Source organism: uncultured Rhodospira sp. (assembly GCF_937138205.1).
Taxonomy (GTDB): domain Bacteria; phylum Pseudomonadota; class Alphaproteobacteria; order Rhodospirillales; family Rhodospirillaceae; genus Rhodospira.
In genome coordinates this window covers 55,816-111,949 of the sequence record NZ_CAKZOT010000113.1, presented here as the reverse complement: position 1 = coordinate 111,949, position 56,134 = coordinate 55,816, and the positions used below count along the sequence as shown (strand labels likewise).

53 protein-coding genes and 2 tRNA genes (2 of these 55 running past the window's edge) are annotated in these 56,134 nt (G+C 68.2%); 29 read left to right on the top strand and 26 right to left on the bottom strand.

Annotated elements, in window-relative coordinates; genetic code table 11:
• Positions 1–867 carry the 5' portion of a gamma-glutamyltransferase gene (locus tag Q0309_RS17165; RefSeq protein WP_299444154.1) on the bottom strand. The gene continues 417 nt to the left of window position 1, outside the view, so the window shows 867 of its 1,284 coding nt (coding positions 1–867); its start codon is at positions 865–867; its stop codon lies beyond the left edge, outside the window.
• A gap of 124 nt (positions 868–991) precedes the next feature.
• Here Q0309_RS17165 and Q0309_RS17160 point away from each other — a divergent pair, with 124 nt between their 5' ends.
• Together Q0309_RS17160 and Q0309_RS17155 are read left to right on the top strand one after the other, a co-directional pair.
• Positions 992–2,353: a M48 family metalloprotease gene (locus Q0309_RS17160; RefSeq protein ID WP_299444151.1), complete on the top strand. Its 1,362-nt coding sequence runs from the start codon at positions 992–994 to the stop codon at positions 2,351–2,353.
• A gap of 110 nt (positions 2,354–2,463) precedes the next feature.
• Complete coding sequence (locus Q0309_RS17155; protein ID WP_299444148.1) at positions 2,464–3,225, top strand: DsbA family protein; 762 nt, start codon at positions 2,464–2,466, stop codon at positions 3,223–3,225.
• Between the two features lie 46 nt (positions 3,226–3,271).
• Here Q0309_RS17155 and Q0309_RS17150 read toward each other — a convergent pair whose 3' ends face one another.
• The 6 genes from Q0309_RS17150 to soxX form a co-directional block, all read right to left on the bottom strand.
• Positions 3,272–4,015 (bottom strand): cytochrome c biogenesis protein CcdA, encoded by a 744-nt coding sequence (locus Q0309_RS17150; RefSeq protein WP_299444144.1) that lies wholly within the window; start codon positions 4,013–4,015, stop codon positions 3,272–3,274.
• A gap of 414 nt (positions 4,016–4,429) precedes the next feature.
• Entirely contained in the window at positions 4,430–6,118 is a 1,689-nt protein-coding gene (gene soxB, locus Q0309_RS17145; RefSeq protein ID WP_299444141.1) for a thiosulfohydrolase SoxB, read from the bottom strand.
• A gap of 125 nt (positions 6,119–6,243) precedes the next feature.
• Complete coding sequence (soxA, locus tag Q0309_RS17140; protein ID WP_299444138.1) at positions 6,244–7,086, bottom strand: sulfur oxidation c-type cytochrome SoxA; 843 nt, start codon at positions 7,084–7,086, stop codon at positions 6,244–6,246.
• 196 nt (positions 7,087–7,282) lie between these two features.
• The gene (gene soxZ, locus Q0309_RS17135; RefSeq protein ID WP_299444135.1) at positions 7,283–7,609 is read right to left on the bottom strand and encodes a thiosulfate oxidation carrier complex protein SoxZ; all 327 of its coding nucleotides are present in this window, start codon (positions 7,607–7,609) and stop codon (positions 7,283–7,285) included.
• Between the two features lie 52 nt (positions 7,610–7,661).
• Positions 7,662–8,150, bottom strand: coding sequence for a thiosulfate oxidation carrier protein SoxY (gene soxY, locus Q0309_RS17130; RefSeq protein ID WP_299444132.1), 489 nt, complete (start codon positions 8,148–8,150; stop codon positions 7,662–7,664).
• A gap of 66 nt (positions 8,151–8,216) precedes the next feature.
• Complete coding sequence (soxX, locus tag Q0309_RS17125; RefSeq protein WP_299444129.1) at positions 8,217–8,702, bottom strand: sulfur oxidation c-type cytochrome SoxX; 486 nt, start codon at positions 8,700–8,702, stop codon at positions 8,217–8,219.
• 541 nt (positions 8,703–9,243) lie between these two features.
• On the opposite strand from soxX, the gene Q0309_RS17120 reads away from it, so the two are divergent.
• The 4 genes from Q0309_RS17120 to Q0309_RS17105 all read left to right on the top strand — a co-directional run bounded on the left by Q0309_RS17120 (position 9,244) and on the right by Q0309_RS17105 (position 13,735).
• A complete protein-coding gene (locus Q0309_RS17120) occupies positions 9,244–9,678 on the top strand; it encodes a hypothetical protein (protein ID WP_299444126.1) in 435 nt (144 codons plus the stop codon).
• 62 nt (positions 9,679–9,740) lie between these two features.
• The gene (locus tag Q0309_RS17115; protein ID WP_299444123.1) at positions 9,741–10,391 is read left to right on the top strand and encodes a thioredoxin family protein; all 651 of its coding nucleotides are present in this window, start codon (positions 9,741–9,743) and stop codon (positions 10,389–10,391) included.
• Between the two features lie 405 nt (positions 10,392–10,796).
• Complete coding sequence (locus Q0309_RS17110; protein ID WP_299444120.1) at positions 10,797–12,422, top strand: sensor domain-containing diguanylate cyclase; 1,626 nt, start codon at positions 10,797–10,799, stop codon at positions 12,420–12,422.
• Positions 12,422–13,735, top strand: coding sequence for a DUF2336 domain-containing protein (locus Q0309_RS17105; RefSeq protein WP_299444117.1), 1,314 nt, complete (start codon positions 12,422–12,424; stop codon positions 13,733–13,735). Before Q0309_RS17110 ends, Q0309_RS17105 begins: the two co-directional genes overlap by 1 nt.
• Before the next feature lie 117 nt (positions 13,736–13,852).
• Here the strand turns inward: Q0309_RS17105 and Q0309_RS17100 are convergent.
• Positions 13,853–13,942, bottom strand: a tRNA-Ser gene (locus tag Q0309_RS17100).
• A 136-nt stretch (positions 13,943–14,078) separates the two neighbouring features.
• Positions 14,079–14,993 (bottom strand): LysR substrate-binding domain-containing protein, encoded by a 915-nt coding sequence (locus Q0309_RS17095; protein WP_299444114.1) that lies wholly within the window; start codon positions 14,991–14,993, stop codon positions 14,079–14,081.
• Positions 14,994–15,309: 316 nt separating this feature from the next.
• Between Q0309_RS17095 and Q0309_RS17090 the strand changes: the two genes are divergently transcribed.
• From Q0309_RS17090 to Q0309_RS17065, 6 genes are all read left to right on the top strand, one after another.
• A complete protein-coding gene (locus Q0309_RS17090) occupies positions 15,310–15,753 on the top strand; it encodes a FeoA family protein (protein WP_299444111.1) in 444 nt (147 codons plus the stop codon).
• 420 nt (positions 15,754–16,173) lie between these two features.
• A complete protein-coding gene (locus tag Q0309_RS17085; RefSeq protein WP_299444108.1) occupies positions 16,174–16,662 on the top strand; it encodes a transposase in 489 nt (162 codons plus the stop codon).
• Entirely contained in the window at positions 16,659–16,985 is a 327-nt protein-coding gene (locus tag Q0309_RS17080) for a hypothetical protein (protein WP_299444105.1), read from the top strand. The genes Q0309_RS17085 and Q0309_RS17080 overlap by 4 nt, the downstream gene beginning before the upstream one ends.
• A gap of 40 nt (positions 16,986–17,025) precedes the next feature.
• The gene (locus Q0309_RS17075; RefSeq protein WP_299444102.1) at positions 17,026–17,814 is read left to right on the top strand and encodes a DUF4198 domain-containing protein; all 789 of its coding nucleotides are present in this window, start codon (positions 17,026–17,028) and stop codon (positions 17,812–17,814) included.
• A gap of 139 nt (positions 17,815–17,953) precedes the next feature.
• Entirely contained in the window at positions 17,954–20,512 is a 2,559-nt protein-coding gene (feoB, locus tag Q0309_RS17070; protein WP_299444099.1) for a ferrous iron transport protein B, read from the top strand.
• Entirely contained in the window at positions 20,509–20,745 is a 237-nt protein-coding gene (locus Q0309_RS17065) for a hypothetical protein (RefSeq protein ID WP_299444096.1), read from the top strand. The genes feoB and Q0309_RS17065 overlap by 4 nt, the downstream gene beginning before the upstream one ends.
• Before the next feature lie 53 nt (positions 20,746–20,798).
• Here the strand turns inward: Q0309_RS17065 and Q0309_RS17060 are convergent, their stop codons facing one another.
• From Q0309_RS17060 to Q0309_RS17035, 6 genes are all read right to left on the bottom strand, one after another.
• Entirely contained in the window at positions 20,799–21,557 is a 759-nt protein-coding gene (locus tag Q0309_RS17060) for a thermonuclease family protein (protein WP_299444093.1), read from the bottom strand.
• Between the two features lie 239 nt (positions 21,558–21,796).
• Complete coding sequence (gene proX, locus Q0309_RS17055) at positions 21,797–22,819, bottom strand: glycine betaine/L-proline ABC transporter substrate-binding protein ProX (RefSeq protein WP_299444090.1); 1,023 nt, start codon at positions 22,817–22,819, stop codon at positions 21,797–21,799.
• 110 nt (positions 22,820–22,929) lie between these two features.
• Positions 22,930–24,108 (bottom strand): glycine betaine/L-proline ABC transporter permease ProW, encoded by a 1,179-nt coding sequence (gene proW / locus Q0309_RS17050; protein WP_299444087.1) that lies wholly within the window; start codon positions 24,106–24,108, stop codon positions 22,930–22,932.
• A complete protein-coding gene (gene proV / locus Q0309_RS17045; RefSeq protein ID WP_299444084.1) occupies positions 24,101–25,306 on the bottom strand; it encodes a glycine betaine/L-proline ABC transporter ATP-binding protein ProV in 1,206 nt (401 codons plus the stop codon). Before proV ends, proW begins: the two co-directional genes overlap by 8 nt.
• A gap of 463 nt (positions 25,307–25,769) precedes the next feature.
• Entirely contained in the window at positions 25,770–26,606 is an 837-nt protein-coding gene (locus Q0309_RS17040) for a PfkB family carbohydrate kinase (RefSeq protein ID WP_299444081.1), read from the bottom strand.
• A gap of 12 nt (positions 26,607–26,618) precedes the next feature.
• Positions 26,619–27,203: an HNH endonuclease gene (locus Q0309_RS17035; RefSeq protein WP_299444078.1), complete on the bottom strand. Its 585-nt coding sequence runs from the start codon at positions 27,201–27,203 to the stop codon at positions 26,619–26,621.
• 169 nt (positions 27,204–27,372) lie between these two features.
• Between Q0309_RS17035 and gluQRS the strand changes: the two genes are divergently transcribed.
• The 6 genes from gluQRS to Q0309_RS17005 all read left to right on the top strand — a co-directional run bounded on the left by gluQRS (position 27,373) and on the right by Q0309_RS17005 (position 33,663).
• Positions 27,373–28,272, top strand: a complete 900-nt coding sequence (gene gluQRS / locus Q0309_RS17030) for a tRNA glutamyl-Q(34) synthetase GluQRS (protein ID WP_299444075.1) — start codon at positions 27,373–27,375, stop codon at positions 28,270–28,272.
• 125 nt (positions 28,273–28,397) lie between these two features.
• Positions 28,398–29,246 carry a ferritin-like domain-containing protein gene (locus Q0309_RS17025; protein WP_299444072.1) on the top strand — a complete coding sequence of 283 codons (849 nt, stop codon included), beginning with the start codon at positions 28,398–28,400 and terminating at the stop codon, positions 29,244–29,246.
• Positions 29,247–29,259: 13 nt separating this feature from the next.
• Complete coding sequence (radA, locus tag Q0309_RS17020; protein ID WP_299444069.1) at positions 29,260–30,696, top strand: DNA repair protein RadA; 1,437 nt, start codon at positions 29,260–29,262, stop codon at positions 30,694–30,696.
• Entirely contained in the window at positions 30,693–31,262 is a 570-nt protein-coding gene (locus tag Q0309_RS17015) for a CvpA family protein (protein WP_299444066.1), read from the top strand. The genes radA and Q0309_RS17015 overlap by 4 nt, the downstream gene beginning before the upstream one ends.
• A gap of 42 nt (positions 31,263–31,304) precedes the next feature.
• Positions 31,305–32,786, top strand: a complete 1,482-nt coding sequence (gene purF / locus Q0309_RS17010; RefSeq protein WP_299444063.1) for an amidophosphoribosyltransferase — start codon at positions 31,305–31,307, stop codon at positions 32,784–32,786.
• 112 nt (positions 32,787–32,898) lie between these two features.
• Positions 32,899–33,663 carry an SDR family NAD(P)-dependent oxidoreductase gene (locus Q0309_RS17005; protein ID WP_299444060.1) on the top strand — a complete coding sequence of 255 codons (765 nt, stop codon included), beginning with the start codon at positions 32,899–32,901 and terminating at the stop codon, positions 33,661–33,663.
• A gap of 6 nt (positions 33,664–33,669) precedes the next feature.
• On the opposite strand, the gene Q0309_RS17000 is transcribed toward Q0309_RS17005, so the two are convergent.
• From Q0309_RS17000 to rpmE, 5 genes are all read right to left on the bottom strand, one after another.
• A complete protein-coding gene (locus Q0309_RS17000; RefSeq protein WP_299444057.1) occupies positions 33,670–34,809 on the bottom strand; it encodes a hypothetical protein in 1,140 nt (379 codons plus the stop codon).
• Positions 34,810–35,131: 322 nt separating this feature from the next.
• On the bottom strand, positions 35,132–35,584 hold the full coding sequence (locus Q0309_RS16995; RefSeq protein WP_299444054.1) for a cytochrome c: 453 nt from the start codon (positions 35,582–35,584) through the stop codon (positions 35,132–35,134).
• Between the two features lie 258 nt (positions 35,585–35,842).
• Positions 35,843–37,978, bottom strand: coding sequence for an ATP-binding protein (locus tag Q0309_RS16990; RefSeq protein WP_299444051.1), 2,136 nt, complete (start codon positions 37,976–37,978; stop codon positions 35,843–35,845).
• 627 nt (positions 37,979–38,605) lie between these two features.
• Entirely contained in the window at positions 38,606–38,881 is a 276-nt protein-coding gene (locus Q0309_RS16985) for a FliM/FliN family flagellar motor switch protein (RefSeq protein WP_299444048.1), read from the bottom strand.
• Positions 38,882–39,067: 186 nt separating this feature from the next.
• Positions 39,068–39,286, bottom strand: a complete 219-nt coding sequence (gene rpmE / locus Q0309_RS16980) for a 50S ribosomal protein L31 (protein WP_299444045.1) — start codon at positions 39,284–39,286, stop codon at positions 39,068–39,070.
• A 324-nt stretch (positions 39,287–39,610) separates the two neighbouring features.
• Here rpmE and Q0309_RS16975 point away from each other — a divergent pair, with 324 nt between their 5' ends.
• Entirely contained in the window at positions 39,611–40,366 is a 756-nt protein-coding gene (locus tag Q0309_RS16975; protein WP_299444042.1) for a hypothetical protein, read from the top strand.
• Positions 40,367–40,375: 9 nt separating this feature from the next.
• On the opposite strand, the gene rph is transcribed toward Q0309_RS16975, so the two are convergent.
• Positions 40,376–41,104, bottom strand: coding sequence for a ribonuclease PH (rph, locus tag Q0309_RS16970; RefSeq protein WP_299444039.1), 729 nt, complete (start codon positions 41,102–41,104; stop codon positions 40,376–40,378).
• Positions 41,105–41,266: 162 nt separating this feature from the next.
• On the opposite strand from rph, the gene Q0309_RS16965 reads away from it, so the two are divergent.
• A complete protein-coding gene (locus Q0309_RS16965) occupies positions 41,267–42,328 on the top strand; it encodes a hypothetical protein (RefSeq protein WP_299444036.1) in 1,062 nt (353 codons plus the stop codon).
• A gap of 19 nt (positions 42,329–42,347) precedes the next feature.
• Here the strand turns inward: Q0309_RS16965 and Q0309_RS16960 are convergent, their stop codons facing one another.
• Genes Q0309_RS16960 through Q0309_RS16945 form a run of 4 tightly spaced genes read right to left on the bottom strand, consistent with a single transcriptional unit; the run spans position 42,348 to position 46,263 of the window.
• Entirely contained in the window at positions 42,348–43,106 is a 759-nt protein-coding gene (locus Q0309_RS16960; RefSeq protein WP_299444033.1) for a molybdopterin-binding protein, read from the bottom strand.
• Between the two features lie 33 nt (positions 43,107–43,139).
• Complete coding sequence (mutT, locus tag Q0309_RS16955; protein ID WP_299444030.1) at positions 43,140–44,183, bottom strand: 8-oxo-dGTP diphosphatase MutT; 1,044 nt, start codon at positions 44,181–44,183, stop codon at positions 43,140–43,142.
• Positions 44,164–45,396, bottom strand: a complete 1,233-nt coding sequence (gene argJ / locus Q0309_RS16950) for a bifunctional glutamate N-acetyltransferase/amino-acid acetyltransferase ArgJ (protein WP_299444027.1) — start codon at positions 45,394–45,396, stop codon at positions 44,164–44,166. The genes mutT and argJ overlap by 20 nt, the downstream gene beginning before the upstream one ends.
• 12 nt (positions 45,397–45,408) lie before the next feature.
• Positions 45,409–46,263: a peptidylprolyl isomerase gene (locus tag Q0309_RS16945; protein WP_299444024.1), complete on the bottom strand. Its 855-nt coding sequence runs from the start codon at positions 46,261–46,263 to the stop codon at positions 45,409–45,411.
• A gap of 353 nt (positions 46,264–46,616) precedes the next feature.
• Here Q0309_RS16945 and secA point away from each other — a divergent pair, with 353 nt between their 5' ends.
• The 5 genes from secA (at position 46,617) to Q0309_RS16920 (ending at position 50,978) form a co-directional block, all read left to right on the top strand.
• Positions 46,617–49,352, top strand: coding sequence for a preprotein translocase subunit SecA (gene secA, locus Q0309_RS16940; protein ID WP_299444021.1), 2,736 nt, complete (start codon positions 46,617–46,619; stop codon positions 49,350–49,352).
• Between the two features lie 278 nt (positions 49,353–49,630).
• The gene (locus Q0309_RS16935) at positions 49,631–49,843 is read left to right on the top strand and encodes a hypothetical protein (RefSeq protein WP_299444018.1); all 213 of its coding nucleotides are present in this window, start codon (positions 49,631–49,633) and stop codon (positions 49,841–49,843) included.
• 52 nt (positions 49,844–49,895) lie between these two features.
• Positions 49,896–50,129: a hypothetical protein gene (locus Q0309_RS16930; protein ID WP_299444015.1), complete on the top strand. Its 234-nt coding sequence runs from the start codon at positions 49,896–49,898 to the stop codon at positions 50,127–50,129.
• A gap of 117 nt (positions 50,130–50,246) precedes the next feature.
• Positions 50,247–50,789 (top strand): NUDIX hydrolase, encoded by a 543-nt coding sequence (locus Q0309_RS16925; protein ID WP_299444323.1) that lies wholly within the window; start codon positions 50,247–50,249, stop codon positions 50,787–50,789.
• 104 nt (positions 50,790–50,893) lie between these two features.
• Positions 50,894–50,978, top strand: a tRNA-Leu gene (locus Q0309_RS16920).
• A gap of 27 nt (positions 50,979–51,005) precedes the next feature.
• Here the strand turns inward: Q0309_RS16920 and Q0309_RS16915 are convergent.
• Entirely contained in the window at positions 51,006–52,559 is a 1,554-nt protein-coding gene (locus tag Q0309_RS16915) for an ATP-binding protein (RefSeq protein WP_299444012.1), read from the bottom strand.
• Positions 52,560–52,962: 403 nt separating this feature from the next.
• On the opposite strand from Q0309_RS16915, the gene Q0309_RS16910 reads away from it, so the two are divergent.
• The 4 genes from Q0309_RS16910 to Q0309_RS16895 all read left to right on the top strand — a co-directional run.
• Entirely contained in the window at positions 52,963–53,769 is an 807-nt protein-coding gene (locus Q0309_RS16910) for a (Fe-S)-binding protein (RefSeq protein WP_366940652.1), read from the top strand.
• 31 nt (positions 53,770–53,800) lie between these two features.
• Entirely contained in the window at positions 53,801–55,222 is a 1,422-nt protein-coding gene (locus Q0309_RS16905; protein ID WP_299444006.1) for a LutB/LldF family L-lactate oxidation iron-sulfur protein, read from the top strand.
• A 59-nt stretch (positions 55,223–55,281) separates the two neighbouring features.
• On the top strand, positions 55,282–55,785 hold the full coding sequence (locus Q0309_RS16900; protein WP_299444003.1) for a hypothetical protein: 504 nt from the start codon (positions 55,282–55,284) through the stop codon (positions 55,783–55,785).
• Positions 55,786–55,850: 65 nt separating this feature from the next.
• On the top strand, positions 55,851–56,134 hold the beginning of the coding sequence (locus Q0309_RS16895) for a lactate utilization protein C (RefSeq protein ID WP_299444000.1). 412 nt of this gene lie beyond the right edge of the window; the window shows 284 of its 696 coding nt (coding positions 1–284); the start codon lies at positions 55,851–55,853; the stop codon falls past the right edge of the window.

Sequence of the window (56,134 nt, the reverse complement as noted above, 5' to 3'; positions counted from 1 at the left end):
GCCGGTGGCGCCCCGCGTGCGCATTCCGGCGGCCAGATCGGGCAGCGGCTGCGGGCCGGTGGGCAGGGCGTCGGCGTCGTCCAGGGCCGCCCACCGCTCGGCCAGCGTGGCGGCGCTGTCCGGCACCGGCGCGAAGGCATCCGTGTGCGACCGATAACCGACGTCGACGGGCGCTCGCCACGTGGGCCGCCAGTCGCGCAGGGCTTCGGGATCAATGGCAAACCCTTGACCGGCGGCCGCGTCCATCAGTTCCCGCGCCACGGCGCCGCCATAGTACTCGCCCGGGCCGACCCGCGCCTGGCCCAGCGCGCGCGCCAGATCCAGGTTCAGCAGCCGCTGGCCCTCGGCCGGCCCGGTCACGCCATGCACCGGCACGCCCAGGCCCAGTGCCTGGACCTCGGCCGCCAGCGCGCGCGACGCCGGAACCCCGAACCGGGCCAGGGACTCGGCGGGCGCGACCAGCCCTTCCCACCGCAACGCGCCGGCCCGCGCGTGCAGGGCGAACAGCCCACGCGGCAGGGCGGGCACGGCGACAGAGCCCTCAGGGCCGGGGTGTCCGGCGGCCGTGCTCGGCAAAAAATCCAACACCTCAACCCGGGGGTCGCCGTCGGCGTCCTTGTCCTGCACCACACAGACCCCGCCGCCGCCCAGCCCGGCCGACGTCGGCAGCGTCACCGTCAGCGTAAAGGCCATGGCCACGGCCGCATCCGCCGCCGACCCGCCGGACGACAGGACGTCACGCGCAACGACGACGGCGCGCGGTTCATCGGCGGCGACGACGCCGGCGAAGCCCTCGACGTATCCCAGCACGCCCGGCTGTCGTTCCGCGCCACACGCGGTCAGGCCCACCACCATCGCGGCCATCATCAGGGCGGCGCCGCGTCGACGACGGGCGCGTTGACCCCACCGGGGGGAGTGACTACCGTCCTTGTCGGACGTGGAACCGGGGTCGGAAGCGGGCAGCAAGCGGCGAGCAAAGGGAGGGCAGACGATGGTGGCGTGCATCCGGGTCCCCTGGGGTTCCGTCCTGTCGATGGCCGTGGCGGCTGTGGCGATGGTGCTGGTCGCGGCCATGCCCGCGCGGGCACAGACGCTGGTTCGCGACGCGGAAATCGAAAGTATCATCCGCACGTATGCCACGCCACTGCTCCGCGACGCCGGCATCGCCCCCGACGCCGTCACCATCCGGATGCTGGCGGATCGGCGCCTGAACGCCTTCGTGGCCACCGGCAACCGCTTGTTCCTGTTCACCGGCCTGATCCGCAAAACGGAACAGCCGGAGGCGCTGATCGGCGTCATCGCGCACGAGATCGGGCACATCGCCGGCGGCCATCACGTGCGCCTGGGCGACAACATCGAGACCCTGAGCACGACCTCGATCCTGGGGATGCTGCTGGGCACGGCCGCCGGCGTCCTGGTCGGGCGCCCCGACCTGGGCATCGCCCTTGGCACCGGGATGCAGGAGGCGGCCCTGCGCAACTTCCTGGCCTATACCCGGACCGAGGAGGCGTCGGCCGACGCGTTCGCCCTGAAGGCCCTGGACCGCGAGGGGCTGCCGGCCACCGGCCTGCTGGACTTCATGCATGAGATGGAGAATCAGACGGCGCTTTCGATTGAGAGCCAGTCCCCCTACCTGCGCACCCACCCCCTGACCCGCGACCGCATCCAGGCCGTCGAGGCCCACCTGGCCCGGGTGCCGCAGGACGGGCGGGCGGTGCCGGCCGAATGGCGCAACCTTCACGCCCGAATGCTGGCCAAGCTGGACGGGTTCCTGCTGCGGCCGGGTGAGGCCCTGCGGCTGTACAAGGACCGCGACGACATCCCCGGCCGCTATGCCCGCGCCATCGCCCACTACCGCGCCGTCGAACTCGACCCGGCTCTGGGCCTGATCGACGGCCTGATCGCCGACGAGCCGGACAACCCCTACTTCCACGAACTCAAGGGGCAGATGCTGTTCGAGAGCAGCCGGGTGCGGGAGTCTCTGGGCTCCTATGAGCGCGCCGTCGCCTTGGCCCCCAACGAGCCCCTGTTGCGGGTCGCGCTGGCGCACGCCCAGATCGAGAGCGGTGACGACGCGCTGTTGACGCCGGCCCAGGACAACCTGCGCAACGCCCTCAGCCGCGACGGCAACAACGCGCTGGCCTGGCGCCTGCTGGCGCAGGCCTATGGCCGGGCCGGCGACACCGCCCAGGCGGACTACGCCATGGCCGAAACCGCGCTGCGCTCGGGCGAGTACGACCGTGCGCTGTTCCACGTCGAGCGCGCGGAAACCCAGCTCAAACGCGGATCGCCCACCTGGCTGCGGCTGCAGGACATCCGCGGCGAGGCCGAACGCCGCAAGGACGACGGCTGAATGTTGCCGGTGGCGTCGGCAACCGGCGCGCCGATTTCTTGTGGCATGTCATGCCCGCCCCCATTATCCAGGGCGGAGCCCAATCCCTGTTGTGGAGGATACGCGACGTCATGAGGATGCGCCCGATTCTGGCCGGGGCCTTGGTGGCCGGCCTGCTCGCCCCGACCTGGTGGGGCGGACCCACGCCCGCCCACGCCGCCGACGCCCTGACCGACGACCAGAAGGCGGCCGTGCGCGCCCTGGTGCGGGAGACCCTGCTGGATGACCCGGAGATCATCGCCGAGGCGCTGGAGGTCTACCAGGAGCGTCAACAGGCCGAAAAGGCGGCCCAGGCCCGCGCGGCCATCGCCCACAACCGCGCGGCCCTGATGGCCGCCGAGCCGGAGGACGTGCTCGGTAATCCGGACGGCGACGTCACCATCGTCGAGTTTTCCGATTATCAGTGCGGGTATTGCAAGCGTGTGTTCCCGGAACTGATGCAGGCCGTCGAGGCCGACGGCAACGTGCGCCTGATCATCCGCGAACTGCCCATCCTGGGCCCCGAATCGGTGGTCGCCGCGCGCGCCGCCGTGGCCTCGCGCGCCCAGGACCTCTATCCGGCGTTCCACAAGGCCTTGATGGAAATGAAGGGCGGCGTATCGGAGGCCTCGGTCATGCAGCTGGCGGCCGAGGTCGGCCTGGATGTTGAAGCCCTGCGCAAGGACATGAACGATCCGGCGCTGGACGAGGTGTTCGGACAGAACATCGCGCTGGCGAAGCAGTTGGGGGTCTCCGGCACGCCCGCGTTCGTTATCGGCGGCACTCTGGTGCCCGGCGCGGTCTCTGGCGAACAGCTGAACGCGTTGATCGAACAGGCCCGCGCCGACGGGTAGGAGACGGGTCGGGGCGGCCGCGCCGTCGCCCCCATGCCCCCTGCCCTCACCCGATCGTGCCCAGGCTCGGGAAGGTCTCGATCATCCACTGGGCGATGTCGGCCATGCCGCCGGTCATGATGAGAAAGCCCGTCAGCACCAGCAGGCCGCCGATGACCTTCTCGACCGTGCCCATGTAGGCGCGAAACCGGGTCTTGAAGCGCAGGAACGCCCCCAGCGCGAAGGCCGCCAGAACGAACGGCACGCCGATCCCGATGGCATAGGTGCCCAGCAGGGACGCCCCCACCCACGGGTTCGGATTGGACCCGGCGACGAACAGGATCGCCGCCAGGATCGGCCCGACGCAGGGCGTCCAGCCGAAGGCAAACGCCAGCCCCACCACATAGGCGCCGATCAGGCCCACCGGCTTGTTCTGGACGTGGAACCGGGCCTCCCGATACAGCATGGAAATGCGCAGCACGCCGAGGAAATGCAGGCCCAGGACAATGATGATGGCGCCGGCGATCGGTGCCAGGATGTGCATGTTCTCCGAGATGATGTTGCCGGCGAACGCCGCGCCGATGCCCAGCAGCACGAACACCGTGCCGAAACCCAACGCGAAGGCGATGGCCGCGCTGACCACCCGCAGGCGCGCCGCCCGCACCGCGTCCGCCTCGCCTTCGAGCTGGTCGAGGCTGACGCCGCCGATGAAGCACAGGTACGGCGGCACGATGGGCAGAATGCACGGCGACAGAAAACTCAACACGCCGGCCGTCAACGCCCCAATGTAGGTGACCTCAAGTCCGTCCATGGGTGTTCATCCCCCGTTTGGTGCCAGGCTCAAGATGGCCGGATGAGAATCGGGACACCCAGCCGGCAGGGCACCCTGTCATACCAGCCGACCGAAGTCATGACCCGTCCCCATTCGCCGGGTGCGGTGCCGACGCGGGAGATCCCTCGGCTCGCTTCGCTCGCTCGGGATGACGATTTTTTTTAAAAACAAATACATACCTCATCCCGAAGCGTCCGTTAGGACGCGAGGGATCTCCCAAAGTGGTGTGTCGACGGTCCGGAAAACGTGTCACGATTTCCGTCGCTTGGTATCATCGCGAGCCCCCGTCTTCAGATGAGGACGAAGCAATCCAGGGCAGAAGGTGTTGCCGTATGCACTGGATTGCCCCATTTTTTGCTATTTGGGCTGCGCTCTTCACAATGACGTCTTTCTCTACGTCTTGATCTTGATCGTGGTGTTCTCGGGCACCGAAACCGTGCCGTGGCGTTCGATGTACTGCGAGACGACGTCGTAGATCGGCGGCCCCTCGGTGCCCTCGTTCACCGAGGCCCAGCCGGCGACGACGTAGCTCTTGGCCGGATCGATGGCCTCGCCGGTGGACAGGAGCGTCAGGTCGGAGATGCGCTCGCCCATGGGCTTGCGCACGTCGATGGCATAACCCATGCCGCCGACGCGCACCATGTCGCCGCCCTGCTGATAGAAGGGGTCCTCGTTGAAGATGTTGTCGGCCACATCCTCCAGCACCGTCTTCAGCATGGCCCCGTCCATCTCCTGGCGGTAGGCGCTGGGGTAGGTGATCGAGGTCATCGAATAGACGTCGTCGACGGTGATGTCCTGCCCCGGCAACAGGGTAGCGCCCCAACGGAAGCCCGGCGACAGGGCGATCTGGGCATCGCGCTCCTCCAGCAGCGCCTGACAGATCAGGTCGTCGAAGCTGCCGTTGAAGTTGCCGCGCCGGTACAGCAGGTCGTCGGTCTGGCCGAGCACGCGGGTGCATTCGGCCTCGTAGGGCGCCCGCACCTCGGCGATCACCTTGGCCATCTCCGGATCCGGCGTGATGACGTCGGAGAACACCGGGATCAGACGGTAGCGGTAGTCCGTCACGGCCCCACCCTTCACCTCCAGGTCCAGGCGTGACAGGAACTTGCCGTGCGAGCCCGACGCGATCAGCAGCGTCTTGCCGACCTTCACCTCGCGCGGCAGGGCGTCGTGGGTGTGACCGGTCAGGATGACGTCGATGCCGTCGACCAGCGAGGCCAGCTTGCGGTCGACATCGAAGCCGTTGTGGGACAGCAGAACGACCACCTCGGCGCCGTTGGCCCGCGCGGCGTCCACGTGCGCCTGCACCATGTCCGGGCGGATGCCGAACGACCACTCGGGGATCAGGTGGCGCGGGTTGGCAATCGGCGTGTAGGGGAAAGCCTGGCCGATCACCGCCACCTGCACGCCGCCGCGCTCGAACATCTGGGTGGACTCAAAGACCGGCTCCTCCCACATGGTGTCGATCACGTTGCCGCACAGGAACGGGAAGTCGAGCTCCCCGTCGATGATCTCCCGCACCCGCTCTTCGCCGTAGGTGAACTCCCAATGGGCGGTCATGGCGTCGGTCTTGAGCGCGTTGAAGGCGCGGATCATGTCGGCGCCGTTTGTCTGCAACGAGGTATAGGACCCCTGCCAGGTATCGCCGCCGTCCAGGAACAGCGTGTTGTCCGGCCGATCGGCGCGGATGGCGTTGACCAGCGTCGCGAGGCGATCCAGCCCGCCGACCTTGCCGTAGGTGCGGGCCAGTTCGACGAAGTCCACGCTGGTCAGCGCGTAGCATTCCGGCGTGTCCCGGGGGATGTCGAACATCTCCAGGAAGTCGGGGCCCGTGACGTGTGGCGGTTTGCCCTTGACCGCCCCGACGCCGAGGTTGATGGACGGCTCGCGGAAGTAGATCGGCATGAGTTGCGCGTGCACGTCGGTCACGTGCAGCAGCGTCACCTGTCCCAGCGGATCGAACCGCAACAGGTCGTCCTGGCTCAGCGCCTGGGCCGCCGCCGCGCGGCGCAGCCCGGCCGGTCCCCCCAGCAGGATCGCCGTGGCCGCCGCCGTCCGCATCAAGTCACGCCGTGTGAACATGCCCCGCCCTCTCTCTCGTTATCAGTTTATTTCCGCACAAAAACACGAGGTATCGTTTCGCGCCCAACGGGCGGCAACCCGGCGGCGTCACCGCCGGGCACGCCAGACCACGCGAAGACCCGGCCCTACTTGCGCACCGACGGCGATTCCACCGGCAGCCCGTTGCCGCGCCAACTCGTGTACAGTTCCAGATTGACGTATTCGTCGGACCCGTAGGGAAACGGCTCCGCGCGGATGTTCTTGTTGCAGCCCCGGAAGCGGCGATGCAGCGAGCCCACCGTCTGCCACTTCAGGCGGTAGGTCGGAAAACCATTCACCTGCCCCTGGCTGAGGATCTCGGCGCGAATCAGGTTGCCCGGATTGTCCACGTGACAGTGCGTGCAGGCCAGGTCGAGCTGACCGCGCCGGGTCTGGTAGAAGTCCTTGCCCATCTCGAAGAACGGCGCCGCCGGGCCGTCGATCGCCACATCGACCGCCATTCCCTTGGACTGGTTTTTGACGAACGCGGTGATGCCGAGCAGGTCATCCGACTCCCATGCAAAGGGCTCGGCCCGCATCTGGGTCTCGCGACACCAGTTGATGCGCTGCTCGATGTTCATCAGCTTGCCCCAATCCTCGAAATAGATCGGGTAGCGGGTCGCCACGCCCGCCATGCTCTCCTCGGCATCGCCGTGACAGTCGGCGCAGGCCTTGCCGGCCTCGCCTTCGACCGTATCCCAGATGTCCATGCCGCGTTCCAGCCACAGGAACGCCGGGTTCTGGAACTCGTCGTCCTGCATGGCGCGGGTCTGCGCGCCGGCGTAGGTGTAGCCCGAGCGCACGTCGCCGACCTTGTAGGGACCCCAGTCGATCCGCGCGCCGGTTGACTCGTCGGCAGCGGCCGGCGCCGCCGCCACCGCCGCCATCATGCCGGCCCCGGCGAGGCCGAGAACCCCGCGTCCAAGGACCTTGAGCATCGTCGTCATCATGGAACCGTGTCCTCCCTGCTCCGGGAGCCGACGCCGGCGGTTGGCCCGCCGTGTCCCCGGCCGTCCCGTGCGGAGCCCTTGGCGCGGGCTCCTTCTTGCTTCGTTGGGTCGCGTCACGTCAGCGTCCCGCCCGGGAGCCGTCCTGGCCGCGCCCCCGCCCGCTCGACCGGCGAATGACGGGCTGGCCCGGCCGCCCTCAGGTCACTTCGACGGACTTGGTTTCCTCGTAGACCGAGCCGTCGTCATCGTGCCAGCGGAACGTGAACTCGCCGCTTTCCTCGAGCTTGGCGAAAAAGGACAGATACGGGTTGGCCGAAATCGCCGGCTGCAGGTCCACCGCGAAGAACTCCTGCCCGTTGAACTGGGCCTCGAAGCGATGAATGATCTGACGGGGAATCGGATTGCCGTCCTTGTCCTTGCGCTGCCCCGATTCCATCGAATGGTTGATCAGGGTCTTGATTTCCACGACCTCTCCCGCGGACGCCTTGCGGGGGGCCTTCACGCGCGGCCGAATCGTCGCCATCGCCTGTGTCTCCTGTGACTGTCTTGTTCCCGGGTGCCGAGAGGCCGGCGGCTCAGCCGCCGCAGCCGCCGATGGTCACCTTGACCTGCTTCTTGCCCATCATCGCCGTGCCGTCGTTCATGCGGGCGACGACGACGACGTTCTGCGTGCCGACCAGGCGCATCCGGGTGGACGCCGTCGCCTTGCCGCTCATCGGCGTGAAGTGGAAGGTGGCAACCCTGGGCGCCGGGTTGCCATCGGCCAGGACCATCACGTCCTTCACATGGCTGTCGGCGGTCATCGGCGCGTCGACCTCGAAGGTCATGGGCACCGTGTTGCCGTTCTCGGCGATCTCGGGCAGGTCAACAGAGACGCCGCCTTCCGCCGGGACCTCACCGAGCATCTCCTTGATGGTCTCGGCCACCTCGGCTTCCGTGGCGTGCGCCAGCCGCGCCCCGAGCCCGGGCACGACGCTCAGCCCGGTGGCCACGGCGGCCGCGCCGCCGAGGCTGAACAGAACCCTGCGGCGGCTGGTGCCGCCGGAGTCTTGCATCTCAAGCATCCTGAGGATCTCCCTGTTGCACAATCATCCGCACCGACGCGCGCGCGGCGGAGCGGCCTGATCCGTCTACTGGCTTTTCTTGCTGGTGTCGCGCAAGGTCATCATGTAGGCGACAATGTCCTCGACCTGCTGCGCCGACAGGATGGGTTTGTCCTGGAACCCCTTCATGACGCGGTTCAGGCCCTCGACCTTGTAGAACGACGGCATCATGGAGTGCGGGTTCAGCACCTTGGGGTCAACGATGCGCAGGCGCAACTCGCCCTCGTCATAGACGTCCGCCACCCCGTACAGGGCCGGTCCCGTCTCGCCGTGGAACTGCTCCTCGGGGATGGGCATCTGGTGGCAGCTCAGACAGTTGCCGAGCTTGCGGTTGATGGCCCATTTGCGCCCCATGACCGGGTCCCCGGGGGTGTCGGTCAACGGCTCCCGAATGGTGTAGCCGTCCACCACCTCGTAGGACACGTCCGAGTCCGCCGCCCGGGCCGGTGCCGTCCACACGGCTGCGGCAAGCGCCGCGGCCACTGTCAGGGTCGTGTATCCGAAACGGTTCATGCCCCCTGGTCCTCCCTTGATTGGTTTCTGGTCGCTGCGGGCCGTCCGAGCCAATCCGCCGGGCCAGCGCCAGACACACGTCCGTCCGCGCCCCGACGCCGCCCGGGGGCGTCCCGGTGCCGTCGCCACCTGTTTTGGGGAGGAGCAGGGCACGCCGAGGCGCACCCACCCGGAGACCGCCACGGCGTCGCGGGGCGGCCCGGATTGTTCCTCCCTGTTCCCACGCCCCATTTTCTTTTTTGCCGCCACGGCGGCAGGGGCGCCCGATTCTTGCCGGTGTCCGCCGGGAACGCCCGCATAGGCCGCCCCGAACCCCGGATGGTCCACCCCAATTGGGGTGTTTCTCGCTCTGGAGTCTAGCGAATTAGCTTTTTATAATTCAAGCATGATCGATCGTTTCACCCATGGCAAGACTCAGTTTTCCGGCGATGAACCGTTGCGCTATCCTCCCCCCGGCGTTGCCTGAAGGGCCGTCGCGGCGCATCCACGCCCTACCGAAGCGAGCGCGGCCCGGCCGTCCGAACCCTCCGCGAGGTCCGACATGCCCCTCACCCCCGGCACCCGCGCGCGCCTCCGCCCGGCCCGCCCCGCACGCCACCGACGCGTCGGTGTGGTGGCCGTCTGCCTGACCGCCCTGCTGGGCGCGGTCGGCGTGTCGGCCAAAGCCGCCGAACTCGTCATGTTCGAATCCCCGTCGTGCACTTGGTGCCAGCGCTGGCACGCGGAGATCGGCCCCATCTACCCCAAGACGGACGAATCGCGCCGCGCCCCGCTCCGCCGCGTCAACCTCCACGACCCGTGGCCTTCGGACCTGCGCGGCTTGCGCGCGGTCTCGTTCACCCCGACCTTTGTTCTCGTCGAGGCCGGCGAGGAACTGGGCCGCATCACCGGCTATGCCGGCGAGGATTTCTTCTGGTTTCAGTTGGCCACCGTCCTGAAGGCGTTGCCGGCGCCGGACGGCGACGAAGGCCGCTGAGAGCGGCCCGGCACCAGCAACCCGACGCAATCACAAAACCACATCAGGGAGGACACACCCTCATGATCATGACCACGATCCGGACCCTTGCCCCCCGCGCGGCCGCCGCCCTGGCGGTCGCCGTCCTGTTGGGCCTGTCCCTGGCGACCGTCCCGCCCGCGCGCGCCGCCGAGCCGGCGCTGATCGAACCGACCCTTGGCGATGACGGCCTGTACCATCACGATTTTTTCATGCAGTCTTTCCTGGACCTGCAAGAGGACCTGGCGGAAACCCACGCGGCGGACAAACGCCTGGTGATCATTTTTGAACAACGCGGCTGCATCTACTGCAAGAAGGTCAATGTCGAAATTCTGGGCGACCCGGCCATCTACGAGTACGTCAAGGGCAACTTCAACGTCCTGCAACTCAACCTGTTTGGCGAACGCGAGGTCACCGACTTCGACGGCGAGACCATGCCCGAAAAACAACTCGCCCGACGCTGGGGCGTGATCTTCACCCCAACCCTTCTGTTCATGCCCGAGGACCCGGCCGACGCCGAGGGGATGACCGGCAAGGAGGCCGCCGTGTTCAACATGCACGGCGCGTTCGGCAAACACACCTTTCTGTCGGCGTTCGAGTGGGTGAAGCAGAAGGGCTACGAGGGCGACACCCATTTCCAGAAATATGTCGCCGAGCGCCTGGCCGAACGCCGCGCCGCCGAAGGCACACAATAGACCTTCGCCGGACCAGGGCGCGGAAGCACTTCGCCCGACGCGACCATCCCAAGGTTCTGCCCCGAAAATACAGGAAACTTTCAGTGGCCGCGCCCGTGCTTTCTTTCAGGCATGGCGCGGCCATCCGCTATCGCCTCCGGCCTTGAAGCAGGGTATGATCGAGTCGCCATTGGCGCGAGACAGGGCGGCGGTTGAGGGCGATCGCAACCGCTCCGCCCGTTCCACCGCTGGTGTTGTTGGCTCGGACGATTAGGCCGTTCAGTGACTTCGGACCCGACTCCCGCCCCTGACCTGGGCGCAGCCGTCTCTGCCCGACCCGCCATCGCCCTTGCGGCGGGCACCGTTTCGATTGCCACCGTGCTAGCCCACCGAGGTCCGGCCGCCATTCTTGCCGTCGACGGAACCATGGTGCATGGCAACGCCGAGGCCGGCCGCCTGACGCCTCTGTTGAACGACCCCGAAATCCCCGGAGGACTTCCGCAGGTGGTCCGGCGCGCCCTGGACACCGGCACGCCGGCGATGTGTTTCATACCGGCCCTGGCGGGCGGCAGCCGCGCGGGCCTCGACCTCACCGTGTTGCCGCTGAACGACCGGCAAGGCGTTGCCATCCTGGCCCAGGACACCACACTTGAGACAGCCCTGTACGGCGCCCTTGCGGACAGCCGCACCCGCTACAAGGACTTCGTCGCCCTGGCCTGCGACGTCGCCTGGGAGACCGGGCAAGACGGCCGGTTCGTGTTCGTCGCGCCGCCGGACGCCCTGGGATATGGTAGCCATGCCCTGCTGCACACGGACCCGGCCGACCTGCTTGATCCGCGCGAACGTCGGGACGTGGCGGCCGTGTTCCGCACCCGGTCCCCGGTCCGGAGCGTCGAATTGTGGGCGCGCCTGGGCGACGGCCAAGCGGTGTGCCTGCTGGTTTCGGCCGTGCCGCTGTTTGATTCCGCTGGAGACTGGATCGGCGCGCGGGGCGTCTGCCGCGACATCACCGAACAGCGCGAGCAGGACCGCGCCCTGCGGCGCGCGCACCACCGCGAGCAGGTGCGCGCCCGTGTGGTCCAGGCGTTCCGGGACGAACTGGACGTCGGCAACATCCTGACTGTCGCCGCCGAGGCGCTCGCCAAGGGCACCGGTGCGCGGGGGTGCCAAATCCTGCGACGCGATCATCCCCCCGGGCTCGCCGACAAGGACAAGGAATCGCAGCCCGTCGCCCTGGCGGATCTGATTCTTGGCGGCGACTATGGCGAGGCCGCGCCCCCGCTCTCAGACCTTTCGCCGACGCTGACGCCCGACACGGCCCCGTGGGAGGCGGCCATCGGGGCACATAGCGTGATCGTCCTCGGAACCAGCCACCACAAGGTCCTCAACGGCGCCATCGTTGCCTGGCGCCGCGCCGAACGCGGCCCCTGGACGGAGGACGACCGGCGGCTGATCCGCGATGTGGCGGACCAGGTCGGCCTCGCCAACGAGCAGATCGGCCGCTACGAGACGGTCATGACCCTGTCCCGCACCGACCCCTTGACGGGCCTGCTCAATCGGCGCGCCTTCCTGGAGGACATCGAACGCCGCCAGAAGCGCATGGAGCGCCAGCACGAGACCGCGGCGCTGCTGTATGTGGACCTCGACAACTTTAAGTTGGTTAACGACTACCGCGGCCACGCTCAGGGCGACCAGGTTCTGGTGATGGTGGCCGAGATCCTCGACACCAAGACACGACCGACCGATCTCGTCGCCCGCATCGGCGGCGACGAGTTCGCCGTCTGGCTGGAAGCCATCGACGAAGCGGGTGCGCAACGCAAGGCGCGCGAGGTGCTGGAGACCAGCGTCATGTTGTCGACCATGAGCGCGAACCCCGCCCACCCCCTGGCTCTGTCCGTCGGCATTGCCGTCTATGACCCCGCCAGACCGGAGACGGGCGAGGCGTTGACCCACCGGGCGGACGCGGCGATGTACGCCGCCAAGCTCATGGGCAAGGGCCAGTGCCACCTGGCGGCACCCGCCCCGGTTTGGATCAGCCCCGGGGACGCGTGATGACCGACCTGCTGCGACGGCTGTTCGAAGACGCCGGGGACGGGCGTTTCACCTACGAGGAGACACGGGAACTGGCGGCGCACGACGACGTGGCGGTGCGCCGCACGCTGGCCCACCGCACCGATGTCGCGCCCGAGGTGCTGTACTATCTGGCCGAGGACGACGACGCGGAGGTCCGGCGCACCATCGCCGGCAACACATCCACGCCGGCGCGAGCCTATCTGCTGCTGACCGGTGATTCCGACGAAACCGTGCGCCTGACGCTGGCGCAGCGCATCGCCGCGCTGGCGCCCGGTCTGTCGGACGACGAAAAGGACCGCGTAGGCCAGAACGTGCACGAGGCGTTGGCCCGTCTCGCCCGCGATCAGATCCCGAAGGTGCGCGCCCTGCTGTCGGATGCGCTGAAGAACATCGCCAATGCGCCAGCGTCCGCCGTTAACCACCTCGCACGAGATGCCGAAATCGCCGTCGCCGCCCCGGTGCTGACGTTCAGCCCCGTGCTGACGGACGAGGACCTGCTCGACCTCATCCAGGATGGCCCGGCCAGCGATCGCCTCGCGGCCATTGCCCGTCGCCCCGGCGGTCTGACCGAACGCGTGACAGACGCCATCGTCGACACCGCCGACCTGTCGGCCATCGCCGACATGCTGGCCAACCAAGGCGCGCAAATCCGCGAGGAAACACTGGACGCCCTGATCGACCGGGCACCGTCCGTGCCCGAGTGGCACGCCCCCCTGGTGGGCCGGCCGCGCCTGCACCCGGCGGCCGCGCGCCGGCTCGCCGTGTTCGTCTCGGACACCCTGGTCCAGGCGCTGATGCTTCGGCAGGACCTCAGCCCCGACGCCGCCGAGGCGGTGTCGACCGAGATGCATCGACGCATCGCCCGCCAGTCTCCCGCGGAAGAGCTGATCGACTTCGGCCCGGACTGGCGCCGGTCCCTTCAGGAATTGCACGTGCGCGTGCTCGACACTCTGAAAGCCGGGACATCGGGCGAGACCGAACTGCGCGCCGCCATGGCGGCGAACAATCGCACCCTGGGCATTGCCGTGCTGAGCGCCATGGCCGGGGTCGCCCCCATGGCCTTGGCGGTGGCCGTTCAGGCGCTCAGCGCCAAGGGACTCGTCGCGATGGCCTGGAAGGCCGGATTGCCCGCAAGCCTGTTGCCGGATCTGCAGCGCTGGCTGGGCGCCATTCCCCCGCACGAGATCCTAACGTCCTCGCCAGAGAGCGACGGCTATCCGATGGAAGAGGCCGAGATGGAGTGGCAGGTCGAGATGTTTTGCGACCTGGAGGCGGCCGACGAGGCACCGTGAGCCCACGAACGCGCGCGACGAACGATCTTTTTGCCGCCCGGGGCGATGCACCGCACCAAAGCATTTCCCATTAGAATGAAAAAAGGCAAGCCCAATCAAGGACTTGCCTTTCCTCAATGGCGGAGGGCCTGGGAGTCGAACCCAGTCACCGGTATGACCCGGTGTACGGATTAGCAATCCGCTGCATTACCGTCCTGCCCGCCCTCCGCAAGACGGGTCGGGAGCCCCCCTGAGCTCCGGATCGGAAGAAGGGGTTTGTACACGCCCCCACTGTCTTGCGTCAACGGTCGCCAGCGTACTCGGCCCCTTCGGACCCGCTACGTAGGTCCAGCGCCGCAGCCCGTCAACCCGCTGTTCGGCCGTGCGCCTCTCGCAGCAGATCGGCCAGCAGGCGGAAGTCGGCCTCGCGCGCCGCGCCGGGCCGCCACGCCAGGGTCAACGTGCGCGCGGTTCGCACATCGGCCAGATCCCGGACCACCACGCCGCCGTCCGGGACCACCTCACGCCCGACCGCCATGCGCGGCAGCAGCGTGACCCCCAGGCCGGCCGCCACCATCTGCGTCAGGGTCGCCAGGCTGGTGGCCTGGAACCGCTGGTCGCTGCGCCCCCGGTCCATCCGGCACGCCGCCAGGGCATGGTCGCGCAAGCAGTGCCCGTCCTCCAGCACCAGCACCGTCTCGCCCGCAAGGTCGTCCTCCCGCAGGGTCGCGTGTCCGGCCAGCCGGTGGTCGGCGGGCAGCGCGGCCACCACGTCCTCGTCCCCCAGCGCCACCGAGGCCATGCCGCGCAGATCGAAGGGCGTGGCCACCAGAACCGCGTCCAGCCGGCCCGCCGCCAGAGCCTCCAGCAGGGTATCGGTCAGGGCCTCGCGCAGGTACAGCCGCAGGTCCGGATACCGACGGCGAATGTCGGGCAACGCCGCCGGCAGAAGGTAGGGCCCGATGGTCGGAATCACGCCCAGGCGCAACAGTCCGCTCAGCGGCGAGGACCCGGCGGCCGCGACGTCGACCAGTGTCTCGGTGTCGGCCAGCAACCGCTCCGCGCGGGCGACGATCTCGTGGCCAATCGGCGTGATCACCACGCGGCGCCGCGACTGGCGCTCGATCAGCGTCACCCCGAGCAGCCCTTCCAGTTCGCGAATGCCGGCGGACAACGTGGACTGGGTGACGTTGCACCGATCCGCCGCCTGGCCGAAGTGCAGCGTTTCGGCGACGGTGACCAGATACCGAAGCTGGCGAGGGCTTGGCAGGGCGCGCATCGACGGGAACCCTCACCTGTTTTTGCGGCGATGGCCGCGAGACTATTCGGAATGATCACTCGTTTCCATGGGTTTGATCCGGATAATCCGTCGCCGAACCGACCCAAACCACCGGCCCGGCCGTAGTTTTGCCTGGACATGCGAATGCCTCTCACTTAGAGTGCCCAATTAGAAACCCATAGGATTGTTGTGGTCGCGCTTCACACCGGGATCGCCCGCGCGACCTCGTAGAGGGATAGGCAGCATGTTTCGTGGTCTGGGGCGAGGAAGCCGAGCGCGCTGGCACCGACGCGGTGGGCATGGTCGGAACCAAGACGTGCTTGCCCCCGAGTCACAGGACTCCTCGATCGACGTGACGGCGCCGACCGACCGACACGAGAGCTTCGGCCACGGCATGGGCCACGGCTTGGGCCGGGGCCGTGGATGGCGCAAGAGGGGCGGTGGCCAGGGGGCCGGGGCCGGCCCTGGCGGCGGACTTGGTCACGGGCATGGTCGCCGGCATCGCCATGGCGCCGCCAACGCCGCGTTTGACGGGCATTCGCTGAACGATGTGCCACCGGGCGAACACTGCCGGATCGTCGCCTTGCATGGGCACGGTCCGGTCCGCCATCGCCTGATGGATCTGGGGCTGGTCCCCAATGCCCGCCTTGAAGTGGTGCGCAGTGCCCCGCTGGATGATCCGGTCGAAGTGCGGATCGACGACGCGTTCATCACCCTGCGCCGCGCCGAGGCCGCGCGCATCCAGGTGGTCTCCGCCTGAGATCCGGCGCTGGCGCGCCGCGCAGGTATGGCCATGCCTTTTGGTGTGACCGGGATCTCGTTTAGAATTCATCAAAACAATGAACTGGTCTTGGTCGGCCGACTTGGCGGGCGACCGAGAGTGGCCATGGGCGTCCCGCGGCGCTCCATGAAAAGACGATGGCGGGCTGTGGTCAGTAATGACCCATTTGTTTGCTAAGGTACTTGGCTGACGCTGGATCACTCCCCGCCAAGCGCCCGAATATGCAGGCTTTTTTCAGAAACACGCCGGTCAATTGACCCTTTTCTTTTTATCTTGCGAACGCTTCTCACTGGCAATAGAGTCCTGGTCGTAACGCAAGCCGATGCACCGGTGCCCACGGATGCGGCCGGACCGCGCCCGGTCCCGCGTCGTCGGACCTCGACCACTCGAGAGGATCGTATGCAAAGCGCGACCGCCACCGCCCTCACGCCTTCGCCGCCGCCCGGAACGGCAACCGACGCCGGGGAACGCGCCAGCGCCGAGACACGGCTGGAGTGGCTGCGCTGGCCGCGCGGCGTTCCTGTCTGCCCGCACTGCGGATCACGCCACACCTACCGCATGGTCTGTCCCCGGTCCGGCGGCGTCCGGTTCAAGTGCGCCCGCTGCCGCAAGCCGTTTTCGGCCCGGCGCGGCACCGTGTTGGAGCGGTCCAACGTCGACACGGCCACTTGGCTGCGCGTCCTCGACCTGTTCCTGGCCGGCAATGAGCGGGGCCTGCCCGCCCGCATCGAGCGGCAGTGCGGCGTCAGCTACAAGACAGCTTGGTCCATGGTGCAGCGCCTGCGGGCCGCCCCCGACGATCCCTTGGTGACGGCCTTGCGGCACCACCACACGCCAGCCGCCTTGGCCACAAGTGCCCACTCCCTTCAACAGAGGACCCCGTCATGATCCGATCCCCCCTGATCCCCGCGCTGGCGCTGAGCGCCAGTCTGATCGTCGGCTCGGCCGGCGCCGCGCTGGCCCATACGCCCCTTTTCTCCTGCTACGACAACGGCGACGGCACCGTGCTGTGCGAGGCCGGGTTCTCCGATGGCTCATCCGCCGCCGGCGTGTCGGTGCGGGTGCTCGACGGCGCCGGCGATGTCATCAAGGAAAGCACGATGGACGCCAACAGCGAGTTCATCTTCGACATGCCGGACGGCGACTACAGCGTTCAGTTCGATGCCGGGGAAGGCCACAGCATCGACGTGCCCGCCGACGAGATTTACTGATCACCACTGAAGAAAAACACCAGACAACAGGAGATCCTCTATGATCCGGACCGTTACGGCGGTCGCGGCCGCCCTGATTGTATCGGCTGCCCCCGCCCTGGCCCATTTCCAGCTCGCCTATACGCCCAAGGTCAACCTGGACAGGCCCGGCCCCGTGCCGATGGCGTTCATCTTCTGGCATCCGATGGAAAACGGTCATGCCATGGACGTCGCCGCCCCGTCCCGCCTGGAGTTGCACTTCAAGGGCGAGGCGATCGACCTGACCGACAGCCTGGCGCCCATCACGTTCCACGGCGCCGACAACGAGGCCCAGGCGTTCAAGGCCGACATCCCGGTCCGGCGCAACGGCGACTACATCGTCGCCTTCACGCCGGCGCCCTACTACGAAGAAAGTGAGGACATCTACATCCAGCAGATCACCAAAAGCTTTCTGAACAAGGGCGGCATCCCCACCGGGTGGAACGAGCCCGTCGGCCTGCCGACCGAGATCGTGCCGCTGAACAAGCCGACCAACGTGATCGCCGGCTCGACATTCTCCGGCGTGCTGTTGTCGGAGGGCGAGCCGGTGCCGGGCGCGGAGATCGAAATCGAATACATGGCCGCACCGCCGGACATGGCGACCAACAGCGCCACCGAACCGACCGTCGAGCCCATGCCCGGGGGAACCCTGGTGGCGATCACCGATGCCAACGGCGAATTCACGTTCGGCATCCCCAAGGCCGGGTTCTGGGGCTTCGCCGCGTTGGGCTCCGGCCCCGCCACGGAGCACGAGGGCAAGGAGTTGAGCCAGGACGCCGTGATCTGGGTCCGCGCCTTTGACTTGAAATAGCCCGGGCCGGGACCCGGGACGATGGGGGATCGCCCGCGTCTCGGGATCGGCCTGGACAACCGGCAGGAAATGCGATTGTTTCGCACCAACGCCTGCCGGGCGCCAGCACACGGTGCCCCCGCCCTTGTCGAGGTATTGTATGGCCGCCTCCTCCGCTCCGGACGCACCGTCCGCCGCCCCCCGCAAACGGACCCTGGTGGCCCTGGCCGGCCAGCCGAATTGCGGCAAGTCCACGCTGTTCAACGCCCTGACAGGGATGCATCAGCACATCGCCAACTACCCCGGCGTCACCGTGGACAAGAAGAGCGGAGCCTATCGCGACGGCGACCGCGCTGTGGAGATCGTCGATCTTCCGGGGACCTACAGCCTGACCTCGTTCTCCCTGGAAGAGCGTGTGGCCCGCCAGTTCCTGCTGGACGAGCAGCCCGACGTCGTGGTCAACGTCGTCGACGCCACCAACCTTCGGCGCGGCCTCTACCTGACGTTCCAGCTCATGGAACTGGGATTTCCCGTTGTCATCGCCCTGAACATGATGGACGTGGCGAAGAGCCGGGGCCTGTCGTTCGACCTGGAAACCCTGTCGCGCCGGCTGTGCGCACCCGTCGTCCCGGTGGTCGGGCACAAGGGCGTGGGGCGCGAGGACCTGCGGGCCGCCATCGGCCGCGTCGCCGACGCCGAGCACGCGCCACCGGCGACGATCAACTACAGCGACCTGGAGGAGGCCGTTGCCGCCCTGCAGGTCCGGCTCTCGGAACTGCCCAGCCTGAAGAGCGTTGTCTCCGCCCGCTGGCTGGCCGCCAAACTGCTGGAGGAGGACAGCGAGGCGGAACGCCTGCTGCACCAGCACGTGACCCATGCCCACGGTCTGCTCGATCAGGCCCAGAATGCGGCGGCGGCGTTCCACGAGCGCAAGGGCCTGACGGCCGGCGACCACATGGCCGCCTGCCGCGATCACCTGGCCGGCGAGATCCTGGCCACCAGTATGCAGCACGCGCGCACCGACCACGTTCCGCTGACCGAGCGGATCGACCGGTTCCTGCTGAACCGCTGGCTGGCACCCGCTTTTCTGGTGTTGACCGTTTGGGTCATCTACCAACTGTCGATCGTGCAGGGCTACGAGCTGACCAAGATCACCTGGCCGCTGCTGGCGGGGTTCCGCGATATCGTCGGCGACGTGTTGCCGGCGGCGGGCTTCCTGCACGATCCGGTGATCCGCTCCATGGGGCTGTGGATGGTCGATTCCGCCAACGCCCTGCTGAACTACGTGCCGATCTTCCTGATCCTGTTCGCATTGATCGCGATTCTGGAGGACAGCGGATATATGGCGCGGATCGCCTTTATCCTGGACCGCATCCTGCACCGCTTCGGCCTGCACGGCCAGTCCACCCTGCCCTTCATCCTGGGCGGCGTGTTCGCCGGCGGCTGCGCCGTGCCGGGGGTGATGGCCACCAAGGGCATTCCGGACCAGCGGGCGCGCATGGCCACCATCCTGACCGTGCCGTTCATGAACTGCCTGGCGAAGGTGCCGCTCTATACCTTGCTCATCAACATCTACTTCGTTGAGGCCAAGGGGCTGGTCCTGTTCTACCTGTCGACCATCACCGTCATTTTCGCCCTGCTGATCGCCAAGCTGTTGTCCGTGTCGGTCTTGCGCGGCATGGAGACGGCGCCCTTCGTCATGGAATTGCCGCACTACCACCTGCCCACCGTGACCGGCGTGCTGCGGCGGTCCTTCGACCGCACGTGGCTGTACATCAAGAAGGTGGGGACGGTCGTGCTGGCGGTGGCGACGGTGGTCTACGTGCTGTTGCAATTTCCCGGCCTGACGCCGGAGCGACAGGCCGACTATCACGCCCGCGCCGAGGCCGCGATCGTCGAGTTCCGCGAGGCGCTTGCGGGCAACCCACTGGCCGCCGCCGTGCCGGACCAGGAGAGCCTGACCCGCCTCGTCAATCTGTACACCGACTACCGGTCCGACCGCATGATGGTGGGCAGCCGCGAGGCCGCCGAGGCGCTCGACGCCCGGGTCAAGGAGAACCACCCCGATCTGGCGCCCTTCGTCGTGCGCTCGCGCGATCCCGAGGCGCGGGCCGCGCAGGGGGCGCTGCGCGACCTGGCCACCACGCGCAAGGAACTGCGCCGCGAGATGAAGGACGAGCGCATCGTCAACAGCGCATTGGGCCAGCTCGGCAAGTCGCTGGAGCCGGTCACCCAGTTCGCCAACTTTGATTGGAAGATCAACGTCGCCCTGCTCAGTTCCTTCGCCGCGCGCGAAAGCAGTGTCGCCACCCTGGGCGTGCTGTTCGACCAGCCGGAGGGCGAGAACCAGACACTGGAAGAACGCATGGGATCGGAGCAGAAGGCCGCCGGCTACACCGCCATGACGGCGCTGGCGCTGATGCTGTTCTTCGCCCTGTACCCGCCGTGCCTGGCCACCACCATCATGGTGCGGGTGCAGACGGGGTCTTACAAGTGGATGGTGTTTTCCATCGTCTTTCCCACCGCGCTGGCCCTCACCACCGCCAGCGCCGTCTACACCGTGGGCACGGCCCTTGAACTCACTGGCCTGCAGATGTTCACGGCGGTCTACCTGACCGCGCTGGCCCTGCTGCTGCTGGTGGGCTTTTTCAAGACCCCGTTCGGCCGATCATTGCCGACGCCGGGATACCGTGACACGCACCAGGAGATGACGGGATGACCACGACAGACGCGACCACCCCCGCGCTTGCGGACGCCGCCCCGACCGTCAATCTGGCCACCGAAGCCAGCACCGGCCTTGTGGAGATCCTGCTGGTCGGCGCCGTGGTCGCGGTGGCGCTGGTCTACCTGTGGCGCTCGTATTTCGGCCGCCGCCGTCCTGCTTGCGCCAGTTGCGGCAAGGCGAAGGCCTGCCCGGCGGCCACGAACGCGGGCGCGGTGACCCCGGAGTGATCCCCGCCTGTCCTGTACGCTGCACGGCCGCATGATTCGCCGGCCGGACGCGCTCACCGTTGCGGCACGCCAATGGGCGGGCGTCGCCAGCCATCGGCGGCGGCGTCCTCGTCGCTACAATAGCGGGCCTCGACCGCCTCGTCGGGCAGGGCCGCGTAGGCGGCATCCAGCGGCACCAGGTAGAGCCGATGGCCGTCCGCGTCGGTGGTGGCCTTGATCGGGCACGGCGGCGGGTCAACCACCGGATCGTCCGGCAGGCGCCGCCCCTTGCGCCAGTCCGTGGGTCGCACGAACTCGGTGCGCCACAGGCCGAGGTTGGCGGCCCGCGCATTCTCCTCGGCCTCGCGGTAGGCGCTGGGCGCGTCCTTGAGGGCGATCGCCAACCCCTGCGACAGCAGCACCTGGGCGATGTCCTTGCGGCCGTCGATGGCGCAGGTCGACACGCGCGACCCGTCCGCGGCGGGCGACCGATCCGGCAGCGGCGTGCAGACCAGCGGCGCCAATGACAGGCTCAGAACCCGATGCAGCGCGAAGGCGGCGTCCTGCCCGCAGCGGATCCACCGGCCGGCCTGCCGACAACGCTGGCCCAGTTCCGGGGCATCGATCCCCGCCAGATGATGGATGCCATCGGCCGTCTGCACCGTATCACCGTCGATGACCGAGGGCATGGCGGTTTCGGCCGGCGCGGCGCGGGGCATCGCGGTGGCGACCAGGACCAGGACGAAGCCCACCGCAAAGGCAGCGGCCCGGGACGGCGTCGCGCCCCTCGGGAAACAGCGGAAGGCCGGAGGCGACGTTATTGGTTCAAACACCTGCTGCATCCCTCGCGCGCGACCATGGAGCGGGTGGCCCCTGGCGTTTCGTGGACCCACGCTGAGCCAGGGGCCGCGTGGTGCCGATGTTCTACCCCCCGGTCGTGGCCAGAATAGGTCGATGCACGGTGTTCGTCCATCGCGAGCGGTCCTCGGACCCGCCCGTGACCCGTGAAAAGGGCCGGCGCCCAACGGCGCCGGCCCCCTTCGCGGTCTTTCGGTCTGGAGCGGTCAGTCGCTTACTCGGCGGCCGCGCGGGCCTCTTCCAGCCAGCCGTTCCAGGTGTCCTGGTGGGCGGAAATCCAGGCCTCGGTGTGGCGCTCGATGTCCTCTTCGCTGTCCTCGCCATCGCGCATCTTCAGGTTCTGCGCGCTGATGTCGTTGGCCGAGATCTTCATGATCGAGAACAGTTCGGCCGCCGCCGGGTTGGCCTCGGCCCACTCGCGGTTGGCGATGATGCGCTGATCGTTCGCCTGGAAGCCGTAGTTGGAGCCGTCCGGCAGGCTGGTGTCCACGTCCTCGCGCGGCGGCGGCAGGGCCGAGGACGGCACGTTCAGCCACACCACGTCCTCGCCCGGCACCAGCACGCCGGAGACCCAGTACGGGGTCCAGGTGTAGTACAGGATGGACTCGCCCTGCTCGTAGCGGGTGATGGTGTCGGCGATGATGGCCGAGTAGGAACCCTGGTTGTGGGTGACCGTGTCGCGCAGGTCGAACGCGTCCAGCTGATGCTCGATCACCTGCTCGCAGCCCCAGCCCGGTGTGCAGCCGGTCAGGTCGGCCTTGCCGTCGTCGTCATTGTCGAACAAAGCGGCGATTTCCGGGTCCTGCAACTGGCCCAGGTTGGTGATGTCGTGTTCCTCGGCCGTCTTCTTGTCGATCAGGTAGCCCTGCAGGGCGCCCGGCGAGTACACGCCTTCCCGGTAGATCTTTTCCTCGCCGCCGGCTTCCTGGAAGAAGTCGGAGTGCAGCGGATCCCAGTGGTCGGCCATGAACGTGCCGTCGCCGTTGGCGATGGCCACGTGACCGGCGGCGTACTCCAGTTCCTTGATGTCCTGGACGTCGTAGCCCAGTTCCTCCAGCGCCTTCATGACCAGCATGGTCTGGAAGGTTTCCTCGGCGATGGAGGACTTCAGCGGAATCACCTCGACGCCCTCGCCCGGCATGTCAGCGGCCAGCGCCGGGCCGGCCATCAGCGCGACGGACAGGCCAACGGCGGCGGCCGTGCCGCGCAGCGTCGTTGAGTTCAGCAGTTGGTTCATGATGCGGTCTCCCTTCAGTGATCTTGGTTTTCTGACATCAACGCACAATCGACCGAAGCGTTGCGTCACGATCTGCGGGTCTTGCGAACGGGCGCCGATCCGGCGCCGGCTCATGTCTGGTTTGGCTTCGCGGCGTCCACCGCCTGGGCGGCGGCCGCCCGGCCGTGCCCCATGGCCCGGCGCACCATGCCCACCGGGCCGGTCTCCAGGAACCCGACGTTCCCCCGGTCCCGCTTGGACACGCCCATGGCCTGGGTCATGCGGTCGATGATGATGGCCAACAGGACGATGCCGATGCCGCCGACGGTGGCCAGGCCCATGTCCAGGCGGCCGATGCCGCGCAGCACCATCTGCCCCAGACCGCCGACGGCGATCATGGAGGCGATCACCACCATCGACAGGGCCAGCATGAGCGTCTGGTTGACGCCGGCCATGATGGTCGGCATGGCCAGCGGCAATTGCACCTTGAGAAGAAGCTGCCTCGGCGAGGCGCCGAAGCTCCTGGCCGCCTCGATCAGGTCTCCCGAGACCTGACGGATCCCCAGGTTGGTCAGGCGGATCACCGGCGGCAGGGCGAAGATGATGGTGACGATGACCCCGGGCACGTTGCCGATGCCGAACAGCATGACGATCGGCACCAGATAGACGAACGGCGGCGTGGTCTGCATGGCGTCCAGGATCGGCCGGATCACCTGGGCGGCGCGATCGCTGCGCGACAGCCATATGCCGATGGGCAGCCCGATCACCATACAGAAGAACACGGACGTCAAGACCAGGGCCAGGGTGACCATGGTGGCTTCCCAGGCGCCGATCAGGCCGACGAAGATCAGCGACAGGATCGCGCCGACCCCAAGGCGCCACCCGGCCGCCTGCCACGCCAGCAGGGCAATGACGATCAGCATGAGGGGCGCCGGCAGCCACGTCAGCGCCTCCTGCACGCTGGTCAGCACCCAGTCGACCGGCAGGCGGATGGCCTGAAACACGGGCCGGAAGTTGTTGACCACCCAGTCGAGAAAGGTCTCGACCCAGCCCTCGAGCGGAATCCACGCGTGCTCGAACGGATTGAGGATGTCGAAGGTCTTTTCCTCGGCCGGCGGCGCCTGGCTGAGCCAGTCGGTGCCGGCCGGCTGTTCGCCGCCGGTGCGGGCGTCACCGCTTCCGGTGCCGGTGGCGGCGCCCCAGGGATTGCTGGTGGACTCGCCGGCGGCCTCGCCGGACGCGGCATCGCCGTTCGATCCGCCGGTGGCCCAGGGATTGGATTGGGCAACTTCGTAGGTATCGTCAGCCATTCTCGGCGCCCTCCCTGTTCAGGGCTTCCAGGAGAAGGGCGCGCGAGACCACGCCCATGTAACGGTTCTCTTCGTTGACCACGGGCACGCCGCAGGGGGCCTGCGCCACGGCGCCGATGATGTCGCCGATGCTGGTGTCGGCGCGGATCGGCTCGACATCCGTCAGGAAGGCGTTGTGCAGTTCGGGCTTGCTGCCCTTGGCCTCCGCCTCCAGCGAGGCGACCGACACGACGCCGTGATAGTGCTGTCGCCTGTCGACGACGTAGGCGAAATCGCGGTCCGCCTTGCCGATGCGCTGCAACGCGGCGCGGACCGAGCCCTCGCGGTCGATCATCGTCACCTGCTGCTTGACCGCCACGTCACCGGCGGTCAGCACGTTGGAGACGTTCACGCCCCGGAAGAACGATTTCACATAGTCGTCGGCGGGGTTGTTCAGGATTTCGTCCGGCGTGCCCACCTGCACAACCCGGCCGCCTTCCATGATGGCGATGCGGTCGCCGATGCGCATGGCCTCGTCGAGGTCGTGCGAGATGAAGACGACCGTCCGCTTCTGCTCTTCCTGCAGGGCGATCAGTTCGTCCTGCATCTCGCTGCGGATCAGCGGGTCGAGGGCACTGAAGGCTTCGTCCATCAGCATGATGGACGGATCATTGGTCAACGCCCGGGCCAGGCCGACGCGCTGCTGCATCCCGCCGGACAACTCGTTGGGAAAGCTTTGCGCGTTGGGGGCCAGACCGACCTGCTCCAACGCGGTCATGGCGCGTTGTTCGCGGTCTCGTTGCGGGATGCCGGACAGTTCCAGCCCGAAGGCCGTGTTCTGCAGCACGGTCAGGTGCGGCATCAGGGCGAACGACTGGAACACCATGCTGATGTATTTCCGCCGGAACTCGATCAGCTCCTTGGTGTTCATCTTGGCGATGTCGGAACCGTCGACGACGATCTCACCGGCGCTCGGCTCGATGAGGCGGTTGAGCATCCGCACCAGCGTCGACTTCCCCGAGCCCGACAGGCCCATGACCACAAAAATCTCGCCCTCGCGGACCGAGAAGCTGGCGTCGCACACGCCCAGGGTCATCCCCGTCCTCTCGAAGATCTCGTCCTTCCCCAGCCCCTCCCGGTACAGGCGGATGCCTTCCTCGGGATGGTCGCCGAAAACCTTGAAAAGGTCGCGGACGACCAGCTTTTCCGTGGCAGTCAAGTGAGCGTTCCCCGTTCCTGGTCCCATTTCTACCGAAGCGCCCCCCGCCCTTCGGCACCAGCCTGTCCGACGCCGCCGAATGGCGCTTGGCCCATGCCGCGATTATGGCGCTCAATCAGGACTGTATCCGACGATCAGGTCTCACGATCGCGGACAGAATATAGAGCAAGTGTCTGCAATGGATTGGCCGATGGCGATAAAAATAAGCATCGCCCGACGGCGAGTCAACCGGTCAAACCCGACGAGCCGATACCGGAACAGCCACGCACGCCGCCATTATTTACTTTGTGGAAGTGAAGATTGGATTTCCGGAATACGCACATGTCTCTCACGCCGCCCGAGAGGCCGCTCGAAGTGTGTGGGAAATATTCAATTCGGGCTTTTGTTGATCGGAATATTGGGTTTTTTTGCCCGAGGGTGCGGCACAAGTCCCGTTCCAAGTCGTTTCCCCGGTCCACGGGGATCAGGGGCGGGGCGGCGGAATGGACCCGGGGGCCTGAATCGTCCGGGCCGCCCAGCGCGCGCCGATCGTCATGGCATCGCCGATGCCCGACCCGGCCATCAACCCGTGCAACAGGCCGGCAGCGAACACATCGCCGGCGCCGGTGGTATCGACGACGCGCTCCACCGGCTCGGCCGGCACCCTGACCTTCACACCGTCCGGCCCCAGCGCCTCGGCGCCGCGCGCGCCCCGGGTGATCACCAGCCAGCGCAGCGCGTCGCCAGCCCGCGATCGGGCTTCGTGCCAGGGGTTGGTGCCCGTCGCCGCCGAATCCTCGCTCTCGGACGTCACCCAGACGGTGGCCGGCCACCTGTCGAACGACGCCGGCGGCGCGTGCGCCACCACCGGGCCGCGCCGGGCGCGCTCGGCCAGCACCGGGGCCAGCGCCGGGGCGAAGGTCTTCACCAGCACACCGTCGGCCGCGACGTCCGCCGGCGGCGGCCGCACGGCCTCGGCACCGATCGTCTTGCGGGCGATCAGGGTGCGTTCCCCGTTCGGGTCGATCAGGATCAGGGGCCGGTTGGTGGCGTGGCCAGACAGGACGTGCAGCCCGGAGACGTCAAGGCCGTGCGCGCGGCAGGCGGCGATCAGGCGGGCGCCGGTTTCGTCGTCGCCGACCACCGCCCACGGCAGGACCTCGTAGCCCGCCTGGACCAGGGCAACCGCCGCGTTGGCGCCGCCCCCGCCCAGCCGCACCCCATCGGGACGGCCTTTCAGGTGCGCGCCGGGCGTGGGCGGCGCATCCACATGCACCACCTCGTCGGCGTTGACGTTGCCGATGACGAGAATCCGTGCCATGGCGGAACGCCCCTACCAGGGATCGAGTTCGCTGTCCCAGTACAGGTAGTCGCGCCAGCTCTCATGAAGATAATTGGGCGGGAAAGCCCGCCCAATCTCCTGCAACATGTGATGTGTCGGCGGCTGAGGCGGCTGCCTCAGGGGCATGGACGCAGCCCGGGGCGTGCGGTTGCTCTTGCGCAGATTGCAGGCGCTGCAGGCGGTGACGACGTTGGACCACGTTGTCCGCCCGCCCCAGGAGCGCGGCACCACGTGGTCGAAGGTCAGCTCGTGCGTCGGGAACTTCTGGCCGCAGTACTGGCACGTGAAACGGTCGCGCAGGAACACGTTGAAGCGGGTAAAGGCCGGCGTGCGTGACGTGTGCACGAACTGCTTCAGGGAAATGACGCTGGGCAGCCGGACTTCCAGGCTGGGCGAGCGGATGACGCGGTCGTATTCGCAAACCACGTTCACCCGATCGAGAAAAACCGCCTTGACCGCCTCCTGCCACGAGACCAGGGACAGCGGGAAGTAGCTGAGCGGTCGGTAGTCCGCGTTCAGGACCAGCGCCGGCGCATGTGTCGGTACCGCATCCACGTCACTCAGTCCCCTGGACATGATGGCGGGCCGCTCTTGTTTCCAAGGCTTCGGCCGGCCTGTCAACCCTGGCCCCGAAACGGTCGGCCCGAGGCCCCGGTTTCGGAGCCGGATCCATCTCAACGACGACGACCCGGACTAGATGTGGTATGTTCTACCCCATGCATGACAAAAAGATTATCACGTTTTCATGACGGTTTCCCGACAACCCGCCAGCGGCCTCGTCTCCGCCCCCGAGACTCGGCCCGTGGTGGCCCGTTTCGCGCCCAGCCCCACCGGGCTGCTGCACCTGGGGCACGCCCACTCGGCCCTGTTCACGGCCCGCCACGCGGCGGCGGCGGGCGGGCGGTTCCTGCTGCGACTCGAGGACATCGACGCCGGCCGCTGCCGCCCCGAATTCGAAGCCGCCATCCTGGAGGATCTGGCCTGGCTGGGCCTGACCTGGGAAACACCGGTGTGGCGCCAGTCGGCGCGGCTGGAGGCCTATAAGGCCGCGCTCGACCGGCTTGACGCCATGGGCCTGTTGTACCCGTGCTTCTGCACCCGCAAGGATATTCTGGCCGAGATCGCCGCCAGTCCGTCGGCACCGCACGGCCCGGACGGCCCGCTGTACCCCGGCATCTGCCGGGCCATGGATCCGGGCGACCGGGCCGCGCGCGTCGCCGCTGGCGTGCCACACGCGTTGCGCCTGGACATGGCGGCGGCGCTGGCGCGCCTGTCCGGACCGCTGGTCTGGCACGACGCCGCCGCCGGACCACAGACGGCGGCGCCCACCCTGTTCGGGGATGTGGTGCTGGCCCGCAAGGACATCCCCACCAGCTATCACCTTGCCGTCACCGTGGACGACGCCGCGCAGGGGATCACGCTGGTCACGCGCGGGCTCGACCTGTTCCACGCCACCCACGTCCACCGCCTGCTGCAGGCCCTGCTGGATCTGCCGACGCCGGCCTATCACCACCACGGCCTGCTGACGGACGACAGCGGCCGACGCCTGGCCAAGCGCGACAACGCCCGCGCCCTGCGCACGCTGCGCGAGGCCGGTGTCACGCCCGCCGAGGCGCGAGCCATGGCCGGCTTTCCCGATCCCTGATCCGGGTCCGTGCCGGCCTTTGCCGCGCGCGGCCGTTATCCCTATACTCCGCCCCGAGCGGCGTCGCATCCTGGGCCACCCCGCGCCGCGCGCTTCCCGGCCCGAACCCCGGCAAGGTGAGGATCATGTCGAACTGGACCCTCGACGATATCCCCTGGGATGCGTTCGATGCGTCGCGCGCCGATCCCGACATGGTGTGCATCATCAAGGCCGCCGCCCTGACCGAGCGCAACAGCGCCCACTATTCCCGCTACCTGTGCAACGTCTTCCGGGACGACGAGGGGTTTTGCGCCCAGGCCGAGACCTGGGCCGGCGAGGAGGAACAGCACGGCGACACCCTGGCGCGTTGGGCCACCCTGGCCGACCCCAGTTTCGATTTCGAGGAGACGTTCCAGCGCTTCCGCGAGGGATACGTGATCCCGACCGATGTCGACGCCTCCGTCCGGGGCTCGCGCAGCGGCGAGATGGTGGCCCGCTGCATCGTCGAGGTCGGCACCTCCAGCTTCTATTCCGCCCTGCGCGACGCCACCGACGAGCCGGTGCTGAAGGAGATCTGCCACCGCATCGCCGGCGACGAGTTCCGCCACTACAAGCTGTTCTATGACACGCTGAAACGCACCCAGGGCGAGGACAGGCTGTCGCGTCGCGACCGCCTCATGGTGGCCGTCAAGCGGATGCAGGAAAGCGAGGACGACGAACTGGCCTTCGCCTACCACTGCGCCAACACGCCGGACCAGCCTTACGACCGCGAGACCAGCAGCCGCGCCTACGGCGCCCGGGCCTTTCGTCACTACAGGCGCGGCCACATCGACCGCGCCAGCGGCATGGTCATGAAGGCCGCCGGCCTGAGGCCGCATGGCTGGATGGGCCGCCTGTTCGGCGGCGCGTTGTGGCGCTACCTGCGCTTTCGGCTGTGGCGGCTGCGCGACGAGGGACCGCGCGCGGCCGACGACAAGGCCGGGGCGGCCGCGTGACGACCTGAGCCCCATGCCCAAAGCCCCCGCCCGCACCTTCGTCTGCCAATCCTGCGGCTCCGTCACCCCCAAGTGGGCCGGGCGCTGCGAGGCGTGCGGCGAGTGGAACACGATCGTCGAGGAGGCCGCGCCGGAGCGCCCGCCCGGCGCCGGCACCGGCGGCAAGGGCGGCCGCTCGATCGCGTTCGTCGGCCTGAAGGGCGAAGGCAAACCGCCGCCCCGGCGCCTGACCGGCATCGCCGAACTGGACCGCGTGTGCGGCGGTGGGTTGGTGGCGGGCTCGGCGCTGCTGGTGGGGGGCGATCCGGGCATCGGCAAGTCGACCCTGCTGCTCCAGGCCACTGCCGCGCTCGCCGGCGAGGCCCCCGTGGCCTACATCTCCGGCGAGGAGGCGGTGGAACAGGTGCGCCTGCGCGCCGCCCGCCTGGGGCTGGCCGAGGCGCCGGTCCTGCTGGCCAGCGCCACCAGCCTGCGCGACATCGTCGCCACGCTGGATGGCCCGGACACCCCGGGCGTCGTGGTGGTCGACTCGATCCAGACGATGTACGCCGACACCCTGGACTCGGCCCCCGGCACGGTCGCCCAGGTACGCACCTGCGCGCATGAGCTGATCCGCCTGGCCAAGCGGCGCGGCTTCACGCTGTTCCTGGTCGGCCACGTGACCAAGGAAGGCACCCTGGCCGGTCCCCGCGTCATGGAGCACATGGTCGACACCGTGCTGTATTTCGAGGGCGAACGCGGCCACCCGTTCCGCATTCTCCGGGCGGTCAAGAACCGCTACGGCGCCACCGACGAGATCGGCGTGTTCGAGATGACCGACGCCGGCCTGATGGAGGTGGCCAATCCGTCCTCACTGTTCCTGGCCGAGCGGCGCGGCAATGTGGCCGGATCCTGCGTCTTCGCCGGCATCGAAGGCAGCCGCCCGGTGCTGGTCGAGATCCAGGCGCTGGTGGCGTCGGCGGCCGGCGGCTCGCCCCGACGGGCGGTGGTCGGATGGGACTCGGCGCGCCTGGCCATGGTGCTGGCGGTGCTGGAGGCCCGTTGCGGCCTTGCCTTGGCGGGCCATGACGTATATCTCAACATCGCTGGGGGTTTGCGGGTCAGTGAACCGGCGGCCGACCTGGCGGTGGCGGCCGCGCTCGTCTCCTCGGCCACCGGGACGCCGGTGCCGGCCGAGATGGTGGTGTTCGGCGAGATCGGTCTGTCCGGCGAACTGCGGCCCGTGGCACAGACGGACGCGCGCCTGAAAGAAGCCGCCAAGCTCGGGTTCGCGGCGGTCATGCTGCCGGCGGCCTCGGACCGGAGGCGTGGCACGCGGCAAGCGCCGGCGGGGGCGGCGGGGGCCGGCCTGGACAGGAAGGCCATCGGCCATCTCCAGGACCTGGTGACCGCCCTGGGGGCGGACGCGGCGGTCCGGCCGGATCGGCGCACCGAGAGGGAAAGAGCATGATGGAGAACTGGCCGGTCAACCCGGTGGACATCGCCGTCCTGATCATCGTCGTGATTTCGGCGGCCCTGGCGTTCTTCCGTGGCTTCGTGCACGAGGTGCTGGGGATCGCCGCCTGGATCGGCGCCATCCTTGCCGCCATCTATGGCCTGCCGCACGCGCAACCTTATGCGCGCGATCTCATCCCCATCGACTGGGCGGCCGACCTGGCCGCCGTCGTGGCCATCTTCCTGGTCACCCTGATCATCCTGTCCGTGTTCACGACGTTGATCGCGCGGCGCGTGCAGGACAGCGCCCTGAACACGGTCGACCGCTCGCTCGGCTTTGTGTTCGGGCTGGCGCGCGGCGCGGTGATCGTGGTGATCCTGTTCATCGCCGCCTCCTGGCTGGTGCCGCCGGACACGCAGCCGCCGTGGGTGCAGAAGGCCCGCAGTATGCCGTTCATCGAACAGGGCGCGGATGCCCTCTTGGCGCTGGTTCCGGAGGATCTTCTTGAGAACGGACAGACCATCGGCGGCGGCGATGGCCAGATCCGGGACCAGTTGATGCGGTCCCTGCCCGAGTCCTGAGCGGACGGAGGACGGCTTGGTTCACACACTATCGGAAATCGGATGAGACCACTGTTCCGCGATGCCCCCTGGGCGCCGCTGTCCTACGACCCCCTCGCCGACCGCCCGCGCGAGGACTGCGCCGTGTTCGGCATCCTGGGCACCGCCGATGCCGCCGCCCACACCGCGCTGGGCCTGCACGCGCTGCAGCACCGGGGCCAGGAGGCCACCGGCATCGTCGCCCACGACGGCGACCGCTTCATCGCCCACCGCGATCAGGGGCATGTGGGGGACGTGTTCTCCTCGCCCCGCGTGATGGACCGGCTGGTGGGCGACGCGGCCATCGGCCACAACCGGTACTCCACCACCGGCGAGTCCAATCCGCGCAACGTCCAGCCGTTGTTCGCCGAACTGAACCTGGGCGGCGTGGCCATCGCCCACAACGGCAACCTGACCAATGCCGCCACCCTGCGCCAGGACCTGATCCGCCAGGGCGCCATCTTTCAGTCCACCACCGACACCGAGGTCATCCTGCACCTGATGGCTCGCGGCTCGGGTCGCATGGTGGACCGGCTGGTCGAGGCCCTGACGGAGGTCGTGGGCGCCTATTCCCTGGTGCTGCTGACCCGGCAGAAGCTGGTGGGGGTGCGCGATCCCCACGGCGTGCGGCCTCTGGTGCTGGGGCGGTTGGGGGATGCGCACATCCTGGCCTCGGAATCGTGCGCGTTCGACATCATCGGCGCCGAGTTGGTGCGCGACGTGGAGCCGGGTGAAATGGTGGTCATTACCCGCGAGGGGATCGAGAGCTTCCGCCCGTTCCGCCCGGTCGCGCCGCGCCCGTGCCTGTTCGAATACGTCTATTTCGCCCGCCCGGACAGCATCATGGCCGGCAAGAGCGTGCACGAGGTGCGCAAGGCCATCGGCCGGGAACTGGCGGCGGAGGCTCCGGCCGACGCCGACATCGTCGTGCCGGTGCCGGACTCGGGGGTCCCCGCCGCGTTGGGGTACGCCGAGGGCGCGGGACTGCCGTTCGACCTGGGCATCATCCGCAACCACTACGTGGGGCGGACGTTCATCGAGCCCACCAACGAAATTCGTCACCTGGGCGTGCGCCTGAAGCACAACGCCAACCGCGCCGTTTTGGCCGGCAAGCGGGTGGTGCTGATCGACGATTCCATCGTGCGCGGCACCACGTCCCTGAAGATCGTCAAGATGGTGCGCGACGCGGGTGCGAGCGAGGTGCACATGCGCATCGCCAGCCCGCCCATCCGCTATCCCTGCTTCTACGGCATCGACACGCCGACCCGTGCCGAACTGCTGGCCAGCCGCATGGGGGTCGAGGGCATGGCCAGCTACATCGACGCCGACAGCCTGGCCTTCGTCTCGCTCGACGGCCTGTACCGGGCGCTGGGCGAGCCGGGGCGCGACCCGGCCAACCCGCGCTACCTGGACCACTATTTCACCGGCGAGTACCCGATCCCGCTGGTGGACGAGGAAGGCGGCACCCGTGCCAGGCAGTTGACGCTGTTGCGAGAGGCGGGGTAGTCAGACGGTCCCGGTGCGGTTGCGGATCCGCATGGCGGTTGGCCCCGGCGGAGTGCAGGTGAGCACCCCGGATCAAACACGATCTCGATTTCTTCAGTGAGGCCCTCTGCCCATGACCGCGTCCGAAAACCCGTCGTCCTCCCGTTCCGAAGGCCGCCTCGCCGGCCGCATTGCTGTGGTGACCGGCGCCTCGCGCGGCATCGGCCGCGCCGTGGCCAAGCGTTTCGCCCTTGAGGGCGCCCACGTGGTGGCCGTGGCCCGCACGCAGGCGGCGCTGGAGGAACTGGACGACGAGGTGCAGGCCGCCGGGGCGCAGCCGCTGATGCTGGTGGCCGAGGACCTGACCGACTACGACAAGCTCGACCACATGGGCGCCGCCCTGTATCAGCGCTTCGGCCGGCTCGACGTGCTGGTGGGCAACGCGGGGTATCTCGGCCGCCTGGGGCCGCTGGGCCACATGCCGCCGGACATGTTCCAGCAGGTCATGGACATCAACCTGACGGCCAACTGGCGCCTGATCCGCTCGCTGGACCCACTGTTGCGCCAGTCGGAGGCGGGCCGGGCCATTTTCGTCACCTCGGGCGTCGGCCACGAGGCGCGGGCCTACTGGGGCGCCTACGCCATCTCGAAGGCGGCGCTGGAAATGATGGTCGGGGTCTACGCCGCCGAACTGCTGAAGACCAACGTCAAGGTCAACCTGATCAACCCCGGCCGCACTCGCACCACCATGCGCCGCGAGGCCTATCCGGGCGAGAACCCGGAGACGCTGCCGCTGCCCGACTCCCACGCCGACGCGTTTGTCCGCCTGGCCAGCGCGGAGTGCCAGGACCACGGCGCGTTGATCGACCTGCCGGCGCTTGAGACCGGCGGCGGCTGACCCGCCTCACCCGCCGGGCCGCGCCGCCGCGCCGCTCTCCCGGTCCATGCGCGCCCGCAGGTCGCGCATGGCCGACAAGGCGCTCAGTTCGTCGTCGATCACGGCCATGCTCGCTTTCAGGCGGTCGCGCTCGGCCTGGGTGGACTTGCGGCGTGTCTCGCGCATCAGATTGGCCAGCGCGAACAGGCGCGTGGCCACGCCCTCGGCATCGTCCAGCGCCTCGCCCGTTCCCTTGATGCGGTCGACCAGCCGGGCGATGTCCGACGCCGTCGCCGCGTGCCCCACCAGGATGGGGCGCAGGTCGCGGTACTTGTCCGGGTGCTTCTGGAGAAACGTCCGCGTCTCGCGCAGGATCACGGAAACGTGCATCAGGGCTTCGGACACGGGATGACTGGGCCAAGCCAGCGCCACCCGTTCGATCCGGTCGCGGTGCTCGCGGAACGCGGCCAGTTCCTCGACCAGCAGCTCCGGATCATAGCCCGGCACCTCCAGCGTCGCGTCGGGGTCGCCGGGGTCGCCCTCGCCGGCGGCCTGGGCCTTGGCCCCCCTGGCCTCTTCCGCGCCGGCCCCCGCCGCTGCCGGCTCGGAATCCGCGACGTCCGCGAGCCCGGCATCGACCTGATGCTGTGACCACACGCGGTCCCACCAGGCGCCGCCCTCCAGCACCCGCGCTTCGTCGGCCGCGCGCAACCGCCGGACCGGCGAATCAGAGCGCGACCGCCACAGCCACGACCGACCGATGAGCAACGAGACAAGGGCCACGATATCCGGAAACCACGGGTCGCCCGCCGCAAGCGGCCCCGAAATGCCCGGCAGGGCGACGTGCAGCACCGCCATGATCAGGGCCAGGATGCCGTATCCCAGAGCACCGCGTCGTCGGTCCGGGCGCCGCCCCGGCACCACCCAGGTCGGCCGCACCAAAGCCAGGGGCACGCACAGGGCCAGCGCCGCCGCCCAGGCCCCGAACAGCCCCAGGGGCGCGGCCACCAGCCCGGCGACGACAAGCAGACTGCCGCCCATGGCCGCGCGCAGCAGGCGCCATTCCGTGTCGCTGGGGGACGGCGCGCCCCGGCCCGCTCCGACCATGGCGCGGAACAGCCCGACCGCGCCAAAGACAGCGGTCACCGTGGTGAGGACATCGATCATGCCGGGGTCGATCCATCGCAGGGGAATACAAAGGCGCGGAGTATAGCCCATCCGCCCTTGGTCTGGCCCGCGCGGATTGATCGGTCACACCGACCGAACCCGTCCCCGTCCCAGGCGGCAGTTCACCGAGGAGACGCCCTTCGTTTTCATCCAACTGTTCCCACCAAGCCAGGGATCGCGGCCTTGGCGGAAAGGTGACACATCAAGGTGACACATCATTGTGAAGCAGCGTCCTGTACCAAAGTCCCCGGACCATGATCACAACGCCAAAGGCCGGCCGCACCCCTCCGGGCGCGGCCGGCTTCATGGCATGTCCTGGACTTTATTCGCGGAAGTTGTCGTGGCACTCCTTGCAGGTGCCGCCGAGTTTCTTGACCGCCGGACCCATGGCCCCCCGGTCGGCCTCGGCCGAGGCCACCGCCAGTTCGTTGGCCGCCTCGGTCATCGCCTTCAGGCCGCCCTCGAACGTCTCCCAGTTCTCCCAGATGGCCGGCAGGGCCGTGGTGTCGGCCATCGAGTCGGTGGTGTTCACCTCGAACGCCGGCACGGACATCTCGCCGACGAAGGCGATGGCCTTGGCGTTGCGCACCAGCACCTCGGCCGGCAGGGCGCAGTCACCCTTCATGAAGCAGCCAATGGCGCCCATGCTGGCGCCGGCCACGTTCATGACGTCCTGGCGGTGCTGAACGGCAGTGTCGGCGTCATCGGCCAGGGCCGGGTGAGCGATCATGCCGGCCATCAGCAGGGCGGCGGCCGCGGTCAGTCCCTTGGTCATGGTTCGGATCTCCTGTTCTTGTTGGGAGGAGGCGGTGCCGGCGGGCCGGGCAAACCGCCATCAGGCGAGGGCTTCGTCACGCGCGCCGTCCGTGGCGGCGGCCCTTCAGACACGCCGCCAGCAATGCGCCGACGAACCCTTGACCATAGACCCTATGGGACGCTTTGCCGCTGTCAAGCACGCGGTCAAGATGCAACAAATGCGCAACGCGACGAATCGGCGGCACGGCCCCCGTCTCGCACGATGGACGGCAGACCCTCAATCCGAACGCGGTGCGCCGGGGGCCATCACGGTCGGCCCGGCCGCCCTGGGCAGCCTGACCTGGAATCGGCTCCCCTGCCCGGGCGTGCTGTCCACCGCGATCCGCCCACCATGGCCTTCGACGATCCGTTTCGCCAGCGCCAGGCCGATGCCCGTGCCGGGATAGTCCTGGCGCGTGTGTAGGCGCTTGAAGACCTGGAAGATCTGCTCGCAATGCGCGGAGTCGATGCCGATGCCGTTGTCGGCCACCTCGACGACGTGCCAGGCGTCGTCGCTGTGCGCCGACACCGTGATCTCCGGGCGCCGGTCGGCGCGGCGGAACTTGATCGCGTTGCCGATCAGATTCTGCATCAGCGAGACGAGCTGGACTTCGTCGCCCTGGACCTCGGGCATCGGGTCGACGGACAGCTGTGTTCCGCTGTCCTCAATCGATTCGCGCAGATTGGCGCAGGCCACGGCGACCACATGCGCCATGTCCACCGGCCCGAAGGCACGGTTGCCGGTGGACAGACGCGAGTACTCCAGCAGGTCGAGGACCAGCGCGTGCATCCGCTTGGCGCCGTCGACGATGAAGCCCAGAAACGCCTTGGCGTCCTCGTCCATGTCGGCGTCGTAGCGCTGGGACAGGAGTTGGGAATACGCCACCATGTTGCGGATCGGCTCCTGCAGGTCGTGCGAGGCGACGTAGGCGAACCGCTCCAGTTCGATATTGGATCGGGTCAGGGCGTCGATGGTTTCGTGCAACTGGTCCTGGGTCGTTTTGCGCTCGGTCACATCCTGGGCGGTGCCGATGACCCGCCGCACCGTGCCCGACTCGTCAGTCAGGGCCTTGCCGATGGCCCGCACCCAAATCATCGACCCGTCCGGGCGCACCACCCGGAAGGTGCAGTCGAACGGCTGCCCGGCGTCTCGCGCCGACAGGGATTTGGCCCAGGTCTCCGCCCAGTCCTCGGGGTGGACGTGCTTCTTGAACACCTCGACCGGGACATCCGGCGCGTCGGGCGGGAATCCGAACAGGCGCGCCTGCCATCCGCGCAGGGCCACGCGCCCGCTGGCCGCGTCCCAGTCCCAGATGCCCAGTCCGGCGGACTCGACGGCCAGGTCGAGCTGTTGCTTGCTCTCGGCGAGGGCCTCGCGCGCCGCGTAGGACTCCGTCACATCGCGAAACACCATGACGACGCCCATCAGGTTGCCGTCGACATCGCGTATCGGCGCCGCGCTGTCGGCGACCTGCCGCCGCGCGCCATCGTGCGCGATCAGGGTTGTGTGGTTGGCCAGACCGATCAGCCGCCCTTCCGCGAGCACCCGCGCCACGGGGGACGCGACACTCCGCCCAGTGTGGCTGTTCACCAGCGTCATGATCTCGTCCAGCGGTCGGCCCCGGGCCTCGGCCGCCGTCCACCCGGTCATATGCTCCGCTCGAGGGTTAATGCGCGTCAGCCGTCCCGCCGTATCCGTGGCCACGACCGCGTCACCGAGGGAGCGCAGCAGCACATCCAGTTCATGCTGTCGGTGGGCGAGGTCGCGGTAGCTGCGCAGGACCGTGACGCCGGCCGTGGAGACGATGCCCACCAGGATGGATTCGATCAGGAAGGGCTGGGTCCGCCATCCCTCCAGCACCAGCGGCCACAGGGGCGCATCGCGCAGAAGGGCCATGACGGCGTGGATCAGGGGCGTCACAAACAGCTGATAGCAGGTCAGGACCAGCAGCAGCCAGCCGATGCCGAAGACCACCAGGGAGCCCAGGCGGTCCAGCACGCGGCGATGCACGACGCGAATCAAGGCCAGCGCCGGAAGCTGGTAGGCCAGATTGCCCGCCAGGGCCACCTCGAGCGGCACCACGTGATACCCCGCCAGCGACAGCGTGAGCCCCAGGGCCAGCGCCAGCCACCACCGGCGCAGCACCGCGAAGCCCAGGAAGCCGAAGGCATGGCGGCCGTCGAGGAAGACTTCGGTGTGGGGGATGTTAACGCTGACAAAGCTGGCGGCGACCCCCAGGGTCGCCAGGATCAGGAACAACGTCAGGTCAGACCGCCAGCGATGCCCGTGGGCGGGATGCCATGATTGCGGCCGTGCCGGCGGCGCTGCGGCCCCCTGCCCCGACCCGTTCTCCTTCGCGGCGCCCAGTTCCATGGTCTGATCCCGCCGGCCACGGAGGGACGCTCCCTGTCCGGTCCCGCGCGCCGATCCGGCCACGCGCACGCCGGGCTTCCCCCCCAGGATAGATCACCGGCTTCGACTATAGGCCGCCACACGCCACGGCGCCAACCCAACATCTCAACAGTTGGGTCGCCCTTGGCACGCGTTGCGACCATCGGCCGCCCACCCCCTTCGAAAGTGACCGATTGGCTCCGCCCTTTGACGCGGATATGTCAACAAAGGATGACACTCGGATGCCCGCGTGGTTTTTCGCGGTGTCGTGGGGTAAGAGTATTGTTAGTGCGTTGGATGCGGACCGAGTTCGCTGGCCCGGCGAGGTGGAAGCCAGGGACGGCTGGAGCGGTGCGCGGCAACGACCCCGATGGTGTTCTGATCGGGTGGACCCGAAGCCTGTCACGGGTCCTTGCGGACGCTCGAATGGTCGAGCGATGTTCTCCCTATCCCTTACCTGGACTTCCTTGCTTGGGACGTCCGACATCGGTCGGGCGTCCTTTTTTTATCGAAAGCGCGGCCAAGCCGGACGCACGCGCCGCGCCGACGGGAGGCGCGCGCCATCCCGCCGTGCGCCGTGAGGCCCGAGGAACGGGCTCCCGACGTGACCTACCGCGATTGATTGTAGCTTTTGACGAGTTCCGTCAGCGTCACGCCGATCTTGTCGCCCTCGGTGATGACGACGTCACCGCGCGCGACGAGAATGTCGTTGGCGTAGATTTCGACCGGCTGGCTGGTCTTCTGTTCAAGCTCGACCACCGCGCCACGACCGAGTTTCAGAAGCTGGTTGACGCGCAGGTTGGCCTTGCCGAGCACCACGGCAATCTCCACCGGCACGCTGTAGACGGCCTGTTTCTGGGTGGGGGCTTTGGGCTCGCTGGCCATGGGCGTGGTCTGTCCGGAAGGCGGCGCGGAATGGCGTCGGGAGCGGCGGGCCACCGGGACCGCTCTCCCTGCCACCACACGGATACACCGAAACGGTTAACGCCCCCTTATCGGCCCGCACGCCTGCCCATTCATGGCGGCGGTCGGGAGGGGGCCGAGTCGCCCACGATAGAGGCGACCCGCGCCTTACTTCTTCAGACCGAACCCGGCGAACTTCTTGTTGAACTTGGCCACCTGGCCGCCCGTGTCGACCAAGCGTTGCACACCCGTCCAGGCCGGATGGCTTTTCGGGTCGATGTCCAGTCGGATGGTATCGCCCTCGTACGTGGAGCGAGTCTTGAACTCGCTTCCGTCCGTCATGATGACGGTGATTTCATGATAACTGGGGTGAATATCGGCTTTCATCAGGGGTCTCCCGCGCAAGAAGCGGCCCTTATACTGGGCCGGAGACCACGGTGCAAGCCTCGTTTGCGCACCGAATCGCGTGTTCATGGCCGCCCGCCAGTCGGCCGTCGCAGGCGAGGCTGGGGTGCGGAAAACGCCTGTTAACCCGCCTCGGATAGAGTTGTCCGCGCCGGGCAGGGGCCGTACATTAATATGGTGGGGCCGTTCGAAGGAGTGACGGACATGGGTGTCCTCGCGCATCGCGGTAACGGCGGTGTGATGGCATGGCGGACACGCGCGATCGCGACCGCGATCGCCGTCCTTGCGTGTGCGGGCGCGAACGGTGTGGCTTTTGCCGACGACGGCGCGGCGACCCCGGGGCGTGATGACTTGGCCGGATTGACGCTGGTGGCCAATTTCGGCGTGCCGCAGACGGCGACGACGGCGTTCGGACTGCCGTGTGCCGACGAGACATCGGGACTGGACGGTCGCACCCAGCCGCTGGCCGGCTGCCTCAGCCTGGGGCCAGCCCCACGCGGCGGCGCCGACCCCAGCATGACCTCTGGCGTCGGCCTGCGGTACGGACTGGGCGGCTGGCTGCGCCTGGATGCTGGCCTGAGTGTGCGGTCGGGCCTGGCCGATGCCACCGCCGGCCTGAGCGCCGCCAGCGCCGCGCCGGGCAGCGCAGGCGTCTCGGCCTTTGGCACCGGTGGCGTCGGCGCGGGAGTGTCCGCCGTGGTCGACGTCAACGCCGCCACAGGACTCGATCTTTGGGGAATCCGGCCCTACCTCGGCGCCGGCGTCGCGGCCGGCCACGTCGAGACCCCGGCCGGCCTGCACCGGGACGGCGCCGGCGCCGCCGTGGCCATGTCACCGACCTCCGGCACCGGAGTCAGTTGGGGCGCCACCGCCGGCACCAACGTCAGCCTGGGCGATGGCCTGAGTCTCGACTTCGCCTACCGGTACAGCGGCAGCGAGAGCGACGGCCCGCTCGACCAAGGCCCGGCCCTGGGGCTGGGCCGGGGCGTGTCGGCCGCGCCCGCCGGCGATACGACGGGCGGTGATCACGGCATGTCGATGGGCCTGCGCCTGCGGTTCTGACCGCGCGGCTCACTCCCCCGCCACGGCCAGAGTCTCCGCCTGCATCCGGCACAAATCGGCGATCCCGGCCTGGGCCAGCGCCAGCAGGGCCAGGAACTCGGCCTCGGCGAAGGGGGTGGTCTCCGCCGTTCCCTGGATTTCCACGATCCCGCCGCTTTCCGTCATGACGAAGTTGGCGTCCGCCTGGGCCTCGGAGTCCTCCGCGTAATCGAGGTCAAGGACGGCCGTGCCGTCGACCAGCCCGCAGGAGACCGCCGCCACCTGGCCGATCAGCGGCACGCTCTTGATGACGCCAAGACCGTGCAGGCGGCGCAGCGCCAACGCCAGGGCGACATAGCCGCCGGTGATGGCCGCCGTGCGGGTGCCGCCGTCAGCCTGTAGCACATCGCAGTCGACCTTGATCTGGACCTCCCCCAGGGCGTCAAGATCGGTGACCGCGCGAAGGCTGCGCCCGATCAACCGTTGGATCTCCTGCGTGCGGCCGGACTGCTTGCCGCGCGCCGCCTCGCGGTCGGTGCGGGTGTTGGTCGACCGGGGCAACATGCCGTACTCGGCCGTCACCCAGCCGCGCCCGCTGCCGCGCATCCACGGCGGCACGCGCTCGTCGACGCTGGCCGTGCACAGCACGTGGGTATCCCCGAACCGGACCATGCATGAGCCTTCGGCATGTTTGTTGACGCCGGTTTCCATGCGGATGGCGCGGAGTTGATCGGGCCGGCGGCCGGACGGTCTGGGCATGGGGTCCTCCTGACTGAGAAACGGCGGACCCTAAAGCAGGTCCCGGGCAAATGGAATCGGTCGATCAGGGCCGGGCAGCCGGGCCGGCATTTCCCATGGGCTTTGAGCGGCGGACTCGATACCATTGCGGCCGTTCGCCCGCCGTTGCCAAGGAGAGCAGGTATGGCCGTTTCCACCGGTCAAGACAGCGACAAAACCGTCAACCCCATCGAAGACGGCGACATGGATTCCCTGTTCATCCTGCCGCTGTCCATCATTCCACTGAAAACGCCGGCGCTGCGTCAGGCCCGGCTGGTCAAGAACGCCCACCTGCACAGCGTCATCGAGTTGTTCTCCGACGTCCAGACGGGCAGCGGCCAGGTGGCGATCGAGGATCTCGGCAAGCTGATGAACTGGCCGCCGGAGGAGGACCATCCGGACCACTTGGTGGTGCGCAAACTGGCGACGCTGCACAGCTACGACGTCTTTTCCTTGCGGATCATGCTGCGACGCATCGGCGTGCAGGTGAACGATCAGAAAGCCCTGCAACTGTCGGCGGATAAGAATCGGGAACTGACCGCCTACATGACGCAGTTCACGCGGCCGCTGATCGCCGAGATCTATGGTGGCGAAGACGTCAAGGTGGAACGGTTCGAGGATGTCGTGCAGTTGTTTCGGGACCCCGACGTCCGGCGGGCGCGACAAAGGCTACAGCAAATGGCCGACGCCCTGGGCATCGATATCCTGGAGGTGCCGCAGTTCCTGGAGAACTACGGCGATATTTTCCTGTCGTTGTCCTATTACAAGCAGTGTCTGGACCGGCTCGCGCCGCTGCTCGACAATTTCATCGAGTCCATGTACGAGTTTCGAAAGAATTATCAGCTTCGCCAGGACCAGAACCTGATGAAGTCCTGCGAGATGATCGAAACGACGATCAACGAGTTGACCGCCGCCATCACCGGCCGGTTCGAGAACTTCGAGCGCTCGACCAGGGCCATGTGGGACAACATCTCGGCCGCCCGCTTCCAGAGGGTCAAGGAGCTGATCGAGGCCTACCACGTCACCATTGGCGGCGTTCTGTGTGGCCTGACGGTGAAGATGAACGCCTGGGCGCGCCTTTTCCCGCGCCCCACGGCGGGCGGCCCGGTCAAGCGCTCTGAGTTCATCATGACCGACATCCGCCAGGGCCTGGACAACATCACCAAGATCGAGGATTCGGCGCCCATGCTGGCGTCGTTGGCGTAAAGGCCCATCACCCTCTCCCTCAGCCCCCGCCCTCCTGGATGGTGGCGTCCGCGCCCCTGCCGTCGATCATGGCCACCAGGTCGGTGACCACCGCCTCCAGCACCGCCGCGTCGGTGCCGCGCGCCACCAGGGTCGTGCCGATCTGACCGCCGCGCGCCCACGGATAGCTGCCGAGGTCCACCGCCGGCCAGCGCGCCTGGATGGCGGCCAGGGCCTCCGCCACCTCGCTTTCGCGCACCGTGGCGGTGACCGCGCGCGACAGAATCGGCGGCCCGCCGGTCAGGTCCGGCGCCAGGCTTTCGAACATGGCGCGCATGATCGAGGGCACGCCGGCCAGGACGAACACATTCTCGACCCGGAACCCGGGCGCGCCGCTGGCCGGGTTGTCGATCAGCGCCGCCCCCTCCGGCATTGAGGCCATGCGCAGACGGACCTCCGTGATGTCGCTGCCGTAAGCCTCGCGCATGAGAGCCTCGGCCTCCGGATGGCGCACCAGGGGCCGGCCGAAGGCGGCGGCGATGCTGGCGGCGGTGATGTCGTCGTGGGTGGGGCCGATGCCCCCGGTCGTGAAGACATAGGTCGCGCGCGCGCGCAGCGTGTTGACCGCCTCGACGATGGCCGCCGCCTCGTCCGGCACGACGCGCACCTCACGCAAGGGAATGCCCATGGCGGACAGCCGTCCGGCGATGAATGTCACATTCGCGTCCTGGGTGCGCCCCGACAGAATCTCGTTGCCGATGACGATCAGGGCGGCGGTGGGCGGTGCGTCGGCGGTCATGGCGTCTCCAGGCACGGGATGAGCCGGACGGCGTCAGCCCAGCAGGTCCTGCAAGGCCGGGATCAGCGGCGGATCGGCCGGCGGCATCGGATAGTCACGCAGGCGCATGGCGCGCACCCAGGCGATCTCCTGGCCCTCGCGCGGCGTCACGCGCCCCTGCCACGAGCGTAGCACGAACAGCGGCATGAGCAGATGGAAGTCCGGGTAGGCGTGAGACGCGAACGTCAGCGGCGCCAGGCAGGCGTGCCGGACGTCGATGCCCAGTTCCTCGTGAAGCTCTCGGATCAAGGCACGTTCGGGGGTCTCGCCGTCGTGGACCTTGCCGCCGGGAAACTCCCACAGGCCGGCCATCGCCTTGCCCTCGGGCCGGCGGGTCAGGAGCACACGCCCGTCCACATCCACCAACGCGGCGGCCACCACCAGCACCATACGGGAGCGGGCGGCGCGCTCGGCCTCCCACGTGGCGCGGTCGATGGACAGGCGCTCGTGGTCCCAGATTTCGCCGCGCGCCACGGCATCGATGCGCAGGCGCTGGCCGTCCGGGCGCAGCCCCACCTTCTCCAGCACGCGCCGCGAGGCGACGTTGTCCGGCTTGGTGGTGGCGAACACCGTCGCCAGCCCCAGGGCCTCGAAGCCGAGACCCAGGATCGCCCGCACCGCCTCGGTGGCCAGGCCCTGCCCCTGGAACGGCGGTCCGACCCAGTAGCCCACCTCGGCCTCCGGCCAGGTGTGGCCCCAGCCGAGGCCGACCACTCCCCTGATCGTGCCATCGGCGCGATCCGTCATGATGAGCTGAACGCCGGCCCCCTTGGCCCGGGCCTCCGCCCCCCGGCTCAGCCACACCCGGGCGTCGTCCTCGCTCAGGGGATGGGGGATGCTGGAGGTGAAACGAGCAACATCCCATTGCCCGGCATGGGGCAGGACGGCGGCCACGTCCTCGGCCCGGGGCAGGCGCAGGACCAGCCGATCGGTGACCAGGGGCAGAGTCGCCTCGCAGCCGCCCTCCTCCAGCCGCGCCGCCAGGGTTCGCGCGGTCTGCTGGTCCAGGGCAGAGGCGTCAGGTTCGATAGTCGGCATTGATGTCGATGTAGCCGTGGGTCAGGTCACAGGTCCACACGGTGGCGCGGCCCGATCCCACGCCCACATCCACCTCGATCAGTATCTCGCGACCTTGCATATGCGCGGCCACCGGCGTTTCGTCGTAGTCGGGCACGGCCAACCCGCTTTCGCACACCCGCGCGCCGCCGATGTGGATGGCCAGGCGGTCGCGGTCGGCCTTCTCCCCGGCCTTGCCCACGGCCATGACGATGCGGCCCCAGTTGGCGTCGGCCCCGGCGATGGCCGTCTTGACCAGCGGCGAGTTGCCGATGGTCAGGCCGATGCGCCGCGCCGCGCGGTCGGTCTCAGCGCCGGTCACACGGATCTCCACGAACCGGCTGGCGCCCTCGCCATCCCGGACCACCTGGTGGGCCAGGTCGAGCAACAGCGCGTCCAGCGCCGCACGGAACGACGCCTGGGCCGGATCGTCGGCGGAGGTGACGGGCGGGTGGTCGGCCTTGCCGGTGGCGAACAGCAGCAGGGTATCCGATGTCGAGGTGTCGCCGTCCACGGTGATGCTGTTGAACGACGCATCGGCGGCCGGGACCAACAGCGCCTTCAGCACCTCCGGCGGCAGGGCCGCGTCCGTGGCCACATAGGCCAGCATGGTCGCCATGTCCGGCGCGATCATGCCCGAACCCTTGGCGATGCCCGACAGCGTCACCACCGCGTCGCCGATACGACACTGGCTGGTGGCGGTCTTGGGATAGGTATCGGTGGTCATGATGGCCCGTGCCGCCTCGACCCAGGCGTCGGGGCGGGCGGCGGCGGCCATCTCCGGCAACGGGCCGGTGATGCGAGCGTCGGGCAGGAACTCGCCGATGGTGCCGGTGGAGGAGACGAAGACCTCTTCCGGCTTGCAGCCCGCCACGGCGGCGGCGGCGGCGGCGATGTTTTCCACCGAGGAAACGCCGCGCAGCCCGGTGAAGGCGTTGGCGTTGCCGGAATTCACCACCAGCGCGCGGGCTGCCCCGCCCCTCAGGCCGGCCGCGCACCACTCGACCGGCGCCGATCGGGTGGCGGACTGCGTGAGCACCCCGGCCACCGTGGTGCCGGGGTCGAACAGCGCCAGCAGGACGTCGGTGCGGTCCCGATAGCGCACCCCGCACGCCCGCGTGGCCAGACGCACGCCCGCGACGGGCGCGGGCGTGACGATGGTCTCGGGAGCGAGCGGGGATGGGACGGTGTCCATGCGCGCGCCGCCTTACTCGGCCTTCGGCGCGATCTCTTCGATCGGCGTGGTTTCGATGTCGGCGTCGTCGCGCAGATCCTCGACCAGGTCAGAGATCGTGTCCTGGGCGATCTCGGTGGTGAGCTGATTGCGCACCTCCTCCAGGCTCGGCGGCTCGGACATGCGGCGGTCCGTCACCTTGATGACGTGCCAGCCGAACTGGGTCTCCACCGGCTCGGTGGTGTACGCGCCGGCCTCCAGGTCGAACGCCGCCTTGGCGAACGGCTCGACCATCTGGCCGTTGCGCTTGAAATAGCCGAGGTCACCGCCGTTGGGCGCCGACGGGCCGGTCGACTCGGCCTTGGCCAGCTCGGCGAAGTCGGCGCCGTCCTCAAGCTGCTGGATGATCGCGCGGGCTTCGTCCTCGGATTCCACCAGGATATGCGAGGCCTTGACCTCTTCCTCGGGGGGATGCTCCTGCTTGAACGCCTCATAGCGCGCCTGCAAGGCCTCCTCGGTGGCCGCGTCCTCGACGATCTCGGTCAGATAGATGCTGCGGATGATCTCGTCGCGCACGGCGTTCAGGCGTTCCTGCACGTCGGGGTGATCGCCGAAGCCCTCGGCCTTGGCCTTGCCCACGATCAACTCGCCCTCGACCAGGTGGTTGACCAGGGACTCATAAAGCATGGGCAGCGGCACCTGCTGAAGCTGGGGATCGCGCGCGCGCAGGGCCTGGAGCCGGGACATGGTGATCTCGTGGCCGTTGACACGGGCCACGACGGTATCGGGATCGATCTCCTGTTGGGCTTGCACAGCCGCCGGAGCACCGAGCAGAACCAGGGAAAGGCCGGCCGCGACGGCCAGCGCGCGGGGTGTGGGGCGAACCATGTCGTGAGTCCTCGTTGGAGCGGAAAGGTCTCGAGAGATTGGCGGCCGGGCATCAAGGACGCCAGCCGCGCGATGTGGGCGGCACCCTGACCCGTCGCGCCGGGATCGTCAACCGCCTGGGTCAACCACTCGGCCGGGCCAGCGACACCACCGTCGCGTCAGATAGGTGCTGTTTCTGACCATTTTGGGGCACACGCTTGTGGGGCCGGCGTTTCGTTGACAGCCCTGCCCCCGCTCTCTATCTCTTGCCGGCACGCGCCCCGGGGCTCCGGGGCGACGTTTTCTATGTGCCCCTGCTTCTATGTGCCCCTGCCCTCCCTGTCCGCCTCTCTGTCCGCTTCCGAGGTCATCCCATGTTCGGCGTCATCGCCCGAAAGCTGTTCGGTACCGCCAACGATCGCTACATCAAGGGCCTCGGAAAGACCGTCGCCGCCATCAACGCCCTGGAACCGGAGCTGGCGGGGCTGTCGGACGACGCCCTGCGCGCGCGCACTGCGTGGTTCCGCGACCGCCTGCAAAAGGGCGAACCCCTCGACGACCTGCTGATCGAGGCCTTCGCCACCGTGCGCGAGGGCGCCAAGCGCACGCTGGGCCAGCGCCACTACGACGTGCAGCTGATGGGTGGCGTGGTGCTGCACCAGGGCAAGATCGCCGAGATGAAGACCGGCGAGGGCAAGACCCTGGTCTCGACCTTGGCCGTGTACCTGAACGCCCTGGAAGGCAAGGGCGTCCATGTCGTCACGGTCAACGACTACCTGGCCCAGCGCGACGCGGCATGGATGGGCCAGATCTACGAGTTCCTGGGCCTGACGGTGGGCTGCATCACGCACGGCCTGAGCGACGCGGAACGCCGCGCGCAATACGCCTGTGACGTCACCTACGGCACCAACAACGAGCTGGGCTTCGACTACCTGCGCGACAACATGAAATTCCGCCTGGAGGACATGGTCCAGCGGCCCTTCAACTTCGGCATCGTCGACGAGGTCGACAGCATCCTCATTGACGAGGCGCGCACGCCGCTGATCATCTCCGGCATGGCCGAGGACAGCACCGACCTGTACGGCAAGGTCGACAAGCTGATCCCCAAGCTGTCGGAAGACCACTACGAAAAAGACGAGAAGCAGCGCGCGGTCAGCCTGACCGAAGAGGGCACGGAATACGCCGAGCAACTCTTGCGCGATGCCGGCCTGATCCAGTCCGGCGGGCTGTACGACCTGTCCAACGTCTCGCTGGTGCATCACCTGAACCAGGCCTTGCGCGCGCGGACTCTGTTCGAGCGCGACGTGCATTACATGGTCAAGGACGGGAAGATCGTCATCATCGACGAGTTCACCGGCCGCGCCATGGAGGGCCGCCGCTACTCCGAGGGCCTGCACCAGGCGCTGGAGGCCAAGGAAGGCGTGACGGTCCAGAACGAGAACCAGACGCTGGCCTCGATCACCTTCCAGAACTTCTTCCGGCTGTATCCCAAGCTGGCCGGCATGACCGGCACGGCCATGACCGAGGCCGGCGAGTTCGCCGAGATCTATAGCCTGGAGGTGGTCGACCTGCCCACCCACAGGCCCATGGTCCGCGATGACATGGATGATCAGGTCTACCGCACGGCCCGCGAGAAATACGACGCCATCGTCGACCTGATCGAGGATTGCCACAAGCGCGGCCAGCCGGTGCTGGTGGGCACGGTCTCCATCGAAAAGTCGGAATTCCTGGCGCAGACGCTGCGCAAGACCAAGGGCATCAAGCCCAACGTGCTGAACGCCCGCCACCACGAGCAGGAAGCCCTGATCATCGCCGAGGCCGGCATTCCCGGCGCGGTGACCATCGCCACCAACATGGCCGGGCGCGGCACCGACATCCAGCTTGGCGGCAACCTGGACATGCGCCTGGCCCGCGAGGTCCCGGCCGAGCTGGAGGGCGAGGCGCGCGACCAGCGCATCCAGGCCATCCGCGCCGAGGTGGAGGCCCGCAAGGCGCAGGCGCTCAAGGCCGGCGGCCTGATGGTCATCGGCACCGAACGCCACGAAAGCCGGCGCATCGACAACCAGTTGCGCGGCCGCTCCGGCCGTCAGGGCGACCCGGGCGCGTCCCAGTTCTTCCTGTCGCTGGAAGACGACTTGATGCGCATCTTCGGCACCGACCGCATGGACGGCATGTTGCGCCGCCTGGGCCTGGAGGAAGGCGAGGCCATCGAGCATCCCTGGATCAACAAGGCGCTGGAAAAGGCTCAGCAGAAGGTCGAGGCGCGCAACTTCGAGATCCGCAAGAACCTGCTGCGCTTCGACGACGTGATGAACGACCAGCGCAAGGTCATCTACGAACAGCGCCGCGACCTCATGACCACCACCGACGTGCGCGACACCGTCGTCGACATGCGCCGCGAGGTGGTCGACCACATCGTGCCGAAGCACATGCCGCCCAAGGCCATGCCGGACGAATGGGACATGACCGGCCTGCACGACGAGTGTCTGCGGCTGCTGGCCCTGGACCTGCCCTGCGAGCAGTGGCGCCACGAAGAGGGCATCGCCGAGGAGGAAATCCGCGAGCGCATTCTGGAGGCGTCCGAACAGGCCATGGCTCAGAAGGCCGCCCGCTACGGCGCCGACACGTTGCGCCTGGTCGAGAAAAGCCTGCTCCTGCAGCTCCTGGACCAGACCTGGAAGGAGCACCTGCTGCACCTGGACCATCTGCGCCAGGGAATCTCGTTGCGCGCCTACGGCCAGCGCGATCCGCTCAACGAGTACAAGCAGGAAGCCTTCGCCCTCTTCGAGGCCATGCTGGAAACCCTGCGCGAGCGCGTCACCCAGTATCTGGCGCATGTCGAGATCCGCGAGGCGCCGCCCGAGGACGAACTGGTGCCGCGCGCCGCGCCGACGCGGATGCAGGCCCGCCATGACAATCCGGAGCCGGCCGTCGGCGCCGGCGCGCCGCAGGGCGAAGGCCTTCGGGTGGCCGAGCCCGTCCGGACCGTCGTCGCGCCCGAGTCGCGCGATCCCGCCGATCCGTCGACCTGGGGCAAGGTGGGCCGCAACGAGCCGTGCCCGTGCGGGTCCGGGAAAAAATACAAACATTGCCATGGAAATGTCGGCTGACAGGCCGGGCCAATGGCGGTTTTGCGCCGACTCGCCCCAATGATCATTCCATAAAACTTGTCCTGTTTTTGCATCATTGTCGTGCAAATTTTTGATTGTGACGGCTGGTCTTGTCCCTCTGCCCGTCATTTGCTATCTTTGTCGTGGGAAATCATCGTCCCGTCGGGTGACCTTGCGCGTGCGCGGCCGGAATGTGGTCCGGCTCGATCGCGACCCGTGGATGGGCAAGGCAAGGGACCCGGAGTCGTGACACGTGCCCCAGAATGGGAGACAGACCGATGAGCATGGCCTCCATTGTGGGAGGAACCCTCCTGAGCCAGGCCGCCAACATGATGTCCACGCAAACGGCGATGCTGCGGATGTCCGCGGAGGCCGATCAGGCGGTCGTGGGCCTGCTGGAGCAGGCGAGCGGAAACGCCCAGAACCCAGCCCAGGCCGTCACGCCGGTCGCCGAATCGGGCAAGGGCGCGTCGGTCGACATCACCGCCTGAGCGTCTTTCAGGCCGGCGGCCAGACATCCCCTGACAGGGCAGTGAGGGCAGCATGAGCGAAGTATCGGGACTTTCCGGAGCCACATCGTCGGCTTTGCAGACCGATACCGTGCGGCCCTCCGCCCCGGCCGATGGCAACCAGCGCGGCGGGGGCGCCGCCACGGCGGCCGCGTCGCGGGCGGCCATCGCGGCGGATGAGACCCAACCCGCGCCCAGGATCCGTTTCGAAGGTCAGGACCTGGATCCGACGGCGCCGCGTGGCACCTACCTGGACATTGTGGTATAGCTGGGATGTGTCGCTGACACGGGTCTGGCTTCGGCGCGCCGTGTCGTTCGCGCGGGGCGCCGCAATGGTAACCATCCGGTGAGTGTCGATCGTATTCACAAGACCTATTTCACGACCGTGCCCGGCGGTGCCCGTGGCACGGGTCCCACCGTGGCCATGGTCCCCGAGGGCGATGACCGGGAACGACTCGTGTGCGCCGAGTGCGGGTACGTCCGCTACGACAATCCGAAAGTCATCGTCGGTGCGGTCTGCACCTGGGAGGACCGCTATCTTCTGGTCCGGCGGGCCATTCCGCCGCGCGAGGGGATGTGGTGCCTGCCGTCCGGGTTCCTGGAACTGGGCGAAAGCACCCAGGAGGGCGCCGCCCGTGAGGTCTGGGAGGAAGCCCGTGCCAAGGTCGAACTGACCGACCTTCTGGCACTCTACAACCTGCCCCACATCAGCCAGGTTCATCTGGTCTATCGTGGGCGAATGCTCTCCCCCGTGTGCGAACCGGGTCCCGAAAGCCAGGAGGTTGCCTTGATCGACTGGGACGACCTGCCGTGGGGCCACCTCGCCTACCCCAACGTCGCCTGGGCGTTACGCCAGCACCGCGCCTTGCGCGGACGGACGGACTTCGCGCCGCAGGGTGTTCCCGAAGAGATTGACGCCCCCCGATAAGCCGTGTCAGGGGTTGGCACGTCTGGGATCACGTTGTCTTTATTCGCACTCTTGCGTTGTTCCGTCCGCCGCTTTACCTTCGGGCCATCCGCCTGGGGGGTCATGCGGGCGTGGCGGAACAGGTAGACGCAAGCGACTTAAAATCGCTTGGGCTTTCCCGTGCCGGTTCGAGTCCGGCCGCCCGCACCATCCCACATTTTCGCGCCACACCGGAGGTCAGGACCCAGCCTCCCCGGGCCGCATCGGAAACACCAGCGTAAAGGTGGAGCCTTCGCCCTGCCGGCTCTCCAGGGTCACGGTGCCGCCATGCTGGTCCATCAGTGCCTTCACCAGCGACAGGCCGAGCCCGGTCCCCTCGATGTTGCGGGTCTCGACATTGATCACCCGCCCGTAGGCCGAGAACACCAGGTCGTGAAACTCCTTGTCGATGCCGATGCCGGTGTCGGCCACGGCGATCTCCATGCGGTCGGCAAGCGCCCGCACGGCAACGCGAACGGACCCGCCCCTTGGGGTGTATTTGATGGCGTTCGAAATCAGGTTGTTGAGCGCCTGGCGCAAGGCGCGCGGATCGGCCCACAGCGGCGGCAGGTCCCGGCCCCAGTCGCGAATAAGCGTCAGCCCTGCTTCCCGCGCGCGCTCCCGGAACAGATCGACGCAGGCTCCAACCTCGAACGCGACGTCCAGCGTCTCCGGCGCGAGTTCCAATCGGCCGGCCTCGATCCGCGCCAGGTCCAGCAGATCGTTCACCAAGTCGCGCAACTGACACCCGCTGTTGTGGATGTCGGCCACGTAGGACCGGTATCGCGGGTCGGTCAGGGGCCCGAACACTTCGTCGCGGATCACCTCGGAAAAGCCCAGGATCGCGTTCAGCGGGGTCCTCAGTTCGTGGCTCATAGACGCCAGGAACTCGGACTTGGCCATGTTGGCGGCGTCCGCCTGGATGCGCGCGTGTTCGGCGGAGTCCTTGGCGACGGCCAACGCCGCCGCGTGCTCCTCCAGCGCGGCGCGTTGGTGCGCGACCCTGTCCATCAAGGTGTTGAACGCGTCGGTCAACTGGGCCAGTTCCCGCACCTGCGGTTGGTGTCCCACACTGGCGCCCTCGGGCCGATCCGCGGTGCCAAGGCGCGTCATGGTCTCGGACAGCCCCTGGATGGGGCGCACCACCAGCAGGCGCACGGCCACGAACAGCGTGCCGAAGATCAGCGACAAGGCCCCCAGGAAGCCCAGGAAGGCCGTGCCCGTCAAAAACCCCAGCGGCTGCTCCAGAACATTCAAAGAAAAACGGATGTCCATGACACCGTTGACGGTCTCGCCAATCGTGCCGACATGGCACGCGGCGCATTCCTCGACCAGTTTAAGGGGATGCAGGAAGCGCAGCGTGTTCCCGTCCCGAATCACCTCCTCCCGTCCCGAGGACAGGACCCGTTTGATCTCCGGATCATTGGCCCGGGCGGCCCGGGCGCCCGGAGAATCCCCGTATTGCAGGGCGACGGACTCGCTGCGCACCAAATTGACGCTCGCGGCCTCAAGCTTGGTGTTCAGGCGGTCGACGATCCCGGTCAGTTCACCCGGCGTCGGCCCGTGGCGCATGGACAGATAGACGTGCTCGAACACCTGCTCCGACGTCGCTCGCGCCCGCGACTCCGCAAGGGCCGCGACGGACGCGGCCTCCTGGTATCGCACGAGGACGATGACGGCGATCCCCGAGCACACGACGGCGGCGATGACGATGGCGGCCAGCCAATGGGTGATGGTCCAGGACCGTACCATTCCCGCTACTTTTTTATTGTGCAGGCCATACCTTGGACGCGACGGCCCCGGGCATGGCCAACCCGGCCCGGTCAGGCTGATCCCACCCTCACGGCCTGATCGATGCGCCGGCTTTTGGACGAATTGTTGATGCTAGCATCGACCTCCGACAGGCACACTACATCAAGCGTTATATGCGCTTAAGTGGAACGATTTCGTTAACAAAGCCATCCATTGAGTCCGTGGCCCGGACCCACTCGACCCGGCCGGCGCCCTCCTCAACCGCAAACACCGCACGAGGCCTTTCCCCTGTCCGGCAGGGGTGATAAGGACGAGTCGACGGACCCCGGCTCCGCGCCGTGGCGCCCCCGTGTGGCGCTCCCGTGGTCCGTTTCGTCTGTCGCCCCCACCCGTACGGATGTCCATGCCCCCCGCCGCCGAAACCGCCGACACCACCGCGCCCCACGTGGCCCTGTTCGTCACCTGCCTGGCCGACCTGTTCCGGCCATCGGCCGCGTTCGCGGCCCTGCGCCTGCTGGAGCAGGCCGGCTGCCGCGTCACGGTGCCACCGCGCCAGACCTGTTGCGGCCAGCCCGCCTTCACCAGCGGCGACCGCGACGCCGCGCGCGACCAAGCCCAGCACATGGTGGAGGCGCTGGAGGCGGAGATGGTCGACTACGTGGTGGCGCCGTCCGGCTCCTGCGCCAGCCACATCCGCAACCACTACCCGGCCCTGCTGCGGACCCACCCGGACCCGGAGATGCCCAAGCGTGCCCGTCACTTGGCGCGCAAGACCTACGAATTGACCGCGTTCCTGGTCGACGTGCTCGGCTGGACGGATGTCACGGCGCGGCTGGATGCCACCGTGACCTACCACGACACGTGCAGCGGCCTGCGCGAACTCGGCATCCACGCTCAGCCGCGCGCCCTGCTGGCGAAGGTCCAGGGGCTGGAGCTGCGCGAGGTGTCGGCGCCGGAGGAATGCTGCGGCTTCGGCGGCGCCTTCGCCGTCAAGTACCCGGACATCTCCGGCAGCATGGTTTCGGACAAGGTCAAGGACATCGAAGCCACCGGCGCCAGCCTGGTCCTGGGGGGCGACATGGGGTGCCTGCTCAACATCGCCGGGATGCTCAAACGCCAGGGCAGCACCGTTCAGGCCCGCCATGTGGCCGAGGTCCTCGCCGGCGCGACCGATGGCCCGGCCATCGGCGAAGACCCGGACTCCCGTTGATGTTGTCGCCCGGTTCGGAGAGCGAGACGCCATGCACGTAACAAGCCGCGAGTTCGGATCCAACGCCCGCGCCGCCGTCGCCGACGCCAACCTGCGGCAGTCGCTGGCCACCATGAAGACCGGCTTCCGCGCCCGGCGCGCCGAGGCGGTGGCGGCCCTGCCCGAGTTCGAGGCCCTGCGCGACGCCGGCAAGGCGATCAAGGATCATACGCTCACCCACCTCGACCACTACCTGGAGCGGTTCGAGGCCAAGGTCACCGAGAGCGGCGGCCACGTGCACTGGGCCGGCGACGCCGAAGCCGCCTGCCGCACGGTAATCGGCATCTGCCGCGCCCACGGCGCTCGCCTGGTCACCAAGGGCAAGTCGATGGTCACCGAGGAGATCGGCCTCAACGCCGCCCTCGAAAAGAACGACATCGACTCCGTTGAGACCGATCTGGGCGAGTACATCATCCAACTGCGCAAGGAACAGCCCAGCCACATCATCGCCCCCGCCATCCATGTGCGGAAGGCCGAGGTCGCCGACCTGTTCCGCGAGCATCACCTGGAGTTCGACGCCGGGCGCCCTCTGGACGAGCCGCGCGCGTTGCTGGACGAGGCGCGGACCGTGCTGCGCGAACGGTTCCTGTCGGCGGACGTGGGCATCACCGGCGCCAACATGCTGGTGGCCGAGACCGGCTCGGCGGTCATCGTCACCAACGAAGGCAACGCCGACCTGACCCAGCTCCTGCCGCGCGTCCATGTCGTCGTCGCCAGCATCGACAAGGTGGTGCCGGCCCTGGACGACGCCGCCACCATCCTGCGCCTGCTGGCCCGCTCGGCCACGGGACAGGTGATGTCGACCTATACCACCCTGGCCACTGGTCCCCGGCGGGCCGACGATGCGGACGGACCGGAGCATTTCCACGTCGTGCTGGTCGACAATGGCCGCTCGCGCCTGCTGGGCAGCCCGTTCCAGGACGTGCTGCGGTGCATCCGTTGTGCCGCCTGCATCAATCACTGCCCGATCTACGGCGCCGTCGGCGGCCATGCCTACGGCTCGGTCTACCCGGGGCCGATCGGATCCGTCCTGACGCCCGCGCTGTCCTCGGTGGAGGAGGCCGGCAGCCTGCCCAACGCCTCGACCCTGTGCGGCCGGTGCGAGGCGGTGTGCCCGATGAAGATCCCGTTGCCGCGCATGTTGCGGCAGTGGCGGGAGGAAGAAGTCGACCGCAACCTGACCCCGGAAAGCGCCCGGCAGGCTCTGGGTCTGTGGGCCTTCGCGGCGCGGCGGCCGGCGGTGTACCGCTTCGGCACGGCCATGGCGGGCCGCCTGCTGAGGCTCATGGCCGGACGGCGGGGCCGCGTGCGCCGCCTGCCGTTCGCCGGTGCGTGGACGCGGGTGCGCGACCTGCCCGCGCCGGAGCCCGGCGGCTCCTTCATGTCGCGTTACAAATCCGGAAAAGAGCAATAAACTAGGGCCCGGGCGCGGCGTGACCGCACCGGATCGTCAAACAGGGATTTCCAGACACGATGGCGCGTTCCTCCAAGGCGGCGCAGGACTATCGCCTCCATGAACGTCTCACCGAAGCCTACATGGCGGATCGCATCCGCATCCGTGTGGACTTCAACAGGCTCAACAGAACCGGCTCGCCCGTGTTCGACCCCTGGGAGAACGTGGTCCCCCTGGTGGCATTGATCCTGGGGAGTCTGCTGGTGATGGCCTACAACCTGGTGGCCGGCACTGTCACGCTGATCATCGCCATGTTCGCCTACGCGTTCCTGGTCCGCCCCTGGGTGGCGGAGCGCCTGCGCGCCCGCACCATTGCAAACTTGCTCAAGAATGCGCACAACTGGCAGGTCATCTGGTCGTACGGCGGCGTCGTCGTGACCCTGGCGGAAAACCCGCGCATCGGCGTGGTGGCGCCGCGCGGGGACTGGCGCGCCTTCGCCCGGCGCTTCCAGTCGGGCCAGGAACTGGGGCCGGGCCTGGGCAGCGACGACACGGCGTCCGCGCCACCCAAACCCAGCCCCTGAGCGGCCCGGCCCTTGTCCACCCCTCGCCCACCCATCCCGCACACCCCCATGCAGAGACCTTTGGCGTGAGCAGTCCAGCCCGCGAGTCCATCCTGAGCAACATCCGCGCCGCCCTGGGGCGGCCGGCGGAGCCCGACCCGACCGACGACGCAGGCGCGGCCGAGCCCGCGCGATCGCCGGTGGCGCCAGTGATCCCGGCCATCGCCCATGGCACCCACGCTGAGTTGGTGGCCCGGTTCATCACCAACGCCGAGGCCGCCGCCGCCACCGTGTCGCGCTGCGCGCCCGGGGACGTGGGCGATGCCGTGGCCCAGTATCTGGCGGGCATCGGCCTGCCCTTGCGGGCCAT

Excerpts from the sequence above, each read along its gene's own strand:
- rpmE (WP_299444045.1), bottom strand. The coding sequence starts at position 39,286 with ATGAAAGCCGATATTCACCCCAGTTATCATGAAATCACCGTCATCATG.
- Q0309_RS17160 (WP_299444151.1), top strand. The coding sequence starts at position 992 with ATGGTGGCGTGCATCCGGGTCCCCTGGGGTTCCGTCCTGTCGATGGCC.
- Q0309_RS17075 (WP_299444102.1), top strand. The coding sequence starts at position 17,026 with ATGATCCGGACCGTTACGGCGGTCGCGGCCGCCCTGATTGTATCGGCT.
- secA (WP_299444021.1), top strand. The coding sequence starts at position 46,617 with ATGTTCGGCGTCATCGCCCGAAAGCTGTTCGGTACCGCCAACGATCGC.
- proW (WP_299444087.1), bottom strand. The coding sequence starts at position 24,108 with ATGGCTGACGATACCTACGAAGTTGCCCAATCCAATCCCTGGGCCACC.
- Q0309_RS17025 (WP_299444072.1), top strand. The coding sequence starts at position 28,398 with ATGTCGAACTGGACCCTCGACGATATCCCCTGGGATGCGTTCGATGCG.
- Q0309_RS17000 (WP_299444057.1), bottom strand. The coding sequence starts at position 34,809 with ATGATCGATGTCCTCACCACGGTGACCGCTGTCTTTGGCGCGGTCGGG.
- feoB (WP_299444099.1), top strand. The coding sequence starts at position 17,954 with ATGGCCGCCTCCTCCGCTCCGGACGCACCGTCCGCCGCCCCCCGCAAA.
- soxX (WP_299444129.1), bottom strand. The coding sequence starts at position 8,702 with ATGAACCGTTTCGGATACACGACCCTGACAGTGGCCGCGGCGCTTGCC.
- Q0309_RS16945 (WP_299444024.1), bottom strand. The coding sequence starts at position 46,263 with ATGGTTCGCCCCACACCCCGCGCGCTGGCCGTCGCGGCCGGCCTTTCC.
- Q0309_RS17105 (WP_299444117.1), top strand. The coding sequence starts at position 12,422 with ATGACCGACCTGCTGCGACGGCTGTTCGAAGACGCCGGGGACGGGCGT.
- Q0309_RS17150 (WP_299444144.1), bottom strand. The coding sequence starts at position 4,015 with ATGGACGGACTTGAGGTCACCTACATTGGGGCGTTGACGGCCGGCGTG.
- soxA (WP_299444138.1), bottom strand. The coding sequence starts at position 7,086 with ATGATGACGACGATGCTCAAGGTCCTTGGACGCGGGGTTCTCGGCCTC.
- Q0309_RS17080 (WP_299444105.1), top strand. The coding sequence starts at position 16,659 with ATGATCCGATCCCCCCTGATCCCCGCGCTGGCGCTGAGCGCCAGTCTG.
- soxB (WP_299444141.1), bottom strand. The coding sequence starts at position 6,118 with ATGTTCACACGGCGTGACTTGATGCGGACGGCGGCGGCCACGGCGATC.
- Q0309_RS16995 (WP_299444054.1), bottom strand. The coding sequence starts at position 35,584 with ATGACCAAGGGACTGACCGCGGCCGCCGCCCTGCTGATGGCCGGCATG.
- Q0309_RS17085 (WP_299444108.1), top strand. The coding sequence starts at position 16,174 with ATGCAAAGCGCGACCGCCACCGCCCTCACGCCTTCGCCGCCGCCCGGA.
- Q0309_RS17015 (WP_299444066.1), top strand. The coding sequence starts at position 30,693 with ATGATGGAGAACTGGCCGGTCAACCCGGTGGACATCGCCGTCCTGATC.
- rph (WP_299444039.1), bottom strand. The coding sequence starts at position 41,104 with ATGCCCAGACCGTCCGGCCGCCGGCCCGATCAACTCCGCGCCATCCGC.
- mutT (WP_299444030.1), bottom strand. The coding sequence starts at position 44,183 with ATGCCGACTATCGAACCTGACGCCTCTGCCCTGGACCAGCAGACCGCG.
- Q0309_RS17115 (WP_299444123.1), top strand. The coding sequence starts at position 9,741 with ATGATCATGACCACGATCCGGACCCTTGCCCCCCGCGCGGCCGCCGCC.
- purF (WP_299444063.1), top strand. The coding sequence starts at position 31,305 with ATGAGACCACTGTTCCGCGATGCCCCCTGGGCGCCGCTGTCCTACGAC.
- argJ (WP_299444027.1), bottom strand. The coding sequence starts at position 45,396 with ATGGACACCGTCCCATCCCCGCTCGCTCCCGAGACCATCGTCACGCCC.
- Q0309_RS16915 (WP_299444012.1), bottom strand. The coding sequence starts at position 52,559 with ATGGTACGGTCCTGGACCATCACCCATTGGCTGGCCGCCATCGTCATC.
- Q0309_RS17005 (WP_299444060.1), top strand. The coding sequence starts at position 32,899 with ATGACCGCGTCCGAAAACCCGTCGTCCTCCCGTTCCGAAGGCCGCCTC.
- soxZ (WP_299444135.1), bottom strand. The coding sequence starts at position 7,609 with ATGGCGACGATTCGGCCGCGCGTGAAGGCCCCCCGCAAGGCGTCCGCG.
- Q0309_RS16990 (WP_299444051.1), bottom strand. The coding sequence starts at position 37,978 with ATGGAACTGGGCGCCGCGAAGGAGAACGGGTCGGGGCAGGGGGCCGCA.
- Q0309_RS16935 (WP_299444018.1), top strand. The coding sequence starts at position 49,631 with ATGAGCATGGCCTCCATTGTGGGAGGAACCCTCCTGAGCCAGGCCGCC.
- soxY (WP_299444132.1), bottom strand. The coding sequence starts at position 8,150 with ATGCTTGAGATGCAAGACTCCGGCGGCACCAGCCGCCGCAGGGTTCTG.
- Q0309_RS17155 (WP_299444148.1), top strand. The coding sequence starts at position 2,464 with ATGAGGATGCGCCCGATTCTGGCCGGGGCCTTGGTGGCCGGCCTGCTC.
- Q0309_RS17110 (WP_299444120.1), top strand. The coding sequence starts at position 10,797 with ATGGTGCATGGCAACGCCGAGGCCGGCCGCCTGACGCCTCTGTTGAAC.
- Q0309_RS16900 (WP_299444003.1), top strand. The coding sequence starts at position 55,282 with ATGGCGCGTTCCTCCAAGGCGGCGCAGGACTATCGCCTCCATGAACGT.
- Q0309_RS16910 (WP_366940652.1), top strand. The coding sequence starts at position 52,963 with ATGCCCCCCGCCGCCGAAACCGCCGACACCACCGCGCCCCACGTGGCC.
- Q0309_RS16960 (WP_299444033.1), bottom strand. The coding sequence starts at position 43,106 with ATGACCGCCGACGCACCGCCCACCGCCGCCCTGATCGTCATCGGCAAC.
- proX (WP_299444090.1), bottom strand. The coding sequence starts at position 22,819 with ATGAACCAACTGCTGAACTCAACGACGCTGCGCGGCACGGCCGCCGCC.
- Q0309_RS17065 (WP_299444096.1), top strand. The coding sequence starts at position 20,509 with ATGACCACGACAGACGCGACCACCCCCGCGCTTGCGGACGCCGCCCCG.
- radA (WP_299444069.1), top strand. The coding sequence starts at position 29,260 with ATGCCCAAAGCCCCCGCCCGCACCTTCGTCTGCCAATCCTGCGGCTCC.
- Q0309_RS17040 (WP_299444081.1), bottom strand. The coding sequence starts at position 26,606 with ATGGCACGGATTCTCGTCATCGGCAACGTCAACGCCGACGAGGTGGTG.
- Q0309_RS16985 (WP_299444048.1), bottom strand. The coding sequence starts at position 38,881 with ATGGCCAGCGAGCCCAAAGCCCCCACCCAGAAACAGGCCGTCTACAGC.
- Q0309_RS17120 (WP_299444126.1), top strand. The coding sequence starts at position 9,244 with ATGCCCCTCACCCCCGGCACCCGCGCGCGCCTCCGCCCGGCCCGCCCC.
- Q0309_RS17035 (WP_299444078.1), bottom strand. The coding sequence starts at position 27,203 with ATGTCCAGGGGACTGAGTGACGTGGATGCGGTACCGACACATGCGCCG.
- Q0309_RS16905 (WP_299444006.1), top strand. The coding sequence starts at position 53,801 with ATGCACGTAACAAGCCGCGAGTTCGGATCCAACGCCCGCGCCGCCGTC.
- Q0309_RS17095 (WP_299444114.1), bottom strand. The coding sequence starts at position 14,993 with ATGCGCGCCCTGCCAAGCCCTCGCCAGCTTCGGTATCTGGTCACCGTC.
- Q0309_RS16930 (WP_299444015.1), top strand. The coding sequence starts at position 49,896 with ATGAGCGAAGTATCGGGACTTTCCGGAGCCACATCGTCGGCTTTGCAG.
- gluQRS (WP_299444075.1), top strand. The coding sequence starts at position 27,373 with ATGACGGTTTCCCGACAACCCGCCAGCGGCCTCGTCTCCGCCCCCGAG.
- Q0309_RS16965 (WP_299444036.1), top strand. The coding sequence starts at position 41,267 with ATGGCCGTTTCCACCGGTCAAGACAGCGACAAAACCGTCAACCCCATC.